Genomic DNA, 57,671 nt, shown 5'->3' with positions numbered 1-57,671 from the left:
CAGCTCGTCGTCGCACTGGAACTCGCCGACACCCTCGGCAAAGCCGCCCACCACCGGCGGGTCCAGGCGATGCGGATTGCGGCCGTCCACCCACCAGATGGCCCATTGGCTCGTGGCCGGGTCAAAGGTGCGCATGGACAGGGCGCGGTAGGGGCCGGTGGGCAGCTCCAGCACGTTGTCGTCGATGTTGCCGCTGCCATCAAGCAGGGTCCACATGCGGCAGCTTCCCTCGAAGCTCTCCCAGTCCTCGCAGCCGAGCAGGCGCTCCTTGAGGCGGCGGTGGCTGACCTTCCAATGGCCAATGAAGAAGTCGAAGTCATGCGGGGTCGAAGTCGTGATCATGATGCTCAGGTGTGAAGGGCGGAACGGGCCGTGGGCACCAGGCGCAGGGTCTGGGTGGGCTTGGCCAGCCAGGGCTGAAGCGATGCGGCGAAGTCCCGCGACAGGGCAGCCCTGGCGTCATCGAACAAGGCCAGGGAGACCAGCACGTGTTCGCCTTCGCGCACCGGCAGGCGCGGGAAGTTGTTGGGCGTGGCCTCGGTGACATACCAGGCCAGCTGTCGGGCACCAGCGGCGCGCAGCGCATCGCTGAGCGGGCCGCGGGCAAGGCCCAGCAGTTCAGGGCCGGCCGGCGCTTTCAGGTGGAAGACCGTCGCCAGCACAAGCCCGGGCGGCAGCGCCGTCGCGCCGCGTTCGGCGCGGGGCAGCGCCGGCTCAGGCAGCGCGGCGCCATGCCAGGCCGGGCGCAGCAGCAACACGTTGTCGGAATCGATCATGGTCGCGTTGGCCGTGTTGCGGTGCTGTGTCCAGACCGGCCCGCCATAGAAGGCAGGCAGGCTGTCGCCGCGCGCGGCCATGTCGGCGAAGCCGCGCAGCCAGACAAAGCGGTCAGGCCCGTCCAGGTCGCGGAACTGGCCCAGCACGCGGATGCCGACGGCCTCCTGCGCGGCGACGAACTCGCGGTCGAAGAGCTCGATCAGCGTGTCGCGTTTGCCCGGGTGCAGGGTGTACTGGCGCAGTTCGACGACCTGACAGTCCGGCGCGACGGGCGGTGTGGTTTCGAGAGGCAGAGGCATGGTTCAGAGTCCACGGAGTTCAAGGTCCGTGCAGTCTGCGCCGCCATACCTGTCAATGCATGACGTGTTTTACGACGTGCCGACATCGACGCCCGAAAACCGCGGGCCGCGCGTCATTCGGGCACCGGCAAGCTGAGACCGCGCTTGAGCACGCCCATCGCGACCTGGGTGGTGTAGCGACGCACGTTCGGGTTGTCGGCCAACAGCCGGGCCATCAGCGCTTCATAGGCGGTCGTGTCGGGGGCGGCGACGACAAGCACGAAGTCGTTCTCGCCGGTCACATAGAAGGCCTGCTGCACGGCGGCCTCGGCGTCCAGCCAGGCGCGCAACCGCGCCATCGGCTCGGGGCGTTCGCTGTCGACCTGCAGGGCGGCGATGAAGGTGGTCGGTCGGCCGATCTGGGCGGCATCGACGACGGCGATCTGGCGCTGGATGACGCCCTGCTCGCGCAGCCGCTTCAGCCGCCGCTGGATGGCCGAGGCCGACAGGCTGACATGCTCGGCCAGCTGCTCGGCGGTCAGCGCGGCGTCCTGCTGCACCAGGGTCAGCAACTGGCGGTCAAAGCGGTCCAGCTCGGTCATCGTCGGAAATTGCGGCCAAACGGCAAGGGAGCCGCGCATCTTGCCGGATTTCGCCGCGACACCCTTTCTAGGATGACAGGCGTCCCCACAGGAGTTTTTCCCGATGATCGATCACGTGTCCCTGGGCACCCGCCGCTACGCCGAGTCGGTGGCCTTCTACAGCCGCGTGCTGGCGCCGCTGGGCCTGGCGCTGCTGCGCGATACCGGCAGCGAAGCCGCCTTCGGCACGCCCGAGCGCTGGTGCTTCTTCCTCTACCCGGTGCCCGAAGACGAGCCGGTAACGGCGCGCGGTGCCCACATCGCTCTCGGCGCTCCGGACCGCATCGTCGTTGCAGCCATACATGAGGTGGCGCTGGCCTCGGCGGCTCGCGACATCTTCACGCCACGCCCCCGGCCCGACATCAGCGAGACCTACTTCGGCGCGATGTTCCATGACCTCGACGGCCACCGCATCGAGGTGCTGACGAACGCGACCTAAGGCTTGAGCTCGTCGTCGTGCTGGCCGAGGGTCGGCGCGGCGAACGGCTCCGGCCCGGGCGTCCTGCCGAAGACGATGGGCCGCGTGACGCCGCGATAGCTGCCGACGGTCGCGTGCTCGAGGTCGCCGACGATGCCCTCGGCCAGCACCTGCGGATGCTGGAACATGTCCTCGACCTGGCGGGCCGCTGCGCAAGGCACCTCGTCGCCGAACAAGGCCTCCCACTCCAGCGCCGTGCGCGTGGCCAGGGCCGCATGCAGCCTCGTCAGCAGCCCGGCGGCGTTGGCGGCGCGCTTCTTGACGGTGTCGAAGCGCTCGTCGGCCGCGAGATCGTCCAGGCCCGTGATGCGGCACAGCGCCGCCCAGAAATGCGCTGTGTTGGCCGAAATATAGATATGGCCCTCACGCGCCGGGTGGATGCCGGTGACGCCGCCCGAGCGCATGTCGCGGCCGATGTCCAGCGGCTCATCGCCGGCCCAGACCAGGCGGGCCGACTGCATGGTCAACGCGCTGCGCAGCAGCGACACACCGACGTACTGGCCGCGCCCGCTGCGCTCGCGCTCGAACAGCGCCGACGCGACACCTGAAGCGACCAGGGCCGCCGCGTAGTAGTCGACCACCGAGCCGTAGAGGATCTCCGGCGGCCCGCCGCGCTTGCCCTGCAGGGCGCACATGCCGGTCAGCGTCTGCAGCACCTGGTCGTAGCCGGCCTTGTCCTTCAGCGGCCCGGTCTCGCCGTAGCCGGTCACGGCGCAGTAGATGAGGCGCGGGTTCAGCAGCTCCAGCTGCTCGTGCGCAATGCCCAGGCGCCTGGGAACGCCGGGGCGGAAGTTGTGCACCAGCACGTCGGCCTCGCGCACCAGGCGCAGCAGGGCGGCGAGATCGGCGGGCTGCTTCAGGTCCAGCACGACACCGCGCTTGCTGCGGTTCACACCAATGAAAGCGCGGCTCTCGGCGGCCAGCGTGGACGGGTAGTTGCGCAGATTGTCGCCGGCCGGCGGCTCGACCTTGAGCACATCGGCGCCCTGGTCGGCCAGCAACGTGCAGCCATAGGGCCCGGCGATGTAGGCGCTGAGGTCGAGCACGCGTACGCCGCTCAGTGGCCCCGGTGGGCCGGGTCGGGTGGAGGGAGGGAAGGCAGCGGCGTTCACGGCGGGGGGCTCGTCAGGATGGCGGCCAGTCTGGGCCAGAAGCCCGATGCAACCAAGGGCGCTGGCGTTCGCTCAGGCATCACGGAATCTTGGTTGTCGTGGTCACCGGCGCGGTCGACAACCAGGTCAGGCGCCAGGCACCGTCCTCGCGGCCACCGGCGAGGAAATAGGGCTGGAAGTCCAGCGGCGTGCGGTAGCCCAGACTCATGCGCAGCGTCGGCACTTCGGCGCCGGCCACTTCGCTGACCCAGTGTTCGAGCGGCGCCTCGGGCAGCCTCACTGTCTCGGCGGTCTTGAAGCCGTCGATCAGTGGGGTCGAGAAGACGAGGGGGCCTCGCGTCAACGCCACATAGCCCAGATCGAGCACCGTCTGGTGAACGGCGCTGCCGTCGGGCGCGCGCGATTCCTGCACATTGCGGTTGCGGCGCTGGTGCAGCTCGGCCTTCATCGGCAGGCACAGCCTGACGGTATCGCCGGGCTGCCAGACGCGGTCGATGGCGAGATAGCTGCCCGGCGTGCCGGCGAAGCGCTCACCGCCCACCACTGCATGGGCACCCTCGGCCCAGGACGGGCAGCGTAGCTTCAGCGTGAAGCGAGCGGGCGCATCAGGGTCAAGGGTCAGCGCCACGTCGCTTTCGTACGGATAGCCCGTCTCGATGCGCAGGCCCACGCCGCCGACGCGCGCCGTCAGCGGGCCGTGCAGATGCACCGTCAGCTCGCCCTCGCCACCGCTGACGGCCAGCGCCGGCAGCTCCTCCAGCGCCATCGCGCCGCTGCTCTTGCAGCAGCGCCAATACGTGGTGTGCACACGCCGCCCATTGGGGAAGCTGTAGTAGCACCAGTCCTCGCCATTGGGCGCGATAGAGCCCAAGAGATCGTTGTAGGCCGCGCGCTCGATCTCCTCGGCGTAGCGCGCATCGCCGCTGAGCTGCAGCAGCTCGCGGTTGAGCTGGACCCAGGCCAGCGTCGAGCAGGTCTCCACATAGGCCTCGGGCACAAAGCTGCCCGGCGCATTGAAGACCTCGCGCGACCGGTGGGCCACGCCGCCCCAGGGGCCGCCGCCCAGGCTCAGGTGCTTGTCACGGATGCCGGCCCACAGCGCATGCACGGCAGCGAGCAGCTCAGGCCGGCCGGTCGCACGGTGCAGCTTGGCCAAGCCGACGAGGTTCCACAGCAGCTGGTAGGCCTTGCCGGTGGCGATGTCGGCCGCGTCGGCGCCGGCCAGCGCGCGGCTCAGCAGGGCCAGCGGCGCGTGGCGGTCGGCCTGCGCCAGGATGCGCTCGGCCAGGTCCAGGTAGCGGCGCTCGCCGGTCGCGAAGTAGAGCTCGCAGGCCGGGTCCATCAGCACCGTGGCCGACATGCCGTGGTGGTTGCCGAGGTCGGTGATGTCGATCTCCGCCAGCGCGCTCGCGCAGAGGTCGCCGATGCGGCGGGCCGCTGCCAGCCAGGCCGGCTCCGCGAAATGACGGTGCGCTTCGAGCAGCCCCAGGATCAGATAGCTGTGCGTCCAGATGTCCCAGGTGCGCAGGCTCGGTGCGCCATCCCAGGTCTGCGGCTTGGGCGGCTGCTTGACCATGAAGCGGCGCGGCGCGGCATAGGTGCCGAGATAGCCGTCGGCTTCCTGCTGGGCGCAGAGGAAGTCGGCGACGGCGCGCACGTGAGACTCCAGCTCGGCGTCACCGCTACGGGCCGCAGCTCGGGAAGCAGCGACCAGCCATTTGCCGGCATGCTCGCCGTACCAGTCCCCCTCCAGGTTCTTGTCCGCGACGGCGCGCAGGAACAGCGCGATGGCCGGGCTATCGGGCCCGGCGATGAAGCGGTGCAGCCGGCCGCGGCGGCTGGCCTCGATGGCCTCGCCGAGCAGGCCGCCCAGTTGAACCTCAGCGCGCATCGACGACACAGCGAAAGCCCAGCATGCCGGAACGGTCCTTGCACGGCGCCATCAGCAGGTATTTGCCGTGCTGGTCCAGCCGGTAGGCCTGCGGGAAGTACCAGTGCGAGGTCTGCGGCTGGTAGCTGCTGCCGCCGCGCAGCACGGCGGCGCGGGTGTGGTTGTCGGCGTATTCATCGGTCCACTGCCAGACATTGCCGACCAGGTCCAGCACGCCAAACGGGCTGGCGCCGCGCAGGTGGGTGTCGACGTCGGCGGGCGGGGTCAGCGTGCGACCGGTGTTGGGCGGCGGCACGGCGCTCGCGTCCCAGGCCTCGCCCCAGGGATAGGCGCGGCCGTCGCCGCCTTGGGCGGCGTATTGCCACTCCCATTCATGCGGCAGGCGCTTGCCCGCCCAGGCGGCATAGGCGCGGGCGTCCTCGATGCCGACCCAGGTGACCGGCTTGTTGGCCCAGCCTGCGGGCGGCTCACCGTTCACCCAATGGCGCAGGAAGTTGTGCGCATCCGCCGGTTGATAGCGCGCGGCCAGCACGAAGGCATGGAACTGCGCGTTGGTCACCGGCGTGCGGTCCATGAAGAAGCGCGGCATGTCCATGCGACGGCGATGCTGGCGGCGCGGGCTGTCTTCCCATGGGTATTGCACGTCCAGGCCCGCCCAGGTCTGGCCCTCGACCTCGACGCCGCCGACGGCGAAGTCGAACTCACCGGCAGGGATCTCGACCATGCTCTCAGGTGCCTTTTCGACGCGCGGCGTGGGTGCAATGGCGACGAGCTGCTGCGTCAGCGGCCGCCAGGTCTTGTCGAGAGACTGCAGCGGCGTGCGCGCCAGCTCGGCCATGCGAGCCAGCAAAGACCCGTCCACCGACTCACCAGCCGCAACGGCCAGCAGCGCGCCAAAGCCCCGCGCCTCCAGCGCCACCGAGAAGATCGCCTGGGCACCGTCCACGCGCGGCTGCACCTCCGCGCCGTTCCACACATCAAAGTAGCGCGTGCCGGTCTCGTGTTCAACGGCGAGCTGCTCGCCATCGACCACATACTCGTTGCGGTTCACGATCGTCCACAGCCGCCGCCCATCGAGCGGAAAGCTGCTGGCAAACACACCCGCATGCAGCGTCGGCGCATAGGGCCGCCAGTCGCGGCTGACCAGCAGCGGTGCCAGCGCGCGGTACAGCGTCGCGATGCGCTTGAGCGTGGCGGCATCCCGGCCGGTGAAGCCGTTCCAGATGCCCCAGACGTTTTCCCAGGCGTTGTAGCCCACGCCGTTGAAGAAGCAGTACTGGAAATCGTTGTTGCGGTCGCGGCTCCAGCGGTTCTCGAGGTTGATCATGTGGCGGGGTTCCAGCCACTTGAACTTGGCGACAACGGGTACGACGTCCTGCGGCACCTTCTTGCCCCAGCTCTGCACATTCCAGATCAGCTGCTCCTCGCAGGAGATCGTCGACTCCGGCTGCAGCACGACGTAGCGCCCGCGCCGCTCGCAGGCGTCGAAGAAAGCCCGCGGCACGCCGTTGTAGGTGTCGCCGTTGATGCCGTCGGCACCGACGGCCTGCACGATGCCGGCGATGGCCTCCCAGTCGCTCTCGGCGTGCTCGCGAGTGCCGTGGTCCCAGGGCTTGGTGGGCAGGAAGACGCGCACGCCGCGGCGGTGGAAGGCGTCCACTGCGCGCTTGAGCCCATTCAGGCCGCCGGGCAGGTCGTGGGCCAGGTCGGTCTGGTTGCGGTCGTCGATGCCGATGTTGGGATAGACGTACCAGATCAGCACGCTGTCCAGGCCACCAAAGCGCTGCTCGAGGTCGTCGAGGTAGCGGTCCACCGTGTACTCGCCGGTGGCCGCGTCGAAGAAGAAGCGGTCCTCGACCATCATCTGCGCGTGCACGAAATTGCGCTGCGCCCATTGCAGCTCGGGGCGGCGGTAGTTGGCGTCGTCATAGCCGATGCGCACCAGGTGCTCGCGCCGCCAGTCGCGCAGGTCGCGCAGCCAGTCGTCGGCCGTGCCGTTGACGTCCATCTGCCAGTGGCCGATCTCGGCGAAGGGCCAGCCGGGCGCCTTGCCCGGCGTGGGCAGGTAGCGCTGTGTCGTGACGTGGGAGAACTTGTACTCGGCCATGGATTTATCGGGACTGCAGAAAGGACTCGACCTCGGCACGCGCCGGGATGCTGCTCTGCGCGCCTGGCCGCGTGCAGGCCAGGGCCGCAGCGACGCAGGCGAAGCGCAGCGCCTCGGGCCAGCGGGCGCCATTCGCCAGCTCGGCCACCAGGGCGCCGCAGAAAGTGTCACCGGCCGCGGTCGTGTCGACAACCTCGACGGCAAAGCCGGCTTGCTCGAACCAGGCCGCACCGCAGCGCGCCCGCACGCCGCGCGCGCCCAGCGTGACGACGACGCAGGGCACGTCCAGCGAGGCGATGGCCGCGTCGACGTCGTGCTGGATGCCGCTGATGGCGGCCAGCTCGCCTTCGTTGACGACGAGCAGGTCCAGCGCACCCAGCAGCGCGCGCGGCAGGGGTTGGGCAGGCGCGCCGTTCAGCGTCACGTTGAGCCCGGCGGCATGGGCGACGCGCGCGCAGGCCGTGACGGTGGCCAATGGCGTCTCCAGTTGCAGCAGCAGGTGGCTGTAGTGGCTCAGCGGCGGCAGGTGTTCGGGGGCCAGGCCGGCATTGGCGCCGGGCGCGACGGTGATGGCGTTCTCGGCGTCGTCGGACACGCAGATGAAGGCGGTGCCCGTGGCCAGGCCCTCGGGGCGGACGATGTGGGGCGTCACGCCAGCGGCGCGCAGCGAAGCTTCGAGCTCTGCGGCGTAGGCGTCCTTGCCGAGGGCGACGAGCATGTCCGTCGCCACGCCGCCAGCGCGCGCGCAGGCCACGGCCTGGTTGGCGCCCTTGCCGCCGGGGAAGGTCTGGAAGCCGCGGCCCAGCACGGTTTCGCCGGGCACCGGGATGCGCGGCGCGCGCACGACGAAATCGAGATTGGCCGAGCCGGCGACCAGGATGGCGGGAGGCTTCATCGCTCGAGGGCCTGGTAGACGAGGTTGTGAAAGGCGGCCGTCGGCCGCGGCGGGTCGGCCGCCAGGCCGCGCGACACATGCTGCATCAGCAGGAGGGCAACGAGGCGCTCGCGCGGGTCGACGGTGAAATAGGTGGTGGCCGCACCCGGCCAGCCGAAGGAGCCCTCGGAACCCAGCCGGCCGCGGCGGGCGACGTCCAGCACCATGGACACGCCCAGGCCGAAGCCCTCGCCGGGGCCAAGGTCGTTCCCGACGTCCAGGTGGCCGACCTGGTTCATGCGCATCAGCGCCACGGTCCTGGGCGACAGCAGCTGGCGGCCGCGCCACCAGCCCTCGTCGAGCAGCATCTGGGCGAAGCGCAGATAGTCATTCGCCGTTGAATAGAGGCCGCCGGCACCGCCGTCGTAGTCGCGCAGCGCCACGCCCGGCGCGTCGGCCGAGCGGGCCTGGGCGAGCACGAGGCGGCCGTCGTCGGCGACGCTCGTGATGTCGGCGACGCGGTGGCGCTGCGCGGCAGGCACCGTGAAGCCGGTGTCGCCCATGCCCAGGGGCTCGAACAGGCGTTCATGCAGGAACTGCGCGAAGGGCCGGCCCGACGCGACTTCGACAACGCGGCAGAGCACGTCGGTGTTGGTGCCGTCGTAGCGGAAGCGGCTGCCGGGCTCGACGGCCAGCGGCACGGCGGCGACGCGGCGCGCGAACGTCGCCAGGTCGGGCGCGGCCTGCGGGTCGACCGGCGCGCCGTCGGTGTCAAAACCCGAGGTGTGCGTCAGCAGATGACGCAGCGTGACCGGCCTGCGCGGCCTGCTGCCTTCGCGCAGGCGCTGGCCCGCGAACTCGGGCAGGTGGCGCTCGACGGGGTCGTCCAGCGTCAGCCCGCCCTCCTCCATCAGCATCAGCACGGCCACCGACGCGATCGGCTTGGTCATCGAATAGATGCGGAAGATCGCATCCAGCGGCATGGCCTCGCGGCGCGCGAGGTCGCGGTGGCCGTGGGCCTGGTGGTGCAGCACGCAGCCGTCGCGCGCCAGTAGCACGACGGCACCGAGGTGGCCGGGGCCGCGTGCACTGGCACGCGTGTCGCCTTCGAGGAAAGCGTTCAAGCGCCGCAGGCGCTCGACCGAGAAGCCGGCCGAGGCCGGCGTGCAGGCCGGCAGCGCCGGCTCGGCCCGCACCGGCCAGGCGGCAGCGGCCGCAGCGACCAGCAGCAGGCGCCGTGTCGGCTCGGGTCGGGAGGCAGGGGTCAGAAGGTCACCGTATGCGTCAACGACACGACGCGGCCTCGGCCGGAGGTGTAGTTGCGGAAGCCCACCACCTGCGACCAGCTCAGCACATAGAACTTGTTGGTCAGGTTCTCGATGCCCAGCGAGCTCTTGCCGCCATGGCCCCAGTCCCAGTTGGCGCTGAAGTCGAACAGCGTGTAGCCCTTGGTGTGCTCCTCGGCGCTGGTGCCGACGTTGAGGTCGCGCGAGCTCAGCTTGGTCGCGCCCAGCGTCACGTCGGCCTGGGGCAGGAAGCGCCAGGTGGCCGAAGCGCCGAGCTTGTCGGGGTTGATGTCGAGCACGCCCATCTGCTTGGTCAGCGGGCCGCCGCTGGTGAACCAGGTCTTGCCGGACGTGTGCGAATACAGCGCCGTGAACTTCAGGTCGCGCGTGGCGCGCAGCTCGCCGGTCAGCTCGTAGCCGCTGATGTTGACGGGCTGGCGCGACAGCAGGAAGTCGTTGGTGACCGGGTCGATGGACAGCGACTGGCCGAAGTCAGACTTGCTCTTGTAGTAGGAGCCGCCGAAGGAGCCCATGGCGCCACGCCAGTTGAAGCCGATCTCGTTGTTCTTCACGATGACGGCCTGCAGGTCCAGGATGCCGGCAACAGACTGGCCCGGGTAGCTGATGTTGCGCAGCGGGATACCGACGTTGGGCAGCGTGAAGCCCTTGCCGCTGGAGACGAAGGCCGACCAGCCGCCGCCGATCTTCCAGACCGCGCCAAGATTGGGCAGGTTGGCCTTGTAGTTCAGCGTGCCGCCCTTGACGTCCACGCGGTTGCGGAAATAGGTGGTCTTGTAGTCGGCCACCTCCAGCTCGCCGTCCTCGCGACGAAAGCCACCGGAGATCGTCAGCGGGCCGATGTCATAGGAGGCCTGGAACCACGGCGCAACGCTGCTGTAGTTCATCGGTGGCACCCACAGGCGGTCGGTCAGCGCCAGCCACTGCCTGGCGGTATCGTGCGTCAGGTCGACGCCCCCGCGCACCTCCAGCCCTTCGACACCGAAGACGTCGCCATGGCTGTAGGCATTGCGCAGGCCGTATTTGCGTGTGCGCACCTCGGACTGGTCGACCAACGTGCCCAGCGGCGCGATCAGCGGGTCCTGGCGGTCGGCACCGTTCTCGGCCGGGTAGCGCATCTTCTGGTCGGCGTAGTAGGCGTCCAGCGACAGCGAGCCGCCCCACAGGTCGTTGTGCTTGTAGGAAAGCGTGCTCTGCGAGAAGTCGTTGATCTCGCTGAGGGTGCCGAACAGGCCGGGCCGCTCGGAGGTGTTGGTGGAGCCAGCTGTGCGGTCACCGTCGACGAGGTGGTAGTTGCCCTTGCCCTCGATCTTGAACTTGGACAGCGAGGCCTGGATGCGCTGCTCGCGGTTGGCGCCGAAGTTGAAGCCGGCCTTGGCGTAGACGTTGTTGGCCGTGGAGTCGGCGACCGAACCGCTGGTGTTCAAGCCGATGCGCCGGCCGTGGCCGTCGTAGGTCATGCCGCGGTCGATGCGCGAGACGCCGCCGATGAAGTCCCAGTCGTCGGCCTTGAAGGCGTAGTTGGCGCCGAGCTTCCAGCCGGCACTGTCATCCTCGAAGGCCGTCGTGTAGCGCGCCGTCAGCGTGACCTCGCTGCCCATCTTGGTGGGCGACTTGGACAGGTAGTTGATGATGCCGCCCGCCGCGCCGATGCCTTCGGACGCCGACGGGCCGTTGATGACCTCGATGCGGCCGACCAGGCCCATGTCGGTGAAGCTGGCGTTGCGCGTGCCCTCGCGCAGCGGCGAGCCCTGGGGCACACCATCGAACAGGCGCAGCGCGATGCGGCCACGCAGGTTCTCGCCGGTGTTGCTCATGGCCTGAGATGACTCCGCATAGCCCGGCACCGTGCGCGACAGCACGGCCGTCATGTCGTCGGTCATGTTCAGCGTGTGGGCGATCTCTTCCTTGGTGATCAGCGTGACGGCACCCGGGATCTTGTCGACGGCCTTGGGCACGCGCGTGCCGGTGACGATGACGCGCTGGAGCTCGCTGCCGTCCGCGTTGGTGTCGGCATCGGTCGCGGCCTGCTGGGCCTGGGCGCCAGCCGCAGCCAGCGCGGCAACAGCGGCCAACGCGATGGCGCGGCGGGGGAAACGGGTGGTGTGGCCCTGGCCGGCCGGTGCTTGTCTCGTCATCTTTGTGCTTTCCATCGATCTGTGGGCGCGCCTTCTGCACTGACGCCGGTGGGCGTGGCGTGGCGGGCGCTGTGGCCCCAGTCTCAGCCAGTGCGTGACAAGCTCACACCCTCGCCACCTATGTTCAAGCCCAAGAATTTGTTGTGTGCCGATGCAGCCGGCTCAGACCAGGCCGGACACCGCACGTGCCTCGCGCAGAAAGGCCGTCACGAGGCGGTGCCGCACCGTGGCGCGCGACCACACGACGCCGATGCGGCGTGGCTCGCTGGGCAGGGGCAGGGGCAGGCAGACGACATCCAGCCCTTCCGGCCAGGGGCGCAACCAGTCCGGCACCAGCGACACACCCAGGCCCCGGTCCACCATAACGGCGATGGCGTTGAGCGCATTCAGCTCGAAGCGCTCCTGCGGCACGATGCCGGCGCGCTGCAGGTATTGGTCGGCGACGCGGCCGCCCCATTGCGTGCGGTCGTAGCGCACCAAGGGCTCGCTCGCCAGCAGTTCGTGCGGGTCGCGCGCCGCCCATTTGCGCGGCGCCAGCACGACGAGCTGCTCCTCGCGCAGCAGCTCCCAGCCACAGGTCTTGGGCAGCGGGAAGGGCGCCTCCAGCACGACGGCGGCGTCCAGGTCGCCGGCCTCGACGGCGCGGTATAGCTCGGGTGAATAGCCGGGCCGGATGAAGACCTTGAGCCTGGGATGCAACTCGACGAGGCGGGCCAGGATGTCGGGCACCAGGCCGGTCAGCGCATTGGTGCCGGCGCCCAGGCGCAGCTCGCCGGCCGGCGTCTCATCGGTGGCGATGGTGCTCAGGTCGGCCACGCCGCGCAGCAGTTCGCGCGTGCGCTCGAGGATGCGCGAGCCCGGCTCGGTGACATGCACCGAGCGGCCGGCGCGAGCGATCAGCGGCGCGCCGATCTCGCGCTCCAGCGTGCGGATCTGCTGGGCCACCGCCGCCGGCGTGATGTTGAGCACGCGCGCCGCGGCGGCCATCGAACCATGATCGACGACCGCGACAAAGGTGTGCAGGAACTGTGTCTCCAAGCTGCGTGTCCTGGCTCAGGGGCTGTGGCCGGCGAGGTTACTCCACAGCGTCTTGCCTGTAGATCGTCAGGCCGCGCAGCGAGCGCGTCGGCACCGGGAAGAACAGGCTGGCCAGATAGCCCACGACGATGCACAGCATGATGGACATGCCGAGATACAGGTAGGGGTGCAGCAGCTTGAAATACCAGGCCACCGTCGTCAGCACGATGGCCGCCGCGACGCCGATGGCCACGCCGGGCGAATTGGCGCGGCGCGTGAACATGCCCAGCGTGTAGGCGCCCGCGAAGCCACCACCGAGCAGGCCGGCCAGCTCGATGGAGACGTCGAACAGCGAGTGGATGTCATAGCGCGACAGCAGCAGCGCGAAGGCGATGCCCAGCAGGCCGGCGGCCACCGTCATCCACTCCGCGAAGCGCACGCTGCGGGCCGGGTCGGGGTTCTTCACGAGCTTCTCGTAGAAGTCCACCGAAGCCAGCGTCGACACGCTGTTGATGATGCTGGACAGCGTCGCCATCGCCGCGGCAAAGATGCCGGCAATGATCAGCCCCGTCAGGCCCGTGGGCAGCTCGGCGGCAATGAACAGGGGGAAGGTCGCGTCGATGCTGAGCAGCGGGTTCATGCGCTCGGGGTGGGCCTTGTAGAAGACGAACAGCGCCGTGCCGATGGTGTAGAAGACGATGCCGCCGGGGATCATGATGGCCGCGAAGGCCCAGATCGAGCGGCCGGCTTCCTTGGCGTTGGCGGTAGATAGCGTGCGCTGCATCAGCACCTGGTCCTTGGGAAAGGTCAGCACCACATCGAACAGCACCAGGAAGAGGAAGCCCCAGACCGTGGCCTTGCTGAGGTCGAAGCTGAAGTCGAAGACGCGGGTCTTGTTCTCCGCCGCTGCCGTGCGCATGAACTCGGCCATGCCGCCGTCCAGCGACCAGACGATGAAGGCGATGGCGAACAGGGCGCCGCCCATCTTGACGACGAGCTGCACGACGTCGGTCCACACCACCGCCTTCATGCCGCCCAGCGCCGTGTAGCAGATGGTGAACAGGCCCATCATCAGGATGCTCCACGTCACCGGGACGCCGGTGATGGTGGCGATGGCCAGCGACGGCAGGTAGAGGATGACGCTCATGCGGCTGCCGAGCTGGGTCAGCATGAACAGGCCGCTGGCCAGCATGCGGATGGCGGGGTGGAAGCGCGTCTCCAGGTAGGAGAACACGCTCATCAGGTCCAGCCGGCGCAGCAGCGGCACGATCCACACCGCGACGAACATCAGGCCGAGCACGGCGATGAGGTTGTTCGTCATGTACTGCCAGTTGGTCTCGAAGGCCTTGGCGGGGATGGCGATGTAGCTGATCGAACTCGTGTTGGCCGCGTAGAGGCTGACGCCCGCGGCCCAGAACGGGATCTTGCGGCCACCGACGAAGAACTCGGTCGTCGACTGGCGTTTCTCGCGCAGATAGAAGTACAGGCCCATGCCGAGCATGGCGGCGAGGTAGACGACGATGACGGCCCAGTCCAGCGGCTTGAGCAGCAGCTTGCCGGACTCGACCTCCAGCGTCGCTGCCTTGCCAGCGCTGTCCAGCCACAGCCAGCCGTCCTGCCAGGGCAGGGCCTGGGCCACGCCACTCAAGGCGCTGTCTGGCAGCTCGGCCCAGGACTGGGTGATGGTCTGCCAGCTCATCAGCCGCGGCGCGCCGCCAGCCAGGGGCTGGATGACGAAGAGGCTGTGTGCCTGGCCGGTTGCGCGCACCCAGGGGCCGGCCAGGCGGCCGGGCAGCAGGCCGCGCGCCTCCCAGCCGGCCTCAGGCGTCCAGCGCCACAGGCTGTCGGGCGCCGCGGGTGTGGCGCCCTCCTCCACGACGAAGACGGCGCGCGTCTGCGCGAACATGGCGCGCGCTGGGCTGGCGCCAGGCCGGGCGGCATGGATCTGCCAGCGCGCATCGGCGGCTTGCAGGGGCAGTTGCAGCAGCACCGGGCGACCCTGGCCGTCCAGGCCGGTCAGCCACAGCTCGTCGGCCGCCAATGCCACGCGAGCCGCGCGCAAGGGCGTTGGCAGCGCCGGCAAGGCTTGCGGCACCAGGCGCTGCTGCTGCAGCGTCAGCCGGGCCACGCCGGTGGTCTGGCCTTCTGTGCCCAGCAGCAGCACGGACTGGCCTGCCGCCGTCGCCGCGCCCAGTACCGGTTGCGTCCAGGCCTGCGGCCTCCAGCGTGCCGCGTCCACGTCCAGCAGCCAGGCGCCATCACCGCTGAAGGCGACCGCGCGGCCATCGACGGCGGCCAGCACCAGGGCGGTCGCAGGCAAGGCTGGCAGCGCCGAGCGGCGCAGGTTGACGAGGCTGTCGGCGCGCGCCGCGCCGGCCAGCAGGGCGAGCAGCAGCAACACGAAGAACGGCCGGCCCCAGGCCAGGAATCGGTCGGTCAAGGGGTCACTCCGCGGGAAGCTTGCAGCAGATGGCGCGCACGCTGGACAAAAGGAGCATCGATCATGCGGCCATCCAGCACGACGACGCCACGGCCCTCGGCCGCGGCCTGGCCGGCCGCGGCGACGACGCGTTCGGCCCAGGCCAGCTCATCGGGGCTGGCACCGAAGACCTCGTTGGCCAGCGCGACCTGGCGCGGATGGACGCAGCTCTTGCCGGCAAAGCCCAGGCGCCGCGCCATCTGAGCCTCGGCGCGAAAGCCGTCGAGGTCGGCGATGTCCGGGTAGGCGCCGTCATAGGCCGGCACGCCGGCAGCGGCCGCCGCCATGCGCAGCGCGTGCAGCGTTGCATGTACATTGGCGCCGTCGTGACGGGCGATGCCCAGGGGTTCATAGAGATCGGCCAGGCCGAGTTGCAGGCCGGTGACGCGGGGATGGGCGGCGCCGATGTCGCCGGCACGTGCAAGCGCGGTGGCGCTTTCGATGTTGACGAGCAGGCCGACCGGCGTGGCGCGGTTCGCGGCGGCCTCCAGGTCGCCGAGCAGCTTGGCGGCGTGCAGCACGTCGGCGGCCGACTCGGCCTTGGGCAGGTTGATCCAGTCCAGGCCCGGCTGCATCAACGCACGCAGGTCGTCCTCGAACCAGGGCGTGCCCGGCGCGTTGACGCGCACGATGACGAGAGGCCGTTGCCGCAGGGCCGCGGCGCGCGCCAGGGCCGCGGCGACGTCGGCGCGCGCCCGCTGCTTGGCTTCAGGCAGCACGGCATCTTCCAGGTCGAAGGAGAGGGCATCGGCCGCGCCACTCAAGGCCTTGTCGAACAGCTCCGGGCGCGCGCCGGGCACGAAGAGCTTGCTGCGAAAGCCGCGCAGGGTGGCGGCGGGAGACGGGCTGGACATGGCCGGCAGTGTGGGCTAACAGACCCCCAACCAAACCTGCTGTCCGGCATCTTCAAACGATAGTTTTGCTTGCGCCCGGCGGCGGCGCGGCGGCGGCGAGCTGGGTCGCCAGCCACTGCTCGAAATGCGACGGCGGCGCCTCGGCGGGCGCCAGCAGCCAATAGCTGTCGGGGCCCTGAACCAGCGTGGCAAAGGGCGCGAGCAGCTCGCCGCGCTCACACAGATCGCCGAACAGCACGGGCGACAGCAGGGACACGCCCAGGCCCTGCACGGCGGCTCGCGCCTCCAGCTCGTAGTTCGGAAAGCGCGTCGCGACAAAGTTCGGTCGCGCGCCAGGCCGGCCTGCCGCCTGGAACCAGGCGGGCCAGCGCGGGTCGGGGATCAGCGGCAGGCCGAGCAGGTCGTCCACCGTCCAGCTCTTGTTCTGCCCTGCCAGCCGCGGGCTGAGCATGGGCGTGCCCTGCTCGGGCAGCAGCTGGGTCGCACGGTAACCGGGCCGGGGTCCGCTGCCGCTGCGGATGGCGACGTCAAAGCTGCCGGCCGGTGACAGGCCCTGGCCGGCGTCCAGCTCGATCGCGTCCGCTCCGGCCAGCGCCTGGTAGCTGGCCAGGCGCGGCACCAGCCAGCAGGCAGCGAAGGTGGGCGCGCAAGTCACGCGCAGCGGCGGCCGCGCGCGGCGGCAGGCGTCGACAGCCGTGCGCATCAGCGCCAGCGCCTGCTCCACACCGGCCGCCAACGCCGCGGCGCGCGCCGTCACGATGAGCCTGGGGCCGTGGCGGCCGAAGAGCTTGACGCCGAGCTGGCCCTCCAGCGCGCGCATGCGCTGGCTGACCGCCGTCGGCGTGATCGCCAGCTCGTCGGCCGCGCGCGAGAAATTGCCGTGCCGCACGCAGGCCGCAAGCACGCGCAGCGACTCAAGCGGCAGCGCGGGCGAGTTCATGGCCATTTGAAGAGCGGCTTCACATCAAGCGCAGCAATCATCGTTTTGAGCGGCACGGGAGAGATTCCTAGACTGGGTTTCCAACCAGCGAGAGACCGCCACATGCCCACATCATCGACTCAAAACCTCGCCGCCTTTGCGATGCTCACCGCGCTGGCATGCACTCCTGCAACCGCCGCCGAACCGCCCGGCTACACGCTGGCGCGCCAGGGCGACATGCACGACTTCGACTTCCTAGGCGGCGCCTGGACCACGGTGCAGCGCCGCCTGAAGGCGCGCAACACCGGCAGCCGCGACTGGGAGGAGTTCCCGGCCAATCTGTGCCTGACGCACTATCTGGACGGCATCGCCAACGTCGACGAACTCCACATGCCCACGCTGGGCCGCCGTGGCCTGACGCTGCGGGCCTTTGACACGCAAAAGCGCCAGTGGTCCATCTACTGGGTCAGCAGCCCGTCGGGTCGGCTCGATCCCATCCCCGTCGTCGGCGGCTTTCAGGGCGGCCGCGGTGAGTTCTATGGCGAAGACAAGGACGGCGACAAACCGGTCAAGGTGCGCTTCATCTGGGAGAACCTGGACCGCGACCATGCCCGCTGGGCGCAGGCTTTCTCCTACGACGACAAGACCTGGGAGACCAACTGGACCGCCGAGTTCACGCGCGCAGATCCGGCCCGGCTCTGCGACCAGGGCCGGCCGCGGCGGTCCTGAAGTCCCCGGAAGACAAGCCCGCGGTCCGACACAGTCGACCACTCATCAGCAGGCCCAGGGCTTCGGGGCTGCTGAGCGTCAGATGCATCAAGGCGACTCGGTATCAGCCCAGCACATTGCCTGCCTTGAGCTCGCGCAGACGCTCACGCAGTCGTCGCAATGCAGCGTGGTGGATCTGCGAGATGCGGCCTTTGGTCAGCGCGAGACCCTGTGCAATTTCGTCGAAGGGCTGCTGTTGGAAGTAGTGTCTGAAGATCACTCGCCGTTCTACCTCGGGTAGCTGCTCGACAAGTTCGGCCAGTTGCCGGCTCAGTTGAGCAAACTCAATACGTGCATACGCGTTATCGGGCTCACCCGGCTCACCCGCTTGCTCGTACTCGCCCTCAAGTGCAAAACCCAGAGCCAACCCGATCGCAAGGTCGCCCAGCCGCTCAAGCGCGGATCTATCTTCCTCGGCATCTTCTTGGCGCAAAGACTCCGCTCGCTCGCGCGCCTGGTCGTGGCGGGCGGCAAACTGCCGCTGGAATTCGCTGTAGCTGGGCAGGCCATTGAGGATGGCCCCCTCGATTCGATAGGTGGCAAACGTCTCGAAGCGCACGCCACGTGCGGGCGTGTAGCGATCAATCGCCTCAAGCAGGCCCACGACACCCAGTTGCACGAGGTCTGCGAACTCCAATTCGTTGCCCAGCCTGCGCGCATAGACGCGCGCGGCCAGGCGCCGGACGAGGGGCGTGTAGGCATCCACCAGCCTGGCTCGCTCCGCAGGAGACTGGCGGCTGGCCCAGCTCGCAGCGTGCTCAGTGAATGGTGCCGAGGAGGGAACGGGTGACGATGTTCCAGCCATCGATCAGCACAAACAGCAGCAGCTTGAGGGGCACCGATACGGTGGTCGGAGGCACCATCATCATGCCCAGTGCCATCAGCACGCTCGCGACGATGAGGTCGATGAGCAGGAAGGGCAGGAAGATGATGAAGCCGATTTGAAAGGCCATGCGCAACTCGGACAGCATGAAGGCCGGGATGAGGTGCAGCATGCTGACATCGGCCAGGCTCTGTGGCCGTTCAGCTTTGGCCAGTTCGATCATCAGGCCAAGATCCTGCTCGCGGGTCTGCCTGACCATGAACTCCTTCAGCGGTTCGATGCCGCGCTCGGCGGCGACCGCCATCTTGGCCTTGCCGGCAAGATAGGGCTGCACCGCCTCGTCGTTGAGCCGCTGCAGCACCGGTTGCATGGAGAACAGCGTCAGGAACAGCGCCAGGGTGATGATGACGACGTTCGGCGGCGACTCCATCAACCCGATGGCATGGCGCAGCATGGACAGCACGACGACGATGCGCACGAAGCAGGTCATGCAAATCAGCGCAGCAGGAATGAAGCTGAGTGCCGTGAGCCCCAGGAAAATGCGCAGGGCCGAGGCCATCTCCGGAGACTGTGCCCCTTGTTCGGCCAGGTTCCAAGGCGAAGGTGGTGTACCCGCAGCCCATGCCACGCCGGCAGTGAGCAGCAGGCTCGCCGCGAACAAACGATGCAACTTCATGCCTGCTTTACCTCGTCCTCTGGGTCGTCGCGCAGGCATTGCGTCCCTGCAGGACCGACGCTGAGCAACAGGCGCCTCCCGGCATAGCGCGTGACGACGAGCTGGGTCTGCCCGCTCAGGCTCCGGCTCTCCAGCACATCAATCAACGTCGACCGACCTCGCGGCCATGCCTTCGACACCAGGCTGCGGCGACGCAGGCCCCAGATGATCACCACGAGCGCAACGAGGCAGAGCATGGTCGCCAGACCCCATTGGGAGCCGCTTGGAAGCCCTGTGTCCTCGGCTACCCGGAAGGGAATGGCCGCGCTGGCTGAAGTGCCCGGAGGGTTCATGACTGGGATTCGTGGGGTGCGACCTGCACGATGCGGATGCCGAACTGCTCGCCCACGGCGACCAGCTCGCCCCGGGCGATCACGTTGTCGCCCAGCATCACGTCAAAGGGCGCATTGAGGGCTCGGTCGAGCGTCAGCACCGCGCCCTCCCGCAGAGAAAGAATCTCGCCCACCTTGCTGCTGGCATGACCAGCAACCACGGTCAGCTGGGCCTTGACGCCTGCCAGGGCGGCAAGGCGCTGGCTGGGAGCGGCGGATTGGGAGCCGGGCTGCTCTGCAAGCGCGGGAAGTTCAACGGATTGGATCGTCATGGCAGTAGGAACCAGATCAGGAAGCCAGCCAGCGCAAGGCACGCTGGGGCGGGTTGGCGATCGTGCCGAGATGGCCGGACAGTTCAAGCGAGCTGCCGAGCGCCAGGACACGAAGCGGCGCATCGAGCGACTCTTTCAGCAGCAGGACGTCACCGGGCGCGAGCTGCATCAACTCCTCGACGTTGATGTCTGCTTTGCCCAGCTCGGCCATCAGGGGCACAGGCGTATCGGCGAGAGCTTGTTCGAGGTTCACTTTGGGCAATGCCGCAGGCGCCGGCGACTTCAGCCTCCCGGACGCCCGCAGCTGCGCGCATGTCATTACAAATCCACAGCGTTGGCCGAGCATGTCAACCGCGATGCGAATGCCTTGGTCACCCAAGGGCCCGTGCTCCTCTGCGGCCGTCGGCTTTACCCCAAATACCTCACGGACCTGAAGCTGCAATGAGGCGATCACACGCTGGACGACTACGCCGACCAGCGGCGATCCATGGGCGTCGAAGCTGAAGAGGGCCTGAGCCAGGGACTGCTTCCACGCCGGAGGCAGCTCGCCCAACAGATCGACAAAGTCGAGCGCATCCGTGGCACCAGCGGCAACCGGCTGGCATTGCACTGGCCCCGGCGCAGGAACGTTCCACCTGACCGCCCAGCTCGACAGCAGGCCGCCCACCTCCTGGGCGATCTCGCCGCAGATCGCTTCAGGCAGCCAGGTGAGGCGACGAACAGAGCTCAACGGTGACCCTTCATGTCAAACAGGTCTTGCAGCAGCTCGTTGGCCGTCGAGACGATCCGGGAGGACGCTTGATAGCCGCGCTGGGCAACGATGAGGTCCGAGAACTCGGTCGCGAGGTCGACGTTGGAGCCTTCGATTTGATTGGAGCCAATGCTGCCGAAGCCGGCCTGGTTCGCCTGCCCGACATGCACGCCTTGCCGTGAGTCGTAGGTGAAGTCGCTGCCGTCTTGCGGCTTGAGCTCCGCGTTGGCATCGAACCTGGCCAGCGCGACCTTGGAGCCTTTCGCAGTCTGGCCGTTCGAGTAGGTCAGGCTCATCGTGCCGTCGGCCTCGAAAGCGATCTGGCTGAGCGTGCCCACGGCATAGCCGTCACTGCTACCAATGGCCAAGGTCGACGAGGAGCCGGTATCGAAGCTGGTGACGTTGCCCGAAAAATCGAGGGTGACGCTCGTCCCGGCCACGCCCGGGGGCGTATAGGTGAAGCTCAGCGCGTTTGCAATGGGCGACGGAATGCCGCTGACGAACTGAATCTCTCCGCTTGCCACATCGGTGGTCCCGTCCGTGACCTTGACCACCCAGGTACCGGCCGCCCCGGTCTTGGGTGTGAAGTTGACCTTGAGCGTGTGCTCGCCGCCGACAGCGTCCACGAGCTTGAGGCTGGACAGGTTGAACTCCGTGGCGCTGCTCGAGAGATTGCCGGTCATCTTCACCGCCGTCGTCGCCTTCGGCGCGTAGATGCGCAGGCCGTCCAGCGTGATGGGCGTCTGGGCGCTTGCGGTCGTCAGGCCGATCACTTGCCTGTTCGTTCCGCGTGTGACGAGCACACCGTCGCGATCGAATTCAAACTGACCGGCACGCGTGTAGACCGCCTCGCCAGAGTCCTTCTCACGGGTAACGAAGAACCCTTCACCGTTCACGTTCAGATCCAGCGGGTTGCCCGTCTGACGGAGCTCACCACTCTGAAAGTTCACGACGGTGTGGCTGAGCGCCACGCCACCGCCGAACTGGGTCGCGCCATCGGTGGCCTGCCCCGAGCCGTCGCCAGGACTGGCGTAATAGCGGCTAGCGAACAGCGAGTCGCTGGCCTTGAACCCAGGTGTGTTGAGGTTCGCGATGTTGTTGCTGATGACCTTGAGGTCTGCAGAGAAGGTCTGCAATCCGCTGGTGCCGATGAAGATGGAGTCGAGCATGGCGCTTCCTTTGGATTCGTCTAACGGACGGCCGTGACGCTGGCCAGGTTGATGTCGGCGACAAGGCCACCGCTGCTGGTTTTAACGGTGAGGCGCGGCGCTCCTGAGGTGAACGACAGCGCGGTGACGGTTCCGGATGTGGCGCCGGTTTCCGTCGTCACATCCACGGTTTTTCCAAGCAGGCCCACCGACTGCATCGATGCCTGTGCTGTCAGCAACGAGCCAAGCTTGTCGTTCATCTCCTGCGTTTGCTGCAGCGATGTGAATTGCGCCAACTGGGTCACGAACTCCTGGTTATCCATGGGCTTGAGCGGATCCTGGTTGCCCAGCTGGGCGACAAGGATCTTTAGAAAGTCCTGGATGCCGATCTGAGTGACTGCGTTTGCAGCGGCGGTACTAGTTGCCATGGGGAGTGGTTTGAATGTTGGAAGTCTGTTGTGGGGCCGGCTCAGCGGACGAGCTGCCATCGCTTGCCATGCCGTCTTCCACTGCAGCGTCGCCATGCCTGCGTTGGTGTCCGTTGACAACAACCTGCACACGCGCATAACCGGCCTGCATCAGCGCCCTTGCGAGTTCCTGCGCCGCCACCTGCGATTCAAGGGAACCCAGCTGCGCGTCCCTCATGGACGCCAGGACTTCCTGCTCGTTCAATTCGCGCAGCATCAAGTGCTGCGACGCGGGCTCGCTCTCCGGATTGGTGGCCGAAAAGCGAGGCCGCGCCCGGGCCAAAGCTTGCGCATCACCTTCGTCGATGGGAGATGGCAAGGCCGACGGGCCTTTGCTGAGCAAAGCAAGAGGCGCCGACCGAGCGTCGGTTGACATACCCGTCGCCAATGCCGGGGCTTCTTCCGCGGTAGCGCTGCCGGCCAGGGTTTGCGTACCCCAGTTGCGACCGGGAGACATGATGGCCGCGCCGGCCATGACGTTGATCTCCAAGGCGCTCATGTCGGAGCCAACGCCCGCGTCAAACTGCACGAGCGATGGCATGGAATCGATCGCCGTCGGCGCCGCGATCTTGGCGTCTGCCACCTTCCCATCCCCCGTGCGGGCACCCTGGCCCGGCGCGCCAGACAGCGCACCGGTGATGGCTGCTGCGGTCTCAAGCGCGGTGCTGCGCGAGCCGTCAAAGACGCCAGGCCGTCCAAGAGCGTGGACCGATCTCGGTGATTCCATCGCGACGGGTCGTGACGGGGGACCATCTGCGAAACCGGGATCATCGGTTCGGGCATCGGCGCCCTGCGAAATGCGTGCTGCATCTTTCGCCATCCTGGCGGGGGCTGCGTAATCTGCATGGGCGCCGCCGCCCTTCGCTTCAACGTGAGTGCCGGCCTTTGCTTCAACGTGGGTGCCGGCCTGACGCGAAGCAGGGCGAGAAGCCAAGCCAGAGACGCTAGCGGCGGCGCTGGAGCTGGTGGCACTGGAATCCGCCTCTGCGTTCGAGGCCTCCATCTGGAACCCGGCTTGGGGCTGAAGCTGCTGCGCCTGTCCCCAGGTGTCCAACCATTGGCGTTCGAGGTCCTGCAGCAGCCGCCTTTGCATGACCGCGCTGTCGTCGAGCCGATCTTTCGGCGGGGCATTGCCATGTATCTGAGTCATTTCAACCTTCCGACAAAGAAGCTTTCCGTTTTTTACCGTCGACAACGTCGAAGGACTCTCCAGCCGCCCCGTTCCGTTCAGCGTGAGCGGCGCCGCCAGCAATCCGTCCCAGCAGCCATGCTTCCGCATTGCTCTGAAGCTCGGTGGCCCTCGCGCTGCGCCGCAACTGCTCTGCCGACTGTCTGGCGATCTTTTCCAATGTGCGCTGGACGGCGTGGCTTTGTTTCAGTTCAGCCACCGCTGCATCCACCTGCTCGCGACACGCCTGCTGAGCGTGCTCGGCTTTCACGGCCTCGTCGCTCAGGAAGCCGTGGAAGCGCAAGTACACCGCATCGATTTCCCGGCTCGAGGCGGCAGCATGGCGCCGATTCGCCCAGTCCTGGCGCAACGACTTGAGGTCCCCCATCGCGCTGTCCCTGAGTTGCTCAGCCTCGAACAGCTCGTCCCATGCATGCCGGGTGCGCTGGAGGTGATCCAGGGTCTTGGCCTGGTGAGCCCGGACCGCGGTATGAAGCCAAGTCTTGCGCGACTTCATGAGGCGGCCTGCCTGGCGAGCGCATGAGCCAATGCCGTGCGCGTTTCTTGAAGGGTGGAGCGGGCTGCCGTCGCCTGTCGCAGGAAACCGTTGATGCGGTCCCAGTTCTGAAGCGCGTGATCCAACGATGGATTGYTGCCGGCCTTGTACAGGCCCATGTCCACCATTTCATGCTGACGCTTGTGGACCGCGAGCAGCGAGCGAAGCTGCTGAGCCAGTTCGTGATCACCAGCGTCCAGCAGATCCGCGTCGAGGCGGCTGACGCTGCTCAGGACGTCGATGGCCGGGTAGTGGCCACCACTGGCCAGTTCGCGGCTCAGAACGATGTGCCCGTCCAGCGTGGCCCGCAGCGCATCCGCGACGGGCTCATTCATGTCGTCGCCTTCCACCAGCACGGTGTACAGCGCGGTGATCGATCCCATGCCCTGCAGGCCGCCGCAGCGCTCGCACAGAGAGGGAATTGCGGAGAACACCGACGGCGTGTAGCCGCGTGCGGTAGGGGGCTGACCTGCCGCGAGGTCGATCTCGCGCCTGGCCATGGCGAAGCGGGTGATCGAATCCATCATCAACAACACATGCCGTCCCTCGGCCCGGAAGTACTCGGCAATGCTGGTCGCGGTATGCGCGGCGCGAGCACGCACGACCGCGGGTTGCTCGGCAGTCGCGACAACGATCACCGTACGCGCCAGCGCCTCGGGGCTGAGCCGCTTCTCGATGAATTCCTGCACTTCGCGGCCACGCTCGCCGATCAAAGCGATCACGGCGACATCCGCCGTCAGGTTGCGCGCCAGCATGCCCAGCAGGGAGCTCTTGCCAACGCCGCTGCCCGCGAAGATGCCCATACGCTGGCCCTTGCCCAGCGGCAGCATGGCGTCGATGGCACGGATGCCCGTCTCCAGCGATTCGCTGATAGGGGCGCGGGCAAGCGGGTTGAGGGGAGGCGGATGTAGCGGCATCTCCAGCGTTGGCCCCACCGGAACTATTTCCAGCGGGCGAGCAAAAGCGTCGACCACTCGGCCCAGCAAGCCTGGGCCGACATGCACGCTGGGCTGAGCGTCCAAAGCAAGCACTTCGGTTCCGACGATCAAACCCTTGCAGTGCCCATACGGCATCAGCGTCACACGTTGGTCGTGGATGGCGACAACCTCGGCCTCGATGCGGTCGCCCTCAGGCGTGCGCAGCTCGCAAATATCGCCAAGGGCCACCGCCGGACCCGAGGATTCGACGCCGAGGTCCGTCACGCGCGTGACCCGTCCCACGCGCCTGTACAGCGGCAGGCGTGCGAGCGCTTGAGGCCAGGTCGACACAGCTCAGCCCTTGATCGCGGCGCGCTCGCGCCGGGCAGTGTCCAGGGTCTCGCGCAGCAGGGCGAGCTGCACCTCGAGGCGTGCATCCAGAGTCTGGAGGTCGGATTGAATCAGGCAGCCTCCCAGGCTCACGCGGTCGGAGGGCGCAAAGGTCAACCCCTGTGGCCAGTTCTCCGCGTCGGTCGCCCGGCAGGCCTGGAGGCCCGCCAGATCCCGCGCGTGCAGCAAGACGGTCAGCGTGCCGTCCACCTGCGCCTCGTCAAGAACCTGCCGCACGACGGCGGCAACGTCCTCCGGCGCCTGTTGGCCCAGCAGGCGTGCGACGGCGATGAAGGTCCACTCGGTGACCTCCGCCGCCAGCCGCTCACGCAGCGTCTGCGCCTCGCTGGCCAAGGCAGTCGCCAAACCACGCCATTTCTCTGCCTGCTCCCGGACATGCCGATCCTGGCGCTCCTTGAGCTCCAGGTCGAACCGCGCCTTGGCCTCGCGCTCCGCCTGTTGCTGCGCGGCCTGCTGAGCCGCCCGGCGGCCCTGCTCTTCGCCTTCCTTGCGGCCTTGCTCCATGCAACGCGTCTTCAGCAGCTCCAGCTCGGACTGGCTGATCCAGACGCCTGGCTCGGTGGGCTGCTCGACGGGTTGCGTCGTCTCGCCGCGCAAGATGACGCGTGACGCAAGGGCATCCATTGCGTGGCCGGCCTTCAGCACTGATACGGCCTTCACGACGCGGCCTCCGGCAGCTGCGCCAGCTCACGCCAGCTTTGCATCACAGCCTCATGGAGTGCGGGCGTCCAGCCAGGCCCGGCGACAGCACTGGGGCGAGCCAGGAGTTCGTGAGGCCAATGCTGCAGGACGGCGTCCCGTTGCGGCACGGGCAGTGCGGCGAGGAGCAGGCTCTGCACCGCGGGGGCCTCGTCTGCAAGTACCAAGCAAAGGGCTCGCGCCTCGCCCGTCGACATCGGATGGTCCGGCGCAGCCTCGCTCAGCGCAACCCGGATCACCTCGTCATCGGGCGGTATGCCCAGCTCGCTCAACTCGGCCAGAAGCTCGCCCAGCGTCTGCCGAGACTGCACCGGCAGCTGATTCAGCAGCCATTCGCGATCCGCTTGGCCAAGCGCATGCAGGGCCAGCGCGGCGCGGCGCAAGCCTGCAGGAGTGTCCGAATCCAGGTTCATGCCTGCGGTTCCAGCCATTGCTTCAGCTTGGCCAGCATGGCCTCGCGCTCACGCTCGCTGAGCGAGGGCCCGACAGCAGCCTTCGGCGTACGCCGGGTCCACCACAGCACGCCGACGACAACCAGCGTCAGGGCCAGCATGACGGTGAGAACCGCCGCCACTGGCGCCGCTGCCCGCTCGGCGACAGGCTCGCTGGAACGCGCGCGCGGAGTGAGCGGTTGGGGCGTGGTGACAGCTACCTGGCTGGCCGCCGCAACCGGCACAGATGCGGCCGCTCCCAGTTCGGCCATCGAATGCACCGCCACCACGTCGCCACGCGAAGGTTGGAGGCCCACGGCCGTCGCGACAAGTTGGCGCACGCGCGCAATCTCAGCTTCTCCCAGATTGCGCCTGACCACGACCGCCACGTTGAGATGCGAGATCTGGCCGCCCTGCGACACCGTCTGCGCCACGCGCTTGCCAGGCTGGTAGTCGGTCTCCTGGGTCTGCACCTGCGTGGAAGCGCCGCCATTCGCGTTCGCGTCGCCAGCAGGCTCCTTGACCACGGTGCGTTCACGCGTGATGACACCCGCGAGATGACCTCCGCGCTCGCCTTGCGGCGCGCCCAAGACTTCTTCCGTCGTCACGCGCGACTGTTCGTGATTGAGCACCACGTCCACCGCGACCATCGCTTCGCCAGGCTGGAACATCTGGTCGAGCAGGCGCGCCGCCTTGCGCGAGAGATGCGCTTCCAGGCCCTGGCGCGCATCGAGCTGGCCGGCTGCCTGGGTCGTGTCCTCACCACCGGCCTTCGACAACACGACACCGTGCTGGTCCAGCACCGTGACGTCATCAGGCTTGATTTCAGGCACAGACGCCGCAATCAGGCGTTGGATGCCCACGACCTGATCGGCACGCAGGGCCTGGCCGCCCTTGAGAGACACGCTGACCGACGCCTTGGCCTTGGGGCCGTCCTTGCGAAACAGGGTCTGATCAGGCAGCGCCAGGTGAATCCGGGCGTCCTGGACCTGGTCGATGGCGAGGATGGTTCTCGTCAACTCACCCTGCAGCGCGCGCTGGTAGTTGACCTTCTGCACAAAGTCGCTGACGCCGAAATCAGCGTTGTTGAAGAGCTCGAACCCCACGGCGCCATGCAACGGCAGCTGCTTGCCCATCACCGCCAGCCGCGTGCGGTGCACGCTGTCCGCCGCGACGAGGATGGCGCGGCCATCCTCGCTCAGGCTGTAGGGTTGCTTGAGTTTGTCCAGCTCGGCGGTCAGCACCGCCGCGTCACGCTCGGCCAGGTCGGAGAACAAGACCGCCTTGGGTGCGCGCTGGGCCCACCATGCAAAAGCCAGGACGATTGCAAGGATGGCTGCCAAGCCCAGGCCAAAGCCCAGCTTCTTGCGGGCCGACCATCCAGCGAAGAAACCGCCCAACATCGCGGTTCGAGATTGCGTTGCCATCAAATTACACCTGCATGCGCATCACTTCTTGATACGCCTCCAACACTCGGGACCGCACCTGACTGGCAACTTGAAGCGCCAACCGGGCCTGCTCCAGTTGCAACATCACGTCGTGCAGGTTTTCGGCCGTACCCGACGCCAGCTTGTTGATGCCTTGCTCAGCGCTGACCAGTTGCGTGTTCAGGCTGCCAAGCTCCCGCTCCACCCAGTTTGCAAAGCCCGGTGCCGCAGCACCCGTGACGCCAACTTGCGGCGTCTGCAGCGCCTGGGGCTGAATGGCCTCAAGGGCCTCGATTGCTTGAAAGCTCATCCCTGGCCTCCCAGATCCAGCGCCTTGGCGGCCATGGCCCTGGCGGTACTCGCCACCGCCACGTTCGCTTCGTAGGCCCGCAGCGCCGTGCTCACGCTGACCATTTCGGTGGCCTGATCGACCGGGGCGTAGGCCACGAACCCCTGTGCATTGGCATGGGGATGCCCTGGGTCATGCACCAGGCGAGCAGCCAGATCCGCCGCAACAAGCTTGACTTCGCGTGGCAGCACCGCAGGCTCGGCAAGCCCCAGCGCGCGATTGAAGTTCACCTGCAGGGGTTGGGCGACAACCTTTTGAACCGCATAGGGCGCCTGACCGGCGGGCGCACTGCTGTGCATGTTCGCGAGATTGAGCGCGGCGACATCGACGCGGCGCTTCTCGAAGTCCATGCCGGCGGCGGCAATCTGAAATACGGCGCGGTAGTCCATCAGCGACGACCTTCCTGCACGGCCACGGAAAGGATGCTCAGCTGCCGGCCCATGGCCTTCAGGAGCGCCTGGTACTGCAAGCTGTTGCTTGACAGCGCAGCCATCTCGGCATCGAGCGCGATAGCGCTGTCAGTCGTGGCCACAACCTGTGGCGCCGGAACGTTCTCGGCCTTGAAGCCGCGGCCCGCCGCCAGTTCGGTCTGGACGTCGCCGAGCAGCTCTTCGAACTGCACACGCAGGGCCTTGGCGCCAGTGACGTTGGCGTTCGCGATGTTCTGCGCAATGGCCTGGTGCCTCATCGCGCCGGCATCCAGGGCACGGCTCACCAGTTGCAAGGTGGCAGGGTCAATGAAGTTCAAGAGTGCTCCCTGGGTTTACTGAACGATCAACTCGGCATGCAGGGCACCCGCCGCCTTGATCGCCTGAAGAATGGAAATCATGTCGCGCGGCGCCGTCTTGCCTTTGGCCAGCAACTGAACCAAATCGGACACCCGTGTCGGCCCGGCCGGTACGAACTTGGGTGCCACCGGTTCCTGCACCCGCAGCTGGCTGTTCGTATAGACCTCGGTCCTGACGCCCGCGCCGGGCGCACGCAAAAGCATGGGCTGGGACACCGCGGTTTCGGCGGTGACGGTCACCTTGGTCTCGCCCACGACGACGGCCACCGGCGAAATGCGCACATCGCCACCGGCGACGAGGGTGCCGGTGCGCTCGTTGATGACGACACGCGCGTGATGGTCCGGCTCGACGGCCAGCGCTTCGATCTGCCGCACGAAGGCAGGCACCTTGGCGCGATAGCCGCGCGGGACCTGCACTTCGACGGCGCCGGCATCGCGCACCTCAGCCAGCTCGGCACCAAAGCTCTCGTTGATGCGGTCCGCCATGCGGCCGGCGGTGCCGAAGTCGGCCTGGTTCAGCACCAGCGAAAGCACGGGCTGAGCTTCCGGCTCCTCCTGCAATGCCACTTCGACCGTGCCGCCGCCGCTGATGAGCCCGGCCGTCGGGTGGTTCTTCTGCACCTGGTTGCCCTGCGCGTCGTGCCGGAAGCCGCCCACCGTCATCGCTCCCTGGGCCAGCACATAGACACGGCCGTCCGCGCCCTTGAGCGGAGCCATCAGCAAGGTGCCGCCCTCGAGGCTGCGTGCGTCGCCCACGGAGCTCACCGAGACGTCGACGTGGTCCCCCGGGCGGGCATAGGCCGGCAGGCTCGCGGTGACCATCACGACCGCGACGTTGCGGCTGGCGATGTCATCCGACGCAATGTTGAGATCGAACCGATTCAAAAGGTTGGACAGCGTGACGCGCGTCGCCTTGCTGCGCGAGCTGTCGCCGGACCCGGACAGGCCGGTCACCACGCCATAGCCCACCAGGGCGTTCTCGCGCTGGGCACCGACGCGAGCAAGGTCCTTGAGCCGCACAGACTGTGCCTGGGCGGGCAGCACGGTGGCCAGAGCAAGGCAGAGGAATATCGCCGCACGCATGTCAAATCCCGAAAAGGCTCAGCAGCTTCTGCCACCAGCGGGGGCGCTGCATATCGCCGAGCACGCCGTCACCCACGAAAGCCAGCCTGGCGTCGGCCAGCCGGCTCGACAGCACGACGTTCTGCTCGCTGACATCACGCGGGCGCACGCGCCCCTCGGCGCGGATCGTCTGCTTCTCACCATTGATCTCGAGCAGCTGCTCGCCCCCCACACGCAGGTCGCCGTTGGGCAAAACCTCCCGAACCAGCACCGTGATCTGCGCCAGCACACGGCCGGCACGCTGCGTGCGGCCGGTGCCGTTGAAGTCGTTGCTGGCCGTGGCACCCGCGCTCTTGTTCCAGCTGGGCAGGCTGATACCGAGGCCCACGCTGGAATCGCGGTTCGTGCCGGTATCGGCCGACGTCGTGGCCGACGTGCTTTCGTAAACCATGATCGTCAGCACTTCGCCGACCTCGAAGCGACGCCGGTCGGCGGTGAGCGACTGGAACTGCGCGTCGGAATACAGGCTGCCCCGTGCTCGCGGGCGTGGCGCCGGCCCCGCTGGCGCGACCGGGCTGGCCGATGCCGCTGCTGGCGGCGCGGCCACGCTCTCAGCCTGGGGCGCCGGGGCATCGAACTGGTCGGCACATGCCCCGGCGCAGAACAAGGCCAAGGTGGCGAAAAGGATCTTCATTCGCTCACCACCATCAAGGTTTTCGCATCGACCAGCCGCCCTTCAAGCGGCGTGGTGCGGCCGGTTGCCTGCGCTCTCGCAACTTCACCAACGCGACTTGGTGCCAACAGCTGCGCGGGCATACGAATCTCCATCGCACCCTGCGCCAGAACGGCGGTGACGCGGTCGCCCCGCACCAGCGCGCCGGCAGGCAGCAGAGCGGCAGCGGTCAGGATGTCCCCGGCTCGCACGGCGCTGCGCAGTCGCCCCTGCGGTTGGGCCTGCGCATCCGCGGCCTGCACGGCCATTCCCTCGGGCCAGCGCCGCGACTGCAACTCCAGATCGCCCGGCTGAAGTTCGGCTCCCGGCTCCAGATTGCGCACACCGACCCAGGCCGGCGCCGTCCAGGCCACGGACAACGGCACCTGCTGGACATAGGAACGCCCCTGGCCGACCTGCACACGCACGGGCCAGGTCAAGGCCCCGCTGCGCGGCACCTGCCCCTTGGGCCAGTCCATGGCGCTCAACGAAGCGTCGGCCGGCAAGGGTTGGCCCACCGAGGCGCGGCAGCGCATGTCGGCAGCCAGGCCGCGGGCTTGGGCAAACCGCTGCAGGCCTGCCTCGGCCACATCGCACAAGGGATTGGCCTGAGCGCAAGCGGCAAGGGTCATGCCGCAGATCGCAAGGACGACGGCGCGGTTCATTTGCGCAGGTTGTTGGTCATGCCGGCGATCTCATCGGCCGCCTGCATGACCTTGACGTTCATTTCGTAGGCGCGTTGGGCCACCATCAGCTGCACCATCTCTTCCACCAGCTGGACGTTGGATGCCTCCTGATAGCCCTGCTTCACGCGCCCTGCTCCGGCTTCGCCGGGAGGTGCCAACGTGGCCTCGCCTGAACCCGCACTGGCTCGCCACAGGCCCTCGCCGGTCGGCGTCAGCGCGGAGGGGCTGGCGAACACGGTCAGCTCGATGCGCCCCAAGGTCGTGATGCGGCCGGCGTCATCACGCCCCGTGACCTGGCCGTCTTCGCCAATGCTGAGGCTGCGAACGTCGGTGGGCACATGGATGTGCTGGCGCAGCACAAAGCCGTCAGACGCCGCCAGCAACCGGTCGGCGTTGATCTCAAGCCGGGCACTGCGCGTGAACGCCGGGCTGCCGTCGGGCAGTTGCACCTCAAGGAAGCCGTCACCCTGGACGGCGACGGACATCGTGTCGTCGACGCGGCGCAGCTCGCCCGCCACGAAGGAGCGCTGCACGGCGCCGATCTTGACGCCGGCCGACACCGTCGAAACCTCGGCCGACTGCTGGCCATCGAGGCCGGCGCTGACCAGGTCGCCAAAGCGCAGGTTGCTGCGCTTGAAGCCCGGTGTGCTGGCATTCGCGACGTTGTTTGCAATCGTGTCGAGCTGGGCCGTCTGGGCCTTCATCCCCGTCGCGGCGATGTAGAGGGCGTCGTTCATGTGTTCTCCCCGAAGCGACGGATCGCGGTCGCCTGCATGTCGTCGGCGGCCTGGAACAGGCGCACCATGGTTTCGGCGTGGCGGGTGGTGCTCATCAAGGTCACCATCTCCTGGCTGGGGACAACGTTGGATTGCTCCAGGTGCCCGCTGCGCACGCCAATCGCTGCAGACTCGGCTTCCCATTGGCTGTTGTCCGCGGCATAGAGCCCGTCACCCAAGGGACGCAGGGCCACATTGGCCTTGGTGCCGATGAGTCGCAGCGCGTCGAGCACCTGGCCCTGCTGCTTGAGCTGGCCCTGGGCATCGATCTCCAAGCCGGCGCGTTGGTCCGCGCGCAGACTGATCGCTCCGCGGGTGCCCATGACCTTGTGGCCTGCCAGCGTGCGCAGCAGCCCTTGCGCGTCGATCTGAAGCGTGCCTTGGCGGCTCAATGCCTGGCTGCCGTCATCGGCCTCGAGCAGCAGATAGCGCCCGTCTGGCAGGGCAACATCCAGCGCCTGGCCGGTCGCATTGAGCTTGCCTGTGCGGGCGTCTGTCTGCACTTGCAGTTCGCTCGTTGCGCTCATCAGGTCGGCGAACGGCATCTGTACCGCGACCTGGCGCTTGTAGCCTGGCGTGGAGAGGTTGGCGACGTTGTGGCTGGTCAGCTTGAGCCGATCCAGGTCGTGCTGCAAGCCGATGGCAGCAATTTCCATGGCGTTCATGTAGAGCTTTCGTTGGTTGGCAGGTTGAGGCTGCCAAAGGCCTTGAGCGAGATCAGGTTGGGCACCTCGGTGACGGCCAGGATGCGCATGTGCGGCAGCGCACGCTCCGTGAGGCTGCGCAGATGGCGCCGCAGGTCAGGTGCGCAGAGCAGCACGGGCAGCAAGTTGCTGCGCACCATCTGCTCGGCCAGCACGATGGCCCGCGCCAGCAACTGCTCGACAAAACGGGGATCGGTCGGCGTGGCGTCCTGCGTGCCCTGGCGCAGGCGTTGCTCCACGGTCGGGTCGAGCGTCAGCACGTGCAGGGCCTGGGCCTCGCCCATGAGCTGCTGGCAGATCGACGCCCCGAGCCGCTGTCGTACCGCTTCAGTGAGCAGTGCCGCATCCTTGGTGCCCCGGCCCGCGTCGGCCAGCGTCTCGATGATGCCCTCGACCTGCACCAGGCTGACCTTTTCGCGCAGCAGGGCTTGGAAGACCTTCTGCACATCGACGACGCCCAGCACCGTGGGCACCAGTTCTTCAACCAGCCCCGGCTGCGCCTCGCGGACGCGATTGAGCAGGCGGTCCGTCTCGGCACGCGTGACCAGGTTGGCGCAATGCTGGCGCACCGTCTCGCTCAGATGGGTGACGAAGACCGTGGGCGTATCGACCAGCGTGTAGCGCGCCGCGCGCGCCTTCTCGCGCTCACTTTCTTCGATCCACACGGCCGGCAGCCCGTAGGTCGGCTCCCGCGTCTCGATGCCCTTGAGGTGCTTGGTATCGCCGCTGGGATGGATGGCCAGCAGCTTGTCCTCGTGCAGCTCGCCGCGGCCATAGACCACGCCGTAGATCGCAAGCTCGTAGGCATTCGCCGCCAGGCGGGCTTCGTTGATGAAGCGCACAGCGGGCAGCAGCAGCCCGAAGTCCTGGGCGAACTGCTTGCGCAGCGCGGCGATGCGCTGCATGAAGGCCGATTCCTCGCCTTGGGCCAACGTGGAAAGCGCGCTGCCGATGCGCACCTCGACCGGATGGACCCGCGGCACCAGATCGTCGCCCTTGGGCTGTTCTTCTGTCGAGGTGTCGGCTGCTGCCTCATTGGCGTCGCGGTCGCGCAGGCCGGCCATCAGGGCCAGCAGAGCAAGGACAGCCGCCACCGTGAGCACGGGCAGCGCGGGAATGCCCGGCAGCATCAACAGCACCATCAACGCGCCCACTACCAGCCAGATCGCCTTTGGGAAGCTGGTGAGCTGCTTGAGCACCTCGCCGCTGAGGTTGCTGTCCGAGGCCGAGCGGGTGACGATGATGCCGGTGCCGACTGAAATGACCAGCGCCGGAATCTGCGTGACGATGCCGTCGCCCACGGTCAGCAGCGTGAAGGTCTGCAGCGCCTCGCTCCAGCCCATGCCGCGCTGCATCACGCCGATGACGAGGCCGCCGACGATGTTGATGAGCAGGATGATGATGCCGGCCACGGCATCGCCCTTGACGAACTTGCTGGCACCGTCCATGGCACCGTAGAACGCCGCCTGGCGCTCCAGCGTCTTGCGGCGCGCTTGAGCTTCGGCCTGGTCGATGAAGCCCATGTTCAGGTCGGCATCGATGCTCATCTGCTGGCCGGGCATGCTGTCCAGCGTGAAGCGCGCCGCCACCTCCGACACACGCTGCGCGCCACTGGTCACGACGACGTACTGCACGACGACCAGGATCAGGAAGACGATCAGGCCAATGACGAAGTTGCCCGCGACGACATAGGAGCCCACCGCCCCAATCACCTGGCCGGCGCCAGCGTCCGTCAGGATCAGGCGCGTGGCGGCGACGTTCAGAGACAGCCGGAACAGCGTGGCGATCAGCAGCAGCGACGGGAAGGTCGAGAACTCCACCGGCCGATGCATGTAGAAGGTCAGCATCAGCAGCGTCAGCGCGAAGCCGACGTTGGCCAGGATCAGGAAGTCCAGCAGGCCCGCGGGGATGGGCGCGAACAGTATCGTGAGCACGCCCAGCACCAGCACGACGAGCAACACGTCGGAATGGCGGCCGAACGCCTGGCGCAAGCTGTTCATGCCGGCCTCATGCCGCTGCGGGCTTCACGCAGGCTGCGCAGCCACACCAGGATGCGCGCCACCGGCGGGTACCACTGTTCTGGCACATAGGCATCCTGCGGCACCTCCTTGTAGAGGGCCCGGGCCAGGCGCGGGCTGTGCACGATGGGCACGCCGGCCTTGTTGGCGGCGCGGCGGATCTGCCGCGCCAACATGCCCGCGCCCTTGGCCACGACCAGCGGCGCAGGCGTCACGCCATGCTCGTAGCGGAGCGCCACGGCCACGTGCGTGGGGTTGGTGACCACCACCTGTGCCTGCGGCACCTTCTGCACCGAGCTGGCGGCCTTCAGGAACTGCATGCGGATTTCGCGCTGGCGGTTGCGGATGCGCGGGTCACCTTCGCGGTTCTTGTGCTCGTCCTCGATCTCCCGCTTGCTCATGCGCAGGTTGCGCAGGAAGTCCCAACGCACGAACAGCAGGTCCACCAGCACGAAAACGAGCAGCACCGCGCACAACTTGGCCATCAGGCCGCCAGAGGACTCCATCACGCGAAAGAGCAGCGCCTTGCCCGGCAGCCCCAGCAGCTTCAAGGCGCCCGGCATCAATGCATGGAGCGCCAGATAGGCCGTACCCATCAGCGCTGCCAGCTTGAACGTGCTCTTGAAAGCCTCATAGATCACGCGCATCGAGAACAGCTTCTGGAAGCCCTGCGCCGGGTTCAGCCGCGTGAAGTCCGGCGTGATCGGCGACGACGAGAACACCAGCCCGCCGCTTTGAAGCAGCCCGGCCATCAGTGCCACAACCACCACGGCGAACAGCAACGGCGCCAGCACGAGCATGGCTTCGTGCAGCTCTTTCCCGATCAACTGCGAAGCAGCGGCGGGATCGTCCATCAGACTGGGTGCCGACGCCAACCCGCGCGCCAGCAGACTCGCCAGCCCTTTGACGGCCGGCGCCAGCATGGCGTAGCAGGCCAGCATCGCCGTCACCAGCACCGCAAAGCTCGCTGCGTCCTGGCTGCGCGCCACCTGGCCGCGCTTGCGCGCCTCGTCGAGCTTGTGGGGCGTCGCCTGCTCATTGCGGTCGAGGTCCTGCTCTCGGCTCATTGATGCACCCTTCGGCCTGCGGCCTGTCCCGCCAGGCGGGAGCGAGCTTGCTTGGGACGGCCCGGCGCTGCGCTCATGGCTGCACAACCTGCCAGAAGTCGAACACGCTGGCGTAGAGCCTTCTGAGCGCAGGCGCCATGCCGGGTGCGGCGATGGCCAGCGTCGACAGCCCCACCAGAGCTTTCACCGGCATGCCGATGAACAGCACATTCATCTGCGGCAGCACCCGCGAAACGAAGTCCAGCACCAGCTCGATCAGCAGCAGCATGAACATCGCAGGCGCGACCAGGACGACCGTCATGCTGAACATCGCACCCATGGCGCGCGCCAGGGCCGAGGCATCGGGCAAGCGCCAAAGCGCGCCGGGTGGCACCCATTGCGCGACCTGCGCGATGCCACGCAGCAGCGCATGGTGCCCGTCGACACCGAAGAACACGCTCATGCCCACCAGGGTCAGCGCAACGCCCATCACGGGCACGTTGGCGCGCGTCACGGGGTCGAGTACCGTCGCCATGCCAAAGCCCATCTGCAGGTCCAGCAGCCGCCCCGCCATGGCGAGCGCGGCAAAGGCCGCGTGCAGAGACAGGCCGAGGAGTGCCCCCAAGGCGGCTTCACTCAGCAACAACAGGAATAGCCCGCCCAACCCCGCCGGCACGGGCGTGCGCAAGCCGAGCGCGGCACACAGGCTGCCAGACAGCGCGAGCGTGAACAGCACCCAGAAGATGGGCGGCGCCTTGACGGCCTGAGCCAGCGGGCTCAGGGTCAACAGGGCGCCAAGCCGCGCCCACAACAGGAGCACGGCCACCGCCCAGGCGGGGTCGATCGAGGGCATTGCAGTCACACCAGTCGGGGAATCGCGCGGATCAGAGCGCTGCTGTAGGCCACGAGCTGGCCCAGCATCCACGGCCCCGCCAGCACCAGCACCGCCACGCTGGCCAGCAGCTTGGGGATGAAGGTGAGCGACATCTCCTGGATCTGCGTGACCACCTGGAAGATGCTCACGCCCAAACCCACGATCAAGACGGTCAACAGCAGCGGCGCGGAGACCATCACGGCCTTCCACATCAGCTGCGCGAATAGCTGCAGCGAAACATCTGGCGTCACAGCGCCACCCTCCCCAAAGCGTGCCCCGCTTGTTTTTCGTACGTCGGCGGTTTTGTTTTGCCGATCTTGCGAGGCGCGATTGTTCCGGCGAATCCGCGTTCGATTTAGCGGTTAGGGCCCCGTGCTTCAGGGGGGCGGGCACCTAGGCAGGGGGTGGGTATGCCGCGGGTTCACACCATGTAAACGGTTACGCGAACGCAGCGCCTGCGAGGATGGGTTGCGCGTGGATGCCGGCAGCTCCGCCGACGCTCTGAGCGACTCGAATTTCCAGCCGAAGCTGTCAGCCCTTAGCGGGTGTCAGTGTGGCTTGCCGCTCTGGGTATAGGCCGAAATGAAGAGATGGCTCGGGTCCGAGTCCGCTTCTGGGCCTTGCACTTCAGCAACCGGCGCGGGTGGCGTTTCGGCGGACGCCGGTGTTGCACTTGCCAAGGGCGGGTTCACACGGCCGGGCAGGTGTTCGATGGCATCGATGATGCGGCATATCTCCGCGTTCAGCGGCGCGTTCTCCTGGTTTTTGGCGACCCCTTCACCCAGGACCTGGATCGCCGCGTCGAACTCGTCAGCGATGAGATGCCGCATGCCGCGCTCGAACGTCCCCAGATAGGCCTGCGGGTGCCGCTCTCCCAACTCGGCCAGCGGCTGCCAGACCGCCTTGGCAGCCTCATGCTCCTGGGTCGTCACATGCAGCATGCCGAGCTGGAACCGCGCCAGCGGGAAGTCCGCCCCTCGCTCCACGGCCCTGGCCATGCTGGCCTTGGCCTCCTGCACCAGGCCGATCTGGGCGTACTCGCTGCCCAGCATGAACAGCGCCTGGGCCGACACGTCGGCACGACTGGCGGCTTCCTTCAGATAAGCCAGTGCGTGCCCTGCGTCTTTGCGGCGCGAGGCGTCCAGGGCCAAGGCGAGGAGTTCGGCTTGGGTCAAGTTGAGGAAAACGTCCGACATGGAGAGCGGGGGGGGCGGTTGAGGCAGAAGCTAGGCGCGAGATTGTGCGGCGATCGAGCGTCCTCGCCGGACGCCCTGAATGAGGGGTGGCCCGCGTCAGCATGCGTTGGAGCGCCGGGCAGCGCTCGCAGAAGGGACGGCGCGGGCAAGGCCGAATTGGGGTTGGAACAACCATGAGACCTGAATGCCTGCCCGCGTCGATCCCACCCTGGAGTTGAAGGAGTTCGCAGCGCCCGCAGCGTGAGCCAGATGGGGTTGGAGCGTGTCGCGCGTGGCGACCACGGGCACGTAGCCACAAGACCTGTGCGGGGCCGTCGCGCCCCGCAATGAGTGGAAGCGATCGCGGTCGGTTTCGTCGGCAAAGATGTCTTCCCGCCGATCCCCTCGCGCCGTGAGGTGATACGGCGCGCCAGGGAACTCGATGCGCAGCTTGCGGGACATGCGCGGGCTTTGTCAGAAAAGGCAAGAGGGGTTAAAAGTTAAGACTTGACCCCTAACCATGGGTACTGCCCGCTGTCCTGCGGCAGCGGCTACCGACTCAGGAATCCAACTGCTGGACCGAGGAACACCACGCCGCGCTCAACCAGACTGGGAAGCTCTTCTTGAGTAGGTAGTTCCTCCACCGCCTCAGGCCATGCCGCTTGGATGTACTTCGTCCACCCGGACATGTCGAGCTCACGGACCTGGTCTGACGCCAAATCGTCATACCCATAGTTAAGACGCTCCACAGCAATTTTCGCGCGCTTGACCGCGTTCAACGGGTCCGTAGCAGCGACGTAGCACGCAATAACCGCACCCGCAAAGTCACTTGGCAAGCCGCACCCATCTCGATTCAAGACGCGAACCTGCACCTCATATAGCGCGTTAGTCATGGCTCATCAAAAAATAGTTGCATCCCCGTTCCGGGAATTATGTTGCGCCGCAGCGCGTCGATTTGGGTCGGCCTCAACCCGTACTGGTCCGCTGCCTTTGTTGGGTCTGCACGTAGGGGTGCTCCAGGGAAGTCCGTTTTCCAATCTTCCGGCACGGCAGTCGAACGGAGTTCGTTAAGGAAGCTTCGTGGGACCTGGAACGCACGAACCGTGCTACTTTCAGCGCCTCGGTCGATTCGCTGCTGCATAAATTCAGTGGCTCTCGCCGCGTCAAACCCGACGTACAGCGCGCGCTCGGGGCCGCGCCCCTTATTGGTCAGCACCTCCGGAAGCGTTACGTTATTCATCGCGTCGATAAAAACGCGCTGCGACCTTCCGCTGGTTGCTTCAGCACGGTACACCAGGACGTTGTCCGGGGCCAACTTGGTCTGCACGCCTGTGAACGCGGCGGACACTTGATTGCGGGCTGCATAGGCGCCTCCCCACGAACCAATTGCTCCATCTAGCTGCTGCCCCACTTGGGCGGCGTAGTACTGGTCACGGGCACTTGAGTTCCGTGTCATCAGCACAGAAGCTGCACCAATCGGGCCACCGGCTGCAGCATCAATCCTCGCCAAGACTGGATTGGGCTGCGGGAATACGCGCGCATAAACGGCTGCCCGCGCTGCGTCGGAAGGCTCGTAGTTCAGATGTGCCCATGCCTGCGACCAGTTGCCCTGACGAGCTGCATCCCAAGCTTCTCCGAAGATGTTGAGCGTTCCAGCGACTGCCTTGGCATCGTTAGAGGACTGCAGCGCAGCCGCGAGGCTCGGGACGGAGCCAATCTCCCCGAGCGAGCCTCCTGCAACGGGCGCCAGCGACAGGTCTTCCGCCGTGATTCTCTGAACGGCTTCGAGCGACGAGCCTGCAAGCGTTCGGATGCCTCCACCGGGTGCCCCGGGGCCGTTCAACGCCTCCTTCAACATGGCGATGGTGTCCGACATGTAGGCGATGCGGTCTTTGACCTCTGCCTCTCGACTCAGCTTCTCCAGCTGCGCATCGCTCGTGCGGTCGCCCAAGGTGAGCCGGTCCCTGCCAAGCCCACTAAAGCCCGGGGCAGCAGCAACCAAGACGTCGTTGCTCGTGTCACGGGGCGCCCCTGTGCCGGACATCATGCCGACCAGTTGGCCGTAGAAGTCCTTTGCGATGGACTGTGCCGGGGTGAGCGACATGGCGTTGTCGCTTTCGATGTCCGAGCCATTGCGGTAGTCCGCCGACGACCACGGCCCTTGGCCCTGCGTTGACTGGCTGGCCAGACTGCCACCAATGGCATTGCCAAACGCGCCCAGCGCCGTCTCGCGCCACCAGAACGCGTCGACATTCACTGCTCCCAAGCGCACACCCTCGCCCACCGTTGACATGTGCTGGGCCAACGTTACCGAGCCCCCGCCTGTGACGGCGTAGACCGCGTCCTTCACGTCGTTGCGGTAGCGCGGGTCGTTGAACAAATCCTTGAGGAGTTGCCGATCCTTGGCCGGGTCTCCCGTGGGCTTGGGCGGTGGTGGCGGTGCGTTGTTCTTCTGCGCCTCGGCTGCCTGGTTGCGCAATGACAAAGCCGCACTCTGCTGATACATCGTCATGGAGAACATGGCCTGAGAAGCGACGATTTGCTCGCTCATCTGCATCATCCAATTGCCCGTGGCCAAGTTGTTCATAGCGCTGCCGATCGAGCGCTGGATGTCCTCGCCCAGCTTCTTGAACCCCGCCGTGTTGGCCTCGGACCAGTTCGGGTCCACGTTGCCGATAGCCTCGCCGGGGTTGTAGGGTCGCCAGGTCTGGCTGTTGTTGTGGATGTTCGTGACCTTGTTAGGGATCACGACCACCTGCCCGACAATCAGCGAGCTGTCATTGAGCATGCCGTTGGCCTCGGCGAGGATGTACCAGAGGCTCGAGTCACCCCACAAGGCCTGCGCAATGGTGCGTAGCGTCTCGCCGTTGCGGCGCACGGTGTAGGCGCCGGCGGCAGCACCCGGATAGCTGGCGTTGATGGGCTCGTAGTTCTGATCGAAGTCGGCGCTGGTGACTGGGCTGGGGTGTTTGTAGCGCTCACGGCGCGCCTCGGCGTCTTCAGCCCCCCGGTGGGCAAGCTGCTCGGCGTAGCTCACACGCAGCTTGTCGTCGGGGGTGTTACCCACGTCGCCGATACGGTGCCCATCCGCATAGTAGAAGTAGTGGGCCATACCGGTGCTGGTGCGCTGCAACACCTGGCCATTGGCGTTGTTGACGTAGATCTGGGTCACGCCGGTACCCGTATCGGTGTTGCTCTTGAGGTGACCGTTGACGTTGTAGCCCAGCGTGCTGGTCGTGTTCTGGTTGAGCATGTACTTGGTGATGACGGATTGCTTGGCGTCATCCCAGTAGTCATAGGCGTAAGTCGTGGTGGTGCTGACCGTCAGGGGCTGGCCAGGCTGAGGGGCTGGCGTCTGGAGAATGCTCGCCAGCTGTCCCGCGCCGGTCTGGTTGGCGTCGGTCAGGACGTCGTTCGTGCCTTTCGTCGCGTCGAACTTTTGGTAGTAGCGATAGCTGAGGGTGTAGTTGTTGCTGGTGTCCGTGGGATTGAGGCTATTGCTGCTGACAAACTTCTGCGTGAGCAGCCGGTTGTCGTTGTCGTAGCTGCTGGAGGTGGACTGAATCGTGCGGTTGTCGGCACTCCATTCCTTGTACTCGACGGTGCGGCCAATGGCATCGACACGGCGGCGCGCGCGCAGTTGCGGGGCGGTGATGGCCGCGGTCTTGATGTAGGTGTCTTCGAGATAGCCGTCGGAGCTGTAGGTGTAGGTCTCGACGGTGCCATCGACCGTGGTGGCCGAGGTGCGCTGGCCGGCCTTGTCATAGCCGATCTTGACGGCCTGAGAGCCAGCAAAACCCAAACCGATGCTGGCGCCAGCGTCGGTTTCGGACGTGCCGCGGCGGTTGAGCATGCCTTTGGTGGTGGTGAATCGGTCGGCTTCGTCGTAGGTGTAGTAGAAGACGTCTTCACCACGCACGCTGCGGTCCAGCGGATTCCAGTAGAAAGCGTGCACGGCGCGGCGGTTGCCCACGGCGTCGTACTCGTAGCGCACGTCATGGGTACGGGACAAGTCGTAGCCGGTGCCTTCTACAACGCCGTCCCACACGCGGGCGACGCGACCGAGTTCGTCGTAGGCGATCGTGCTGGTCTGGTAGCTGCTGCTGACGGTTGTGTTGTCGTCAAGCAGTTGAACGTAGGACTCGCTGGTGCGGTTGCCTGCGTCGTCGTATCCATAGCGGCTCAATACGTGCGTGGCCTGGTCACGCGCCTCAGCGATAAGGCCGTTTTGCAGGTAGCTGTACTCAATGTTCTGTCCACTGGCGGTGCTGGTCTGTTTCCACAGTTGGCCGGCCATGTTGTAGCTGTAGGTGAAGTCCCTGCCCTTCAGGTCGGCGTGCCACGTGGTGCGGCCAAAGTAGTCCGCCTTGTCGACCGTGGTGCGGCCATCGGCGCCAGTGGTTGTGAGCTTGTACCCGCCGACGCTGATTCCGCCCACACCCAACACGGCGCCAGCGCCGGTGGTGCTGGCTTCGACGTAGTCGTAGCGGTAGCCGGTTTCCAGGCCAGCGGCACTCCGTGCCTTGGTGATGCGACCCAGGTCGTCGTACCAGGTCTTGTCGACTTGACCGAGGGCGTCGGTGTGGCTGATTCGCCGGCCCAGCGCGTCATAGGCGTAGTAGATGAAAGTGTCGGCGGTGACCGGTGCGGTGCCGGAGAACTCGGTCGCGCCAAATTCCTGCACCCGGGACACGCCTTTGCGGTGTACCGAGGTCAATCGACCAAGCGCGTCGTAGCCCTGTTCGGTCTGCGCGTGGAGTGCGTTTTCGAGCAAGCGCACGTCCCCGAAGATGTCGGTGAGCTGCTTGCTTTGGCCATTGTCAGCAGCCCATTGAATGCGATTGGCGTCGCCATCGCCGTCGTAGTGGACCTTGCTCTGATGCTTGTTGGCGTCGGTGCTGACGGTCAGGCGCCCAAGCAGGTCGTATCCATACTCGGTGACCGGGCGGATACGGCGGATGAAGCCGTTTTCCATCGTCTCAAACGTCTGCGGATCCGTCTTCTTGATCAGCTTGCCGAGGGTGTTGTAGACGAACTCGGTTTTCACCGCATTGGCGTCGACAACATACGGGCTGGCGCCCTTGAGGCCGCTCGCGTCACTGCTGTAGAAGGCTACCTGGGCCTGGGCGCGCTCCAGCACGCGCTCATCAAATTCCGAGGCGATCTCACCAAAGGCATTCCAGGTCTGGAAGCGCTTGACTTGGGCGTCCTTGGTGATGGACACCACGTTCTGTTTGATCTCCCAGGGCTTCTCGGAGGAGCCACCCACCTTCATGGTGCCGTGCGTGACGATGGCGTTGCCGGCTTCGTCCATCACCGCCGCCTTCGAGGCGTTCAGCAGCGCAAGTTCGATGTTGTAGGTTTCCTCTGCGGCGATCGATCGGCTGTCAAAGGGCGTGGTCCAGGTGTACTGGTAATAACCGGTGACCTGATCGCCCACCCAGGCGCCCTCCATGTCCGGCGGGGTAACGGCAAGGCCGGTCGCCGTCGATGTGTAGGTGAGCCGCATGAATTTCGCGTCCCCGCGACCGGGCGAGCCCTTGAAGACAATGGGCTGCAGCGGCACGCGGTCTTGATACATCTTGGTGGGTACCACGGCCCCGTACTTCATCACCTGGAACTCGCCACCACCCTTGCTCAAAATGCCGCCGCTGGCCGTCTTGGCTTCGTAGGTGTACTCGTACTCCACCATGGAGCCGCCGTTCGGCGGCAGCAAGTTCGCCGAGGACAACTTCAGGCGGCTGCCGTCAATGACCAGGCCGTTGCCGCGACTGACCGGGGTCCAGGCACCGGTGGAGTTCTTCAGCCGGTACTTCAGCGTGAAGTCCGCCGAATTGGCCGGCGGCGTGAGCGTCAGGTAGTCCGGGATGACATCCGGCGCGGCCGTGGCGGATCTCATCGTGCCATCGGCGTTGAACTCGTACCAGCCCGTCCCTTTGGCCACGATGCTGCCATCGGCGCCCAGGGCCTCGTAGTACATGTTCCACACGCCGGTCTGGTTGGCGTAGACCGGCCAAGTCCAAGTCCCCGGCGCTGCGCCTGGCGGGCACCATTGCGTCAGATTGCCTCCGACATAGCGCGGATCGCCCTGCCCAGGTCGAAGCAGGCGCAGCAATGAAAGTGTCTTGGCGCCACCGGGCAGCGTGAGGATCACGCCGGGGGCCGGCGCATTCAGATCGCGAAGCGACGCATACCCACTCGCATACAGGTCGATATGGCCTTTGTACGCGACCGAGCTGCCGTATGCGTTGGCGGTGAAGCTCACCGTGATCGTGCGCATGCCGCTGGCAGGAACGAAATCCTGCAGGTTGATCAGCGTATTGGAGCCAGCGTCGTAGCGCCGCAGGTCCCGATCCGGCAGACCGGAGTACTGGCCATTGGGGCCTTGGCCCTCATCCTTGAGATCGATCCAGCCCGGGATGCTGGTGTTGAGAAATGGCAGCTGGACCCACGGGAAATACTTGGTCTGCGTAGTGACCATGCTGGCGACGTTTGCCGTGCCGTCGAATCCCGCCTCGCAAATGCCACTGGCATTGCCCAGGATGTTGCGTCTCTCCGTCGTGATGGTCGGCGCCCCGTAAACCGTGATGTCGTAGTTGATCGAGCGGGTCGAGAACTCGTAGAGCCCAGGCACAAGGGCTTTGATCGTTGCCCAGGGAATTGACAAATTTCCGCCGGCATACGTGGCGGTCAAGCCATACGGGAAGCTCAACGTTGAACCGTCAAGCGTCGCCTTGTACGTCGAACCATTCAGTCGAACATCCATGGTGATCACCGCCTGACTCGACAGCGCTGTGGAATATGCGAGCGGAATGTTCAGGCTTGGGACTGGCGAGGCCAGCGTCATGACCGTCGTCATCGCGCTATCCACGACCGCCACGCCATTGGTCACCGTGTAGCTGCTGCGATAGAGCTTGCCATCCGGAGACGCAACGATGATGGCCCATTGGCCCTCGCCCGCCGGCAGTGCGCCAGACACGGACTGGCCACCTTGTGCGGCAATACCCACGGTCGCCCAATCACCAATGCCCACCTTGCGGACATAGACAACCCCGCTTTGGCCGGGAAGCAGATCCCTTGAAAAGAGCAGGTACGTCGCATTGCCACCGCTGCCTGGGTCCTTCACGACGTCATTCGCCTGATTCACCTGGGCGGTTCGCTTGGCGGGCGCCAGGACGAAGAGTCGATCCATCTGGGCTACGCCGGAACTCGCTGGATACAGCGAACTGGCCGCCCCGCCGGTATTGGGATTGGCGTAGAAGGCGCCGCCCGTGCCCGTGATCTCGGTCGGGAGGTTCTTCAACGGATCGGGCGGCGCCACCGTGATCGCGCCGTACAGGTCGGTCATCTGCTTAACGAAGGCGGCCGACAGCGTGGTCTGGTCCTTCAGGTAGCTGATCTTGATGTCGGCCGTCTTGATCAGCAGGTTGCGATTGTTGTAGGCGCTGAAGCTGTGGATGAGCGTGGCGTCTACCGCCGCCGCATCCAGCGACACGGTGCGCAGATCGACGCCCGTGCTCGTGATCTGGCGCGTGGCATTGCCGTTGCGGTCGTAGATGTACAACCGCGTGACACCGTCGCCGCTGTTGCTGCGCTCGATCTTGCCGAGCGCGTTGTAGTCGATGCGTTCCTGCCATACGTCCGCAGTGCCCAGCCCCCGGGCCTCGACCTCGCCGAAGGCGTTGTAGCGCGTGCGCCGCACCTCGCCGGTGCCGATGTCGCTGGCCGTGGTCACGCGTCCCATGGCGTCGTAGACATAGGTCTTGATGACGTTGTGGGTCGCGCCATTCGCGTCGCTCACATTGATCGTGACGCGGCTGGGCTGGCCGTTGGTGCCGATGGCGTAACTCGTCAGGTTGCCGTTGGCATCGACGATGCCAGCGAGGTCGCCGTTGCGGTGGTCGTAGCGGTATTTGGTGACGCGGTCCTGGGAGGACGTCTCGCCGAGCTTGATGATGCGAGTGACGGCGCCCAAGCCGTCGTACTTGGTGTCCGTCGTCGGCTGGACATCGGTGCCCCGGTAGTCCTTGAAGGCGGGCGCGATACGCTGGGTCTCGTGGCCCAGCAGGTCGAACTTGACGGTGGTCTCGTTCCAGCCGGTGCCGCCCGTGCCGGCCCCCACATACTCGCGCGTCAAGCGCACTGCGTCCAGGCCGTTATAGAAGTATTGCGTGCGGGCCGTCTGCGAGCTGGTGCTGATGTTGCCGTTGGCGTCGACGACGCTCGCAGCAACGTCCAGCACGCGCTGCTCGGTGACCCGGCCCAGGCGGTCCAGGTCATATTCCGTCTTGCGGCGGTCGATCGGGCTCAGGTACCCCAGGATGCCCACCGGGTCGCGCAGCGCAGCATTCCTGGCGAAGTCATCCTGGCGCACGTATTGCGTTGAGGTCAAGGCTCCGGCGTAGCGAGTCTGGCTCGTGGCGGCCATGAAGTGGCGGCCATAGTCCCAGGCAGTGGCGTAGCCTTCCTGGTCGATGCTCAGGGTCTGGCGGCCCAGCTTGTCGTAGTACCGGTACACCGAATTGCCGCGCGCATCCGTGTCCTGCACGATGTTGCCGCTGGCGTCGTAGGCCAGCTTGCGCACCTTGATGACACCCGGCGTTTGCAGGGCGGTCGTGAAGTTGCTGTCGTCGCTGCCGGTGGATTCCCAGTAGCGCATGCCGACGACCTGGACTTCGACCATGCGGTTGAGCTGGTCGTACAGACGCAGTGTGGTGCGGTCCTTGCCAGCAGTCGTCTCGACCGGCGGCAAGTCGCCGCCCGCAGTTGCGGACGTCAAGGCCTTTGCCAGAGCCGTCTCGGTGAAGACGTTGCCGACCGCGTCCAGCGTGTAGGTGGTGTAGGCGCCGTCCGGCGCGACGCGAGCCACGACGTCGCCGCGCGCGTTGTAGTAGCTCAGGCTGCGGCTACCGCTGCCGCTGACGACGCCGCTTCCCGACCAGTTGCCGCGCCGCACGACTTCGACAACGCGGCCGAGGTGGTCGTAGCCGGTGTAGTCCACCGGCGTGTAGGAGACCGTGCTGCCGTCAGCGCTGACGGCCGTGTAGGCGCGGCCGATGCGGTACACGAGGCGGTTCGCTTCGTCGTAGCGCATTTCCGTGACACGCTCTTCAGGCAGACCGACGGCCTCGGTGGCCTTGACGCGGTTGCCGCGACTGTCGTACTCGTAGGCGTTGGTGACCTTGATCGCAAAGCCCTGGGCATTCTTGGCCTCAGCGCCCTCCTCGTTGGTCGAGATTACGGGCAGGGTCTCTTGGGTCAGCCGGCCGAGCTTGTCGTAGCTGTAGCTGGTGACGCCGCCCAGCTTGTTGATCGCCGCGTCGCGTTCGCCGAAGGCGTTGAGCGAGCCGGACGCGCCCTCGGTATAGGTCTCGTTGTCGCTGTTGGCCCATTCGGTCCGCGTCAGCAGCCGGTTGGCCTTGTCGTAGCTTGCGGACGCCACGCTGTCCAGAGCGTCGTTGGCCGCATAGGCCACGGGCTTGCCGGCCACAATCCCTGACACCTTGGCGTCCACGTGCCGGGAACTCTGAAGGTTGCCGAAGGCGTCGTAGGAGTAGACGGTGAGATAGCTTTCAGCGTCGATGCCCTGGACCAAGCGGTTGGCCTTGTCGAAGACCTGGTAGCTCTTGTTGCCGCGTGGGTCGGTGATGACCGATGCGTTGCCGAAGGCGTCGTATTCGGTGACGGTAATGACCTGGTTGTAGGTATCCAGGTACTGCTTGAACCGAATCACGCGACCCATCAGGTCGTAGGTGAACTCGGTGGAATAAATATTCTTCAGCGTTTCTTTCGCGCCCTCCGAGACGTCGCTGAGGGCCTCCATATAGCCCAGGCGTTTGCGCTCTGCGCGCTCCCAGGCCGTATCGCCTGTGGTGAGCGGCACGACGCGCGGATCGACAACCCACTGCAAATTTCCGCGTCCGTCGTACCGATACTTCGTCGTGGCCGCAGCAGCGCTGCCCGATGCGACCGTCATCTCGGTGCGCTGGCCTGCAGTGTTGTAGCTGTAGCTGGTGATGGTCTGTTCAGCCAGACCCTCCGCCTGAGTCACCGTCTTGACCCGCCCAGCTTCGTCGTAGGCGGTGACGGTCCTCACGCCATTGTCGGATTCGACGCTGAGACGGCCGGCCCGGTCGACCTGACGGCCGAAGGTGGCGACACCCGTCCGATTCATGGCCGCGATCGCGCTCGCCGTGGGCGTGCCGCTGAACGAGAGGCGATCAACATACCGCCGAGTGGTGATAGTGCCGCTGGCGTCGTCGTAGAGGGTCTCGGTGACGTAGCCTTCGGCATCGACGTGGAACTGCTCCCGGCCCATGGGGTCGTAGAGGAAGTAGTCGATGCGATCGCTGCTCAGCGCAAGCGTGACGCTGGGGTCAACACCGTCGGCCAGCGGCAAGGTGATTCGGTTGGCGTAGCGGCTTTGCTTGACGACGTGGCCGTTGCGGTCGTACTCGAAGCGGCTGACGGCACCCGTCGCATCGACGCTGTAGGTCAGGCGGCCGATGGCGTCGTAGCGGGCGTAGCTGTGCTGATTGAGCGGTTTTTCGGTAAGGCCAGCTGCCTGCGCGGCCAGCGCGTCCACGGTCGCTGCCGTTGGGCTACTGAGCTTGGTTTCGTAGCGCACGGTCTCCACGACCCGGTTGGCCTTGTCGTAGATGCGCCGGCTCACTTCGCCGGCCGCATTCACGCTGTAGGTGAGCCGCCCGTCCTTGTCGTAAACGAAAAGGTTGACCGCCTCTCCACCATCGATCAATGCATTGATCTTGGTGCTGAGTGCGCTGTCGAGGTCGGTCGCCCATCCCGCGCCCAGGCGGGTGGGCAGTGCAAGCGTGGCCTTGAGCTGGCCCTTGTCGTAGACGTTGCGGGTCACAGCGCCCGTGCCGTCGATGCTGTCCAGCAGCCGGCCCGCGCCGTCATAGCGGTAGCGCCCGACCACTTCATCCAGCGCGTTGCGCTTCACCAGCACGTAGCCGGCCGCGTCGTACTCGTAGCGGGTGCGCAGCGCGATGCCATTGAGGTCGACGATCTCTTCTGTGCGGTTCCCCAGCGCGTCGTATTTGTAGTCGGTCCGGCGTGCCGCTGCCGTGCCGTCGCCTTCGATGACGGTGAGCACGCGGCTCTGGGCGTCGTAGCTGTAGCTGGTCTTGAGCTTGAGCCGCTTTGCGGCGACTTCAGGTGAGTCAGTGGCGTTGACGGGGTCAATGACGACCTCTTGAAGCTCCCCTTTGGCGTTGAACGATTGCGTCGTGACGGTACCCCGCGGGTCCGTGATCTCGACCCGGCGGCCCTGGCCGTCGTACTTGTAGGTGGTCACAAGCTGCTGCGCCCCGGGGTTCACGGTCTGCGTGAGCATCCGGTCGGCCGCGTCGTAGCTGTAGCCCGTGGTGACGGCGCTGCCGTCGTCGGTCGGCAGCGCCGTACCGTTGGACTTCAGGCCATGGATGACCTGGGTGAGGTTGTCGTTGAGGTCGTAGGTGTTCTTGGTGACATTGCCGGCTGCGTCTGTCGTAGTCAACAGGTTGCCGTGGGTGTCGTAGGCGTAGGTGGTGGTGCCAAAGGCATCTGTGACCTTGTAGACCTGGCCGTGGCGCGTGGTCTCGGTCACCACCTGCACGCCCTCCTCGGTCGTCATCGTCATCGTGCGAGCGACGGCGTCGTAGGTGTAGCTGACCGTGTGGTTGTTGCGATCCTTGCGGCTGACAACACGCTCCAGCGCGTCGTAGGTGGTGGTGACGTCTCCCGCCGGATCGCTCACCGTCACTTGCCGGCCATTGCCGGTGTCGCGCAGGTAGGTGTAGTTGGTGGTCTGGTTGCGCTCGTCGATGCTGTACTGCAGGCGGCCCAGGGCGTCGAAGTAGGCCTGCGTGGCGACGTTGCTCACACCCGTGCCGCTGAACTCACGCCGCACGGCGTCGCCGCGACGGTCGTAGGTGTAGGTCGTGGTCAGGCGCCGCAGGCCTGACGCCGCCGTGCCCGTGTCGGTGATGGTGTTGTCGACCTGGCCGAAGGCGTTGTAGCTGGTGTCGGTCTTGTAGCCGAGGGCGTCGATGGCTTGCTGGATGAGGCCGCGGCGGTTGTAAAGGACGGTTTGCTTGTTGTCCTTGGCGGTGTTGGCCAGCGCACCCACTTGGCCGGCGAGGGTGGCGGTGGAAGCGCCGCCGGCCAACCCGTTGGCGATGGCCGTGCCCAGGCGCTGCGCGTGCGTGAGTGTGACGGTGAGTTCGTTGAAGTTGCTGTAAATCGTCTCGCTCACCTCGCCGCCGAGCAGGGGGTCGATGAGGACGGCGTATTGCTGGCGGCCCTGGGCGTCGTAGTAGTAGACGGTCTTGGTGCCGCGCGCGTCGGTGGTGCTGGTCTTGCGGCCGGCGGCGTCGTAGGTTGCGGTGACGCCCGCCGCATCGCCTTGCAGGCTGGTGGTCTGCACGCGGCCCCAGTCGTCGTAGCCGATGAGCTGGGTGCGGGCGTCGGGCTGGCTTTCGGCCCGCGTGACGCTTTGCAGGCGTTGGAGGTTGTCGTATTGGTAGAGGGTCTGGGTGCCGTCGACCGCCGTCTCGCGCAGCAGCAGGCCGAGGGTGCTGTAGCTGCGGGTGGTCTTGAGGGGGGTGCCGAGGCCTGCGCGCAGGGTGTCCAGTGGCACAGTCGCGCTGCCACTTCCGGAGCGGACGAAGGTGAAGCACGCGGGGCCGTAGACCGGGGTAGGTTGTCCTGTCGGGACGTGTGTTACCGGATCAATGGGCGGGGGCAACACGTTGACTAAAGCGATCCCGATGGGTTTCGCACCCTGCTTGAGATATTGCAAGGTGTCCTGCAGGCGGCCGGCACCGTCGTAGCTGTATTCGGTGAGGGCGCCTTCAGCGTCGAGTTGAGCGATGAGCTGGCCCTTGTCGTCATAGATCCACTGCGTGAACTCATCGTCGGCCAGCGGATTGAGGCCCTGGAGGTTCTCGTTCCGCATGTAGTTGCGGGTCTGCAGTTGGCTGAGAGAGTAGGTCTGCTCGGTGGCGCTGAGGGGCGCGGAGCGGCGCAGCTGGCTGCGCTTGTTGCCTGCACCGTCATAAGTCCAGACGGTCAGGACGTTCTCGCCGTTGATCTGCGCGGCCAGCTGGCCCGAGACGTCGTAGAGGTTGCGGGTGACGCGGTCGTTGCCGGTACTCCCCGGGCGGTTGAGTAACGGGACGGTGCTTTGGGTGGTGCCGTTGGCGGTGCTCAGGCGCACCACGTTCTGGGCCGTGGCGTAGCGGGTCTCCTTGACGAGGTTGGAGGCGCCGTCGTATTGGCTCTCGACAAGGTAGCCGTCGGCGTCGAGCCGGCCTTGCAGGCGGCCGGCGGTGTCGTAGTAATAGGTGGTGATGCGATCGTTGACGGTGTCGGCCGCAGGGCGCGCGCCGGCGATGGTGCTTGAGGCGCCGAGCCCCTGCAAGGTGGTGCTGTCCAGCAGCTTGGCGTAGGCGATGCTCTGGATGAGGCGGCCGGCGCCGTCGTAGAAGTACTCGGTAAGCTGGCCGTTGGGCGCGATGTCGGCGCTCTTGCGGCCGCTCACGTCGTAGAGGCTGTAGCTGGCGACGCCGGTGGCATCCTGCACGCGCCACAGGCGGCCCAGGGCGTCGTAGCTGTAGAGGGTCTGGCCCAGGGCCTTCGGGTTGCCGGCTGTGTTTCCCGCACCGAGCACATCGCTGCTGACGAGGTTGCCTTGGGTGTCGAAGAGCTGGACGGTGGTCTGGCCGTTGTCGAGTTGGACGCTGGTCTTGCGGCTCTGGTCGTCGTAGCTGTAGAGGGTCTGGACGCTGTTGGTGTCCGTCGTCTTCGTGACGCGGCCGAGGCCGTCGTATTCGTAGCTCAGCTTGACGCCGGAGCCGTCCTGGCGGCTGAGCAACTGGCCGAAGGCGTTGTAGGTGGTCTGGGCGGTGCTGGCCTCGCCGCTGCTGCCGGTGGCGTAGCGGGTCTCCTGCGTCACCTGGCCGCGCAGGTCGTAGGCGTAGTCGGTGACTTGGCGGGCGGCGCTGGCGGGTTGGCTTGCCGCCCAGCTGGACAGCGAGCTGAGCGTGAAGGAGGTGGAGGTGTAGTAGGCCGCGGTGTAGGTCGTGCGGCGCTGGAGCTGGTCTTTGGCGTCGTAGGTGTAGCTGGTGACCTGCCCGCCGGGGCCCACCGCATAGGCCAGCTGGCGTTTGGCGATGTTGCTGCCGTAGATGTAGCGGGTGGTGCTCCCGCCGGTGGGGGCAGGCCCGCCCGGACCATCGGCGTCGGCCACGCTGTAGACGGTCTCGCTCAGCAGCAGCTTGCTGGTGGCGTCGTAGCTGCGCTCGGTGACGTTGCCGGCCGCGTCAGTGCGGCGCGTCCAGGCGCCGTTGCCCCCGCCCGTGCCGTCGTAGGCGTAGGTGGTGGTCTCATTCTTGGCGTTGGTGCTGGTGAGCAGGTCACCGCTGGCGCTGTTGTAGGTGTGGCTTTGCTTGAAGCTGGCCCCGCCCAGGGCCGCCCCCGCCACTTCCAGCAACTGGCCCGCCGCGCCGTATTTGAGCGTGGTGGCCTGGTTCAGCGGGTCGGTGACGGTGGTGGTGCCGCTGGCACTGTCGTAGCTGAAGCTGGTCAGGCGGTTCTGGTCGTCCTTGAGCGACTTGACGCGGCCATCTCCGTAGTACTCGACGGTGAAGCGGCTGCCGTCGGTTTGCTGCAGGCTGCTGAGCCGGCCGTTGGCGTCGTAGTCGTAGGTGACGGCGTAAAGCTTGCCGTCGGCCAAACCGGCAGTGCCGGGCGTCAGGTCGGTCGTGACGGTTTGGAGCTTGCCCGCCTTGATGCCCGAGCCGGCCGGGTAGTAGGTGTAGCTGGTGACGCTGCGCGTCTTGCTCTGCCCCGCTTCCAGGTAGCTGGTGGTGATGCTGCCGAGCTGGTTGCTGCTGTAGGTGAGCGTGACCTTCTCGTCCGGCGCGTTGGTGCCCACGACGCTGCCGGCCTTGTAGGTGCCCAGGGTGTCGATCAGGCCGCTGGCGTTGTAGGTCACCGCCACGAAATGACCTTCGGGCTGCGTGACCTGGGTGAGGCGGTAGATGCCGTTGCCCAGGGCGTAGGTTTCCTTGACGCCGCTGTCGCCGTCCGTCCAGGTCCAGACGCCGCCGGCGTAGCTCAGCGTGTCGTATTGCCCGCCGCCTTCCTTGCTGACGTAGACCCCGGCGTTGCAGGTGTAGCTGCGCTCCGTGCCATCAGCCTCGACGCGCTTGGCCACGCTGCCGTCCGCGTTGAATGGGCCGCTGGTCAGCGTGACCTGGCGGTAGTAGCCGACGCGCCAGCCGTCGGCGTTGTCGCCATCCCAGCCGCCCTGGCTGTTGTAGGTGCGGAGCAGGTCGACGTCCGGGCCGACGCCCACCAGGTATTCGTCGCGGTCCTGGATGACGAGGTTGCCGTTGGCCGCGTTGACGGTGATCTGTTCGCCGGCACGCCCCGTGGCGGCCTGCCCCATCCCGCCCGCCCCGCCCAACACGTCTTTGGAGGTGTTGACCAAGCCGTTGCCACTACCCGTCACGACCGAAACCATGCTGCTTCCCTGCTCTTTGGAGTTGGATACCAGAGAGGGTTATCCAGACCGATTCGTTTCGGTTTAGCTATTGACGCAATTTGTTACATCGTCGGTGCGCGGCCGCAGGTCGCAGGCGTTCATCGCGGGCTTGGCAAAACAACCCTGGCAGCCCAGAGAACGCGGTCCTTTGCGCAGGTCATTTCGCCTTTGAACGAGATTGCGCCTTCTGCGGGCAGGCAGGCGAGCCTGCTTAAACCTCCGCCGCAAAGGCCCACTGTTTGCCGGCACACTGGCGTCCGACATATCAGGGTCCAGATGCATCGCTTCGGTTTCACCCATACCTACGCCCGCGAACTGCCCGGCGCCGCCGTGGCCTGGAAGCCTGCCGTGGTTCCAGAGCCGCGCCTGCTGTTCGCCAATCCTGAATTGGCCGAAGAGCTGGGCCTGCCGGCCGACGTGCTGAGCGGCCTGGACGCCGCAGCCCTCTTCTCCGGCAACCTGCTGCCGGACGATGCCGAGCCCGTTGCGCAGGCCTACGCGGGCCATCAGTTCGGCGGGTTCTCGCCGCAACTGGGCGACGGCCGTGCGCTGCTGCTCGGCGAAGTGGTCGGTCCATCGGGCCAGCGCCGCGACATCGCCTTCAAAGGCTCGGGCCGCACACCGTTCTCGCGCGGCGGCGACGGCAAGGCGGCGGTCGGCCCGATGCTGCGCGAGGTGCTGATCGGCGAGGCCATGCATGCGTTGGGGATCCCCACCACGCGCGCCCTTGCCGTGGTGGCGACCGGCGAGCCGGTGTACCGCGAGACGCCGTTGCCCGGCGCGGTGCTGACCCGCGTGGCCGCCAGCCATCTGCGCGTGGGCACCTTTCAGTTCTTCGCGTCGCGTGGCGACCTGGACACATTGCGCCACCTGGCCGACTACACCATCGCCCGCCATGACCCCACGCTCGCCGGGGCCCCCGACCGCCATCTCGGGCTGCTGCGCGCCGTCGCAGAGCGACAGGCCAGGCTGGTGGCGCAGTGGCTGAACGTGGGCTTCATCCATGGCGTAATGAACACCGACAACATGGCGCTGTCCGGCGAGACCATCGACTACGGCCCTTGCGCCTTCATGGAGGCCTATGACCCGCAAGCCGTCTTCAGCAGCATTGACCACGCCGGCCGCTACGCCTATGGCAACCAGCCCGGCATTGCCCGCTGGAACCTGGCGCGCTTCGCGGAGACCTTGCTGCCGCTGATGGCGAGCGCCGACGACGAGCCGGGCATCGAGCGCGCCGTGGCCGAAGCGACGGCCGTCATCGACGAATTTCCCGCGCTGCTGGCCGGCGAACTGCTGCGGGGCCAGCGGCAAAAACTGGGCTTGCTCGCTGCCACGCCAGCCGACGACCAGGCCGATGCCGCGCTGGCGGACGACTGGCTGAAGTTGCTGCACATGCAAGCGGTCGACTTCACGCTCGCCTGGCGCCATCTGGCCTCCGCGGCCGAAGGCCGCCCCGAGCCGCTGCGCGACCTCTTCGCCGACCGCGCGGCGCTGGACGTGTGGCTGTCCCGCTGGGGCGAGCGTTGCGCCCGTGATGGCGAGTTCGACGGCACGGCGCGCGTCGCGCGCATGCGCCGCGCCAGCCCCGCAGTCATTCCGCGCAACCACCTCGTCGAAGAAGCTCTGGCCGCCGCGACCGAGGGCGATCTGCAGCCCTTCAACGCGCTACTGGCCGCGCTGCTCAACCCCTGGGATGAGGCGGCGCTCCTGACACGCTATGCGGTGCCGGCGCCCACCGAGGTGACCGCGCGATTCCGCACCTTCTGCGGCACCTGAACCGCACCGGCCAGCACAACCAAGGAGACGTCCCGCTGCGCCTGCGATGCCGACGAGATGACCAACGGCCTGCTCGACCGAATCCCCATCTTGGGACGCCACAAGACCCGTCAAAGCCAGCCAGAAACGACAAAGCCCGCACTTGGCGGGCTTTGCTAAGTCCTTCACAGGACTCTTAATTTCTTGGTTGCGGGGGCAGGATTTGAACCTRCGACCTTYGGGTTATGAGCCCRACGAGCTRCCAGACTGCTCCACCCCGCGACTGAAGCTAGCAGTATATACGAGATTCGGCCGTTGAGGCAAATCTCGTGGCCGTGCTCGTAGCGAACCGTAGCGGCACGCCACCCGCGATCGATGAAATGACCCGTGATCAGAAGGGCAGCTGGGCGCCGCGGGCCTGCAGCCGGGTGCGCAGGTGCGAGCGGGCGCGCGACACGCGGCTGCGCACGGTGCCGATGGGCACGGACAGCAGGGCGGCGGCGTCTTCGTAGCTCATGTCGTCCATGGCAACGAGCAGCAATACCTCGCGCATCTCGGGCATGAGGCCGTCCAGTTCGATCTGCAGCAAGGCCATCAACTGGTTCAGATGGCATTGCTGCTCCGGGTTGGCGTGCAGGCAAGCCGTGGCCTCCAACGCTGACTCGTCCTCAAAGCGGTAGAGCCGCGACGGCGCACGAGACAGGTGGTTGCGCACCAGGTTCATCGCAATGCCGTAGAGCCAGGTCGACAACTGCGACTCGCCGCGGAAGTGCTCGTAGGTGCGCGCCGCCTCGACAAACGCCTGCTGGGCCAGTTCCTCGGCTTCGGTGCTGTCACCGATATGGCGCAGCACGAAGCGGTAGAGGCGGTCACGGTGTTCGCCGAACAGCTCCGAGAAGATGACGTTGGGGTCGGCTGCTGCGGGGTGGCGAATCGGTTGACACTGGGGCTGCATGACGGGCTCCGAGCGGATGAAGCGGCCGAAGTGGCCGCCCTGTCTGATCAGACGCCGTCGCGGCAAAGCTTGCGACAAGGCAGACCCGCCCCACCCCACATTTATGGGCATGGGTTAACCCCTGAGGCCGTGAACTACATCACGAAGTCAATGCGAAAGCTGGTTGAGCAGGGTTCGCAGCCGCGCGGCGAGCGCCTCGGCATCGGCGGGTGGCGGCAGGCTGAAGTCGGGGGCCAGGGCCTGGTCCAAAGCTCGACGGCGCTCGATGGCGAGGCTGGCCGGATCCAGGCCCAGGCCGTCGGCGACGCGGCGAAAGCGCCAGCCCAGCATGACGGCCGAGAACTCGATCTGCAAAAGATAGGACTGGGCCATCAGCAGGCCCAGGGCTGACTCCGCGCAAGCCACGGCCCGTTTGACGGTGCGCGCCGGCAGCAGGCGGCGTGACCGCTGGCTGAGGCGCCATTCGCGCTCAGCGATGGCGCTGGCCGCGTCGCCGAAATGCTCGCGCAGCGCCGCGACGAAGAGGCGGCCGATGTCAGCGCAAACCGCGCCCGCCGGCGTGGCGCCACTGCAGACTTCGAGCCGGCCTTCCACCGGGCTGGCCCAAAGCAGTTGCCCGGCGGCCGCGGCGCTCACGAAGGCGCCCAGCTGGGGGGCTTGAGGCGTCGCCAGCAACTGGGCGACCGGGGCTTGGGTGGGGTTCAGAACACGGTCCGGAGGTCGGCGAAGGGTGTCGGCAGCAGAAGCGGCCGGCATGCCATAGGTAACCGCGAGCGCGGCCGGGTTCCGCAACATCGGCTACTTGACGGCTTCCACGCTGAACACCGCGGCACCATAGTCAGCCGCGCAATTGGGGTGGCCGCAATCCGGCTGGCCCAGCAGCCAGCTCGATGCGCCCGGCGCCGTGCCGCCGGCCGGGCCCTGGGCCGGCAATGTCAGGAAGCCGTAGCTCGGCTCCTTCTCGGTGGACCAGGGCGCGAAGCTGCGCGGCTCGGCGGCAACGAGGACGAAGAAGTGCTCCGGGCCCGGCGGGTCGCTGGCCTTGAGCGGCCAGCTGGCACCGGGTAGGCGCAGCGTCTCGCCAGCACCGATGTGGTTGTTCTTGGCCTTGTCGTTGGGGTAGAGCTGGACGAGGCTGCCGTCGGGGCCGGCAAGCAGCACATAGACATAGCCTTCGCGCGAGGCACTGACGCTGAAGCGCAGCTCGTCGCGGTCGATGCGCAGGCTGGCGCGCTCGGCCTGCGCCTGCACGTCGAAGCCGTCGCTGTGCCGCGCCACGAGGGACCGGAACTGGCTGGGCAGATCTCGCGCAACGGGTTCGGCCTGCGCAGGCGCGGGAGCCGGAGCGACTGCCGGGACCGACACCGGCGCCGCGGCAATCGGTTCGGCCGGCCCTGCAGGCCGCGTCGCGAACCAGGCCGCTGCACCGGCAGCCGCCAGGCCGGCCAAGCCCAGGCCAAGCCACAGC

The 57,671-nt window shown here is 66.8% G+C and carries 46 protein-coding genes and 1 tRNA gene (1 of these 47 running past the window's edge); 3 read left to right on the top strand and 44 right to left on the bottom strand.

Going from position 1 to position 57,671, the window contains the following annotated elements; translation table 11 throughout:
- The 3 genes from ACXJKJ_RS17385 to ACXJKJ_RS17375 form a co-directional block, all read right to left on the bottom strand.
- Nucleotides 1–342: the 5' portion of a DUF1579 domain-containing protein gene (locus ACXJKJ_RS17385; protein ID WP_457391280.1), read on the bottom strand. 147 nt of this gene lie to the left of the window's left edge; only the first 342 of its 489 coding nucleotides appear in the window; the start codon lies at nucleotides 340–342; the stop codon falls past the left edge of the window.
- Nucleotides 343–347: 5 nt separating this feature from the next.
- Nucleotides 348–1,076, bottom strand: coding sequence for an NIPSNAP family protein (locus ACXJKJ_RS17380; protein ID WP_457391279.1), 729 nt, complete (start codon nucleotides 1,074–1,076; stop codon nucleotides 348–350).
- Nucleotides 1,077–1,189: 113 nt separating this feature from the next.
- Entirely contained in the window at nucleotides 1,190–1,657 is a 468-nt protein-coding gene (locus tag ACXJKJ_RS17375) for an Lrp/AsnC family transcriptional regulator (RefSeq protein WP_457391277.1), read from the bottom strand.
- A 103-nt stretch (nucleotides 1,658–1,760) separates the two neighbouring features.
- On the opposite strand from ACXJKJ_RS17375, the gene ACXJKJ_RS17370 reads away from it, so the two are divergent.
- Nucleotides 1,761–2,135, top strand: coding sequence for a VOC family protein (locus tag ACXJKJ_RS17370; RefSeq protein WP_056194037.1), 375 nt, complete (start codon nucleotides 1,761–1,763; stop codon nucleotides 2,133–2,135).
- On the opposite strand, the gene ACXJKJ_RS17365 is transcribed toward ACXJKJ_RS17370, so the two are convergent.
- From ACXJKJ_RS17365 to ACXJKJ_RS17320, 10 genes are all read right to left on the bottom strand, one after another.
- Nucleotides 2,132–3,286 carry a CaiB/BaiF CoA transferase family protein gene (locus ACXJKJ_RS17365; RefSeq protein ID WP_457391276.1) on the bottom strand — a complete coding sequence of 385 codons (1,155 nt, stop codon included), beginning with the start codon at nucleotides 3,284–3,286 and terminating at the stop codon, nucleotides 2,132–2,134. The genes ACXJKJ_RS17370 and ACXJKJ_RS17365 overlap by 4 nt on opposite strands.
- Nucleotides 3,287–3,365: 79 nt before the next feature.
- On the bottom strand, nucleotides 3,366–5,177 hold the full coding sequence (locus ACXJKJ_RS17360; RefSeq protein WP_457391274.1) for a glycoside hydrolase family 127 protein: 1,812 nt from the start codon (nucleotides 5,175–5,177) through the stop codon (nucleotides 3,366–3,368).
- Nucleotides 5,167–7,284 carry a formylglycine-generating enzyme family protein gene (locus ACXJKJ_RS17355; protein ID WP_457391273.1) on the bottom strand — a complete coding sequence of 706 codons (2,118 nt, stop codon included), beginning with the start codon at nucleotides 7,282–7,284 and terminating at the stop codon, nucleotides 5,167–5,169. The genes ACXJKJ_RS17360 and ACXJKJ_RS17355 overlap by 11 nt, the downstream gene beginning before the upstream one ends.
- Before the next feature lie 4 nt (nucleotides 7,285–7,288).
- Entirely contained in the window at nucleotides 7,289–8,179 is an 891-nt protein-coding gene (locus ACXJKJ_RS17350) for a ribokinase (RefSeq protein WP_457391272.1), read from the bottom strand.
- Entirely contained in the window at nucleotides 8,176–9,354 is a 1,179-nt protein-coding gene (locus tag ACXJKJ_RS17345) for a serine hydrolase domain-containing protein (protein ID WP_457391271.1), read from the bottom strand. The genes ACXJKJ_RS17350 and ACXJKJ_RS17345 overlap by 4 nt, the downstream gene beginning before the upstream one ends.
- Before the next feature lie 68 nt (nucleotides 9,355–9,422).
- Nucleotides 9,423–11,600 (bottom strand): TonB-dependent receptor, encoded by a 2,178-nt coding sequence (locus tag ACXJKJ_RS17340; protein WP_457391269.1) that lies wholly within the window; start codon nucleotides 11,598–11,600, stop codon nucleotides 9,423–9,425.
- 162 nt (nucleotides 11,601–11,762) lie between these two features.
- Complete coding sequence (locus tag ACXJKJ_RS17335; protein WP_457391267.1) at nucleotides 11,763–12,638, bottom strand: LysR family transcriptional regulator; 876 nt, start codon at nucleotides 12,636–12,638, stop codon at nucleotides 11,763–11,765.
- Between the two features lie 37 nt (nucleotides 12,639–12,675).
- Nucleotides 12,676–15,057, bottom strand: a complete 2,382-nt coding sequence (locus ACXJKJ_RS17330) for a sodium:solute symporter (protein ID WP_457391266.1) — start codon at nucleotides 15,055–15,057, stop codon at nucleotides 12,676–12,678.
- Nucleotides 15,054–15,950 (bottom strand): HpcH/HpaI aldolase/citrate lyase family protein, encoded by an 897-nt coding sequence (locus ACXJKJ_RS17325; protein WP_457391264.1) that lies wholly within the window; start codon nucleotides 15,948–15,950, stop codon nucleotides 15,054–15,056. The genes ACXJKJ_RS17330 and ACXJKJ_RS17325 overlap by 4 nt, the downstream gene beginning before the upstream one ends.
- Before the next feature lie 52 nt (nucleotides 15,951–16,002).
- Entirely contained in the window at nucleotides 16,003–16,890 is an 888-nt protein-coding gene (locus tag ACXJKJ_RS17320) for a LysR substrate-binding domain-containing protein (RefSeq protein ID WP_457391263.1), read from the bottom strand.
- Nucleotides 16,891–16,992: 102 nt separating this feature from the next.
- Between ACXJKJ_RS17320 and ACXJKJ_RS17315 the strand changes: the two genes are divergently transcribed.
- Complete coding sequence (locus tag ACXJKJ_RS17315; protein ID WP_457391261.1) at nucleotides 16,993–17,598, top strand: hypothetical protein; 606 nt, start codon at nucleotides 16,993–16,995, stop codon at nucleotides 17,596–17,598.
- 103 nt (nucleotides 17,599–17,701) lie between these two features.
- Here ACXJKJ_RS17315 and ACXJKJ_RS17310 read toward each other — a convergent pair whose 3' ends face one another.
- From ACXJKJ_RS17310 to ACXJKJ_RS17180, 27 genes are all read right to left on the bottom strand, one after another.
- Nucleotides 17,702–18,442: a sigma-70 family RNA polymerase sigma factor gene (locus ACXJKJ_RS17310; protein ID WP_457391259.1), complete on the bottom strand. Its 741-nt coding sequence runs from the start codon at nucleotides 18,440–18,442 to the stop codon at nucleotides 17,702–17,704.
- On the bottom strand, nucleotides 18,396–19,136 hold the full coding sequence (gene fliP / locus ACXJKJ_RS17305; RefSeq protein WP_457323214.1) for a flagellar type III secretion system pore protein FliP: 741 nt from the start codon (nucleotides 19,134–19,136) through the stop codon (nucleotides 18,396–18,398). Before fliP ends, ACXJKJ_RS17310 begins: the two co-directional genes overlap by 47 nt.
- Nucleotides 19,133–19,468, bottom strand: a complete 336-nt coding sequence (locus ACXJKJ_RS17300) for a flagellar biosynthetic protein FliO (RefSeq protein ID WP_457391258.1) — start codon at nucleotides 19,466–19,468, stop codon at nucleotides 19,133–19,135. Before ACXJKJ_RS17300 ends, fliP begins: the two co-directional genes overlap by 4 nt.
- Nucleotides 19,465–19,779, bottom strand: coding sequence for a FliM/FliN family flagellar motor switch protein (locus tag ACXJKJ_RS17295; RefSeq protein ID WP_457323212.1), 315 nt, complete (start codon nucleotides 19,777–19,779; stop codon nucleotides 19,465–19,467). Before ACXJKJ_RS17295 ends, ACXJKJ_RS17300 begins: the two co-directional genes overlap by 4 nt.
- A 16-nt stretch (nucleotides 19,780–19,795) precedes the next feature.
- Nucleotides 19,796–20,509, bottom strand: coding sequence for a FliM/FliN family flagellar motor switch protein (locus tag ACXJKJ_RS17290; protein ID WP_457391256.1), 714 nt, complete (start codon nucleotides 20,507–20,509; stop codon nucleotides 19,796–19,798).
- Nucleotides 20,506–21,699 (bottom strand): flagellar hook protein FlgE, encoded by a 1,194-nt coding sequence (locus tag ACXJKJ_RS17285; RefSeq protein ID WP_457391254.1) that lies wholly within the window; start codon nucleotides 21,697–21,699, stop codon nucleotides 20,506–20,508. Before ACXJKJ_RS17285 ends, ACXJKJ_RS17290 begins: the two co-directional genes overlap by 4 nt.
- Before the next feature lie 20 nt (nucleotides 21,700–21,719).
- On the bottom strand, nucleotides 21,720–22,106 hold the full coding sequence (locus ACXJKJ_RS17280; RefSeq protein WP_457323209.1) for a flagellar hook assembly protein FlgD: 387 nt from the start codon (nucleotides 22,104–22,106) through the stop codon (nucleotides 21,720–21,722).
- Nucleotides 22,096–23,295: a hypothetical protein gene (locus ACXJKJ_RS17275; RefSeq protein ID WP_457391252.1), complete on the bottom strand. Its 1,200-nt coding sequence runs from the start codon at nucleotides 23,293–23,295 to the stop codon at nucleotides 22,096–22,098. The genes ACXJKJ_RS17280 and ACXJKJ_RS17275 overlap by 11 nt, the downstream gene beginning before the upstream one ends.
- 1 nt (nucleotide 23,296) lies before the next feature.
- Nucleotides 23,297–23,830 carry a hypothetical protein gene (locus ACXJKJ_RS17270; protein ID WP_457391251.1) on the bottom strand — a complete coding sequence of 178 codons (534 nt, stop codon included), beginning with the start codon at nucleotides 23,828–23,830 and terminating at the stop codon, nucleotides 23,297–23,299.
- Nucleotides 23,827–25,137: a FliI/YscN family ATPase gene (locus ACXJKJ_RS17265; protein ID WP_457391250.1), complete on the bottom strand. Its 1,311-nt coding sequence runs from the start codon at nucleotides 25,135–25,137 to the stop codon at nucleotides 23,827–23,829. The genes ACXJKJ_RS17270 and ACXJKJ_RS17265 overlap by 4 nt, the downstream gene beginning before the upstream one ends.
- Before the next feature lie 3 nt (nucleotides 25,138–25,140).
- Entirely contained in the window at nucleotides 25,141–25,842 is a 702-nt protein-coding gene (locus ACXJKJ_RS17260; RefSeq protein WP_457391248.1) for a FliH/SctL family protein, read from the bottom strand.
- Nucleotides 25,843–25,853: 11 nt separating this feature from the next.
- Entirely contained in the window at nucleotides 25,854–26,309 is a 456-nt protein-coding gene (locus ACXJKJ_RS17255) for a hypothetical protein (protein ID WP_457391246.1), read from the bottom strand.
- Nucleotides 26,306–27,754 carry a flagellar basal-body MS-ring/collar protein FliF gene (fliF, locus tag ACXJKJ_RS17250; RefSeq protein WP_457391245.1) on the bottom strand — a complete coding sequence of 483 codons (1,449 nt, stop codon included), beginning with the start codon at nucleotides 27,752–27,754 and terminating at the stop codon, nucleotides 26,306–26,308. Before fliF ends, ACXJKJ_RS17255 begins: the two co-directional genes overlap by 4 nt.
- 4 nt (nucleotides 27,755–27,758) lie before the next feature.
- Nucleotides 27,759–28,064, bottom strand: a complete 306-nt coding sequence (gene fliE / locus ACXJKJ_RS17245) for a flagellar hook-basal body complex protein FliE (protein ID WP_457323202.1) — start codon at nucleotides 28,062–28,064, stop codon at nucleotides 27,759–27,761.
- Nucleotides 28,061–28,492, bottom strand: a complete 432-nt coding sequence (locus ACXJKJ_RS17240) for a flagellar basal body rod protein FlgC (protein ID WP_457323201.1) — start codon at nucleotides 28,490–28,492, stop codon at nucleotides 28,061–28,063. The genes fliE and ACXJKJ_RS17240 overlap by 4 nt, the downstream gene beginning before the upstream one ends.
- On the bottom strand, nucleotides 28,492–28,851 hold the full coding sequence (locus ACXJKJ_RS17235) for a flagellar basal body rod protein FlgB (protein ID WP_457391243.1): 360 nt from the start codon (nucleotides 28,849–28,851) through the stop codon (nucleotides 28,492–28,494). Before ACXJKJ_RS17235 ends, ACXJKJ_RS17240 begins: the two co-directional genes overlap by 1 nt.
- A gap of 15 nt (nucleotides 28,852–28,866) precedes the next feature.
- A complete protein-coding gene (locus tag ACXJKJ_RS17230; protein ID WP_457391242.1) occupies nucleotides 28,867–29,973 on the bottom strand; it encodes a flagellar basal body P-ring protein FlgI in 1,107 nt (368 codons plus the stop codon).
- A 1-nt stretch (nucleotide 29,974) separates the two neighbouring features.
- Complete coding sequence (locus tag ACXJKJ_RS17225) at nucleotides 29,975–30,646, bottom strand: flagellar basal body L-ring protein FlgH (protein WP_457391240.1); 672 nt, start codon at nucleotides 30,644–30,646, stop codon at nucleotides 29,975–29,977.
- Nucleotides 30,643–31,329 carry a flagella basal body P-ring formation protein FlgA gene (locus ACXJKJ_RS17220; RefSeq protein WP_457323190.1) on the bottom strand — a complete coding sequence of 229 codons (687 nt, stop codon included), beginning with the start codon at nucleotides 31,327–31,329 and terminating at the stop codon, nucleotides 30,643–30,645. Before ACXJKJ_RS17220 ends, ACXJKJ_RS17225 begins: the two co-directional genes overlap by 4 nt.
- Nucleotides 31,326–32,087, bottom strand: coding sequence for a flagellar hook-basal body protein (locus ACXJKJ_RS17215; protein ID WP_457391239.1), 762 nt, complete (start codon nucleotides 32,085–32,087; stop codon nucleotides 31,326–31,328). The genes ACXJKJ_RS17220 and ACXJKJ_RS17215 overlap by 4 nt, the downstream gene beginning before the upstream one ends.
- Nucleotides 32,084–32,782 (bottom strand): flagellar hook-basal body complex protein, encoded by a 699-nt coding sequence (locus tag ACXJKJ_RS17210; RefSeq protein ID WP_457391237.1) that lies wholly within the window; start codon nucleotides 32,780–32,782, stop codon nucleotides 32,084–32,086. The genes ACXJKJ_RS17215 and ACXJKJ_RS17210 overlap by 4 nt, the downstream gene beginning before the upstream one ends.
- Nucleotides 32,783–32,787: 5 nt before the next feature.
- Complete coding sequence (locus ACXJKJ_RS17205; protein ID WP_457391235.1) at nucleotides 32,788–34,830, bottom strand: flagellar biosynthesis protein FlhA; 2,043 nt, start codon at nucleotides 34,828–34,830, stop codon at nucleotides 32,788–32,790.
- Complete coding sequence (locus tag ACXJKJ_RS17200; protein WP_457391233.1) at nucleotides 34,827–35,915, bottom strand: EscU/YscU/HrcU family type III secretion system export apparatus switch protein; 1,089 nt, start codon at nucleotides 35,913–35,915, stop codon at nucleotides 34,827–34,829. Before ACXJKJ_RS17200 ends, ACXJKJ_RS17205 begins: the two co-directional genes overlap by 4 nt.
- Before the next feature lie 73 nt (nucleotides 35,916–35,988).
- Nucleotides 35,989–36,747, bottom strand: coding sequence for a flagellar biosynthetic protein FliR (locus tag ACXJKJ_RS17195; RefSeq protein ID WP_457391232.1), 759 nt, complete (start codon nucleotides 36,745–36,747; stop codon nucleotides 35,989–35,991).
- Between the two features lie 5 nt (nucleotides 36,748–36,752).
- Nucleotides 36,753–37,019: a flagellar biosynthesis protein FliQ gene (gene fliQ, locus ACXJKJ_RS17190; RefSeq protein ID WP_457323196.1), complete on the bottom strand. Its 267-nt coding sequence runs from the start codon at nucleotides 37,017–37,019 to the stop codon at nucleotides 36,753–36,755.
- Nucleotides 37,020–37,316: 297 nt separating this feature from the next.
- On the bottom strand, nucleotides 37,317–37,964 hold the full coding sequence (locus ACXJKJ_RS17185) for a tetratricopeptide repeat protein (RefSeq protein ID WP_457391230.1): 648 nt from the start codon (nucleotides 37,962–37,964) through the stop codon (nucleotides 37,317–37,319).
- Between the two features lie 868 nt (nucleotides 37,965–38,832).
- Complete coding sequence (locus ACXJKJ_RS17180; protein ID WP_457391228.1) at nucleotides 38,833–53,472, bottom strand: hypothetical protein; 14,640 nt, start codon at nucleotides 53,470–53,472, stop codon at nucleotides 38,833–38,835.
- Between the two features lie 297 nt (nucleotides 53,473–53,769).
- Between ACXJKJ_RS17180 and ACXJKJ_RS17175 the strand changes: the two genes are divergently transcribed.
- Nucleotides 53,770–55,269, top strand: a complete 1,500-nt coding sequence (locus ACXJKJ_RS17175; RefSeq protein WP_457391226.1) for a protein adenylyltransferase SelO — start codon at nucleotides 53,770–53,772, stop codon at nucleotides 55,267–55,269.
- Between the two features lie 184 nt (nucleotides 55,270–55,453).
- Here ACXJKJ_RS17175 and ACXJKJ_RS17170 read toward each other — a convergent pair.
- The 4 genes from ACXJKJ_RS17170 to ACXJKJ_RS17155 form a co-directional block, all read right to left on the bottom strand.
- Nucleotides 55,454–55,530, bottom strand: a tRNA-Met gene (locus ACXJKJ_RS17170).
- A gap of 109 nt (nucleotides 55,531–55,639) precedes the next feature.
- On the bottom strand, nucleotides 55,640–56,203 hold the full coding sequence (locus ACXJKJ_RS17165; RefSeq protein ID WP_056194288.1) for an RNA polymerase sigma factor: 564 nt from the start codon (nucleotides 56,201–56,203) through the stop codon (nucleotides 55,640–55,642).
- A gap of 147 nt (nucleotides 56,204–56,350) precedes the next feature.
- On the bottom strand, nucleotides 56,351–56,998 hold the full coding sequence (locus ACXJKJ_RS17160; RefSeq protein WP_457391225.1) for a hypothetical protein: 648 nt from the start codon (nucleotides 56,996–56,998) through the stop codon (nucleotides 56,351–56,353).
- Between the two features lie 3 nt (nucleotides 56,999–57,001).
- Nucleotides 57,002–57,671: DUF4384 domain-containing protein (locus tag ACXJKJ_RS17155; protein ID WP_457391224.1), on the bottom strand; the 670-nt coding region annotated here is incomplete at its 5' end.

This window comes from Roseateles sp. P5_E1, from assembly GCF_054049335.1.
Note: the sequence above shows the minus strand (reverse complement) of the source record. Positions and strands in the feature narration are given on the sequence as shown.

Bases quoted from the DNA above. Each gene is read 5' to 3' on its own strand.
- ACXJKJ_RS17380 (WP_457391279.1), bottom strand. From the start codon at position 1,076: ATGCCTCTGCCTCTCGAAACCACACCGCCCGTCGCGCCGGACTGTCAG.
- ACXJKJ_RS17375 (WP_457391277.1), bottom strand. From the start codon at position 1,657: ATGACCGAGCTGGACCGCTTTGACCGCCAGTTGCTGACCCTGGTGCAG.
- ACXJKJ_RS17370 (WP_056194037.1), top strand. From the start codon at position 1,761: ATGATCGATCACGTGTCCCTGGGCACCCGCCGCTACGCCGAGTCGGTG.
- ACXJKJ_RS17360 (WP_457391274.1), bottom strand. From the start codon at position 5,177: ATGCGCGCTGAGGTTCAACTGGGCGGCCTGCTCGGCGAGGCCATCGAG.
- ACXJKJ_RS17355 (WP_457391273.1), bottom strand. From the start codon at position 7,284: ATGGCCGAGTACAAGTTCTCCCACGTCACGACACAGCGCTACCTGCCC.
- ACXJKJ_RS17350 (WP_457391272.1), bottom strand. From the start codon at position 8,179: ATGAAGCCTCCCGCCATCCTGGTCGCCGGCTCGGCCAATCTCGATTTC.
- ACXJKJ_RS17340 (WP_457391269.1), bottom strand. From the start codon at position 11,600: ATGACGAGACAAGCACCGGCCGGCCAGGGCCACACCACCCGTTTCCCC.
- ACXJKJ_RS17325 (WP_457391264.1), bottom strand. From the start codon at position 15,950: ATGTCCAGCCCGTCTCCCGCCGCCACCCTGCGCGGCTTTCGCAGCAAG.
- ACXJKJ_RS17320 (WP_457391263.1), bottom strand. From the start codon at position 16,890: ATGAACTCGCCCGCGCTGCCGCTTGAGTCGCTGCGCGTGCTTGCGGCC.
- ACXJKJ_RS17315 (WP_457391261.1), top strand. From the start codon at position 16,993: ATGCCCACATCATCGACTCAAAACCTCGCCGCCTTTGCGATGCTCACC.
- ACXJKJ_RS17310 (WP_457391259.1), bottom strand. From the start codon at position 18,442: ATGGCTGGAACATCGTCACCCGTTCCCTCCTCGGCACCATTCACTGAG.
- fliP (WP_457323214.1), bottom strand. From the start codon at position 19,136: ATGAAGTTGCATCGTTTGTTCGCGGCGAGCCTGCTGCTCACTGCCGGC.
- ACXJKJ_RS17300 (WP_457391258.1), bottom strand. From the start codon at position 19,468: ATGAACCCTCCGGGCACTTCAGCCAGCGCGGCCATTCCCTTCCGGGTA.
- ACXJKJ_RS17295 (WP_457323212.1), bottom strand. From the start codon at position 19,779: ATGACGATCCAATCCGTTGAACTTCCCGCGCTTGCAGAGCAGCCCGGC.
- ACXJKJ_RS17285 (WP_457391254.1), bottom strand. From the start codon at position 21,699: ATGCTCGACTCCATCTTCATCGGCACCAGCGGATTGCAGACCTTCTCT.
- ACXJKJ_RS17280 (WP_457323209.1), bottom strand. From the start codon at position 22,106: ATGGCAACTAGTACCGCCGCTGCAAACGCAGTCACTCAGATCGGCATC.
- ACXJKJ_RS17275 (WP_457391252.1), bottom strand. From the start codon at position 23,295: ATGACTCAGATACATGGCAATGCCCCGCCGAAAGATCGGCTCGACGAC.
- ACXJKJ_RS17270 (WP_457391251.1), bottom strand. From the start codon at position 23,830: ATGAAGTCGCGCAAGACTTGGCTTCATACCGCGGTCCGGGCTCACCAG.
- ACXJKJ_RS17255 (WP_457391246.1), bottom strand. From the start codon at position 26,309: ATGAACCTGGATTCGGACACTCCTGCAGGCTTGCGCCGCGCCGCGCTG.
- fliF (WP_457391245.1), bottom strand. From the start codon at position 27,754: ATGGCAACGCAATCTCGAACCGCGATGTTGGGCGGTTTCTTCGCTGGA.
- fliE (WP_457323202.1), bottom strand. From the start codon at position 28,064: ATGAGCTTTCAAGCAATCGAGGCCCTTGAGGCCATTCAGCCCCAGGCG.
- ACXJKJ_RS17240 (WP_457323201.1), bottom strand. From the start codon at position 28,492: ATGGACTACCGCGCCGTATTTCAGATTGCCGCCGCCGGCATGGACTTC.
- ACXJKJ_RS17230 (WP_457391242.1), bottom strand. From the start codon at position 29,973: ATGCGTGCGGCGATATTCCTCTGCCTTGCTCTGGCCACCGTGCTGCCC.
- ACXJKJ_RS17225 (WP_457391240.1), bottom strand. From the start codon at position 30,646: ATGAAGATCCTTTTCGCCACCTTGGCCTTGTTCTGCGCCGGGGCATGT.
- ACXJKJ_RS17220 (WP_457323190.1), bottom strand. From the start codon at position 31,329: ATGAACCGCGCCGTCGTCCTTGCGATCTGCGGCATGACCCTTGCCGCT.
- ACXJKJ_RS17215 (WP_457391239.1), bottom strand. From the start codon at position 32,087: ATGAACGACGCCCTCTACATCGCCGCGACGGGGATGAAGGCCCAGACG.
- ACXJKJ_RS17210 (WP_457391237.1), bottom strand. From the start codon at position 32,782: ATGGAAATTGCTGCCATCGGCTTGCAGCACGACCTGGATCGGCTCAAG.
- ACXJKJ_RS17205 (WP_457391235.1), bottom strand. From the start codon at position 34,830: ATGAACAGCTTGCGCCAGGCGTTCGGCCGCCATTCCGACGTGTTGCTC.
- ACXJKJ_RS17200 (WP_457391233.1), bottom strand. From the start codon at position 35,915: ATGAGCCGAGAGCAGGACCTCGACCGCAATGAGCAGGCGACGCCCCAC.
- ACXJKJ_RS17195 (WP_457391232.1), bottom strand. From the start codon at position 36,747: ATGCCCTCGATCGACCCCGCCTGGGCGGTGGCCGTGCTCCTGTTGTGG.
- ACXJKJ_RS17185 (WP_457391230.1), bottom strand. From the start codon at position 37,964: ATGTCGGACGTTTTCCTCAACTTGACCCAAGCCGAACTCCTCGCCTTG.
- ACXJKJ_RS17180 (WP_457391228.1), bottom strand. From the start codon at position 53,472: ATGGTTTCGGTCGTGACGGGTAGTGGCAACGGCTTGGTCAACACCTCC.
- ACXJKJ_RS17175 (WP_457391226.1), top strand. From the start codon at position 53,770: ATGCATCGCTTCGGTTTCACCCATACCTACGCCCGCGAACTGCCCGGC.
- ACXJKJ_RS17165 (WP_056194288.1), bottom strand. From the start codon at position 56,203: ATGCAGCCCCAGTGTCAACCGATTCGCCACCCCGCAGCAGCCGACCCC.
- ACXJKJ_RS17160 (WP_457391225.1), bottom strand. From the start codon at position 56,998: ATGTTGCGGAACCCGGCCGCGCTCGCGGTTACCTATGGCATGCCGGCC.